This is a genomic window from Methanoregula sp. (assembly GCA_041645435.1).
GTDB lineage: Archaea > Halobacteriota > Methanomicrobia > Methanomicrobiales > Methanospirillaceae > Methanoregula.
In genome coordinates, this window is record JBAZQB010000002.1 from 115,344 (window position 1) to 173,014 (window position 57,671).

Sequence of the window (57,671 nt, forward strand, 5' to 3'; positions counted from 1 at the left end):
GGAGTCGGCCGGTCCGGAAGACCTATTTACTGATGATGGAGAGTTGTTCCTGTTCCCACGCGACGATAAAGATCGGATTATGTACTGCAACCTGGAAGGTGTGACATGGCTGGGAAACGACCGGTTGGTAGTTGTCTCGGATAAAGCGAAGTCCGATCAGCCCAATCGCTGTGCCTGTAAAGACCAGTCGATCCACATCTTCAAAATTCCGGCTGCAGGCCTGCCCACGAATTAAACTGGTATGAATAGTTGCATCAGAAAAGAATCAGACCCTGTGTGATAAAATGCTGCCGGGGAATCTGATTTTTAACGTCGAATGTTTTTTTTAAAATCCCCGTCAATTGTGTTATTAAAAAAGAGTGAACCATCCGGCACTCACTTCGGCTTGTAATAGCCCCATTTCTTAAGCGCTTCGGCCAGTTCCTTTGCCTTTTTTGCCTTCACGTCGAGCGTGATGCCTTCCTGCCATGCTTCAATCGCCTGCATGGTTGCTTTCGCTCCTGCCCTTGTCCCCTTCGGGTGGCCGTGGATGCCGCCGCTCACGAGCAGCACCAGTTCGCAGCCATAGATGTCCAGCACTTCGGGAACGAGGCCGGGGTGCAGGCCTCCCGATGACACGGGAAATGCACTTTTTATTGAACCCCAGTCCTGATCGAGCGCCATATGTTCAACACCGCTTGTCTTTCTTTCCCGCAGCACATCGGCAAGCAGCATGGCCTCTTTTTTAGTGCCAACGAGTTTTCCTACCGCGGTACCCGTGTGGATCTGGCTGACGCCGATAAGCCGCATGAGTTTTGCCAGGAAGAGCATCGTGAGCCCGTGCTTTTTATTCCGGTCAAAGGCTGCGTGCATGGCCCGGTGGGCATGGATGGCAAGCCCGAGATCGGAGCAGTAGTCCCGCATGGTCATGACGCTTGCTGTCCCGGCGACAACCACATCGATCATCGCAAAGTTCCAGCTATTGTCTGCCAGCAACTGCGCCCGCTTTTTCATGGTCTCGACATCGGCAGTGATGTTGAGGTACGCGGATTTCTGCTCGCCGGTCTCCTGTATCGCCTTGTCCCGCAGTTTTGTCATCCACTTCACGCGGTCTTCGAAGCGGTTGAACGCTGTCGAGGTCAGGTTCTCGTCGTCCTTGACAAAATCAAACCCGCCCATCCAGGTCTCGTACGCGATCCCGGCGTGTTCCTTAGCCGAAAACCCGATCTTGGGTTTGGGAACCGCGCCGGTGAGCGGGCGATCATAGACCTTCATCATCTCCCGGATGCCGTCGTTGCCGAAGTGGGGACCTTTGAAATGTTTAATGTAGGCAGCCGGGAACGAGACATCGATCAGCCGGAGGTTTTTGAGCGCCTTCATGCCAAAGATGTTGCCCGCAATCCCGCTGAGCAGCTGCACCGCATTGCCCTCTTCCCAGAGTGCGAGGGGGTACGCTATCTTTGTGTAGTTCCCGTTGATCTCAAAGACGGTTGCCTGCAGTTTCTTCATCCGGGGGGGCATTGTGAAGAGTGTGGTCCACGTCCCCGTAGAACTCTCCGATGCTATCCGCCCGGCCGCTTCTTCAGCACTGATGCCTGCTGCCGGTTCGAAATAAAAGAGGCAGACCAGTTCATCCCGTGCGGGGGTATAGCCGAGGTTTACAAATTCCCTGTACCAGTCAATTGCCATTTAAGAACACCATTAACAATCAAAGGAGTGGATGATTAATAATCCTGAAGGTGTGGCAGGTGCAAAAACCATTGGCTTATCATATCCGGACACGCACCTACGGGTAACGATGATGCAACAATGATGCAAAAAATGGTATATGGGGTTATCCTCTGTATCGTGCTGGTGACGCTGGTCCTGCTCACTGCCCAGTATTTTCCCGCGGGCATTGGCAGGTCACCGGCAGCTCCGCCGGTTACCGCGACACCGTGGATCCAGCCCAACCTGACGGAGCCCGATCCCCGCGAACCGGTCAGTTCCCGGTACGCTCCCGGCGAGATTACCCGGCGCTGCGATGCAGCGTTTGTATCGGCAAATGCAACGCTCGATGCAATTGCTGCAACCCCTGAGAAGGACCGGACGGTTGACACGACCCTGCTCAGGTTCGAACAGGCCATGGGGGATTTTTCCGATACAACAGAGCCCCTTTCGATGATGAGTTATGTCTATCCTGATCCCGCGATCTCAGCCGAAGGCTCGGCCTGCGAAGAGAAGACTGGGATCTTCATGGTCAATGTCTACACCCGCCGCGATCTCTATACGGCAATGCACGGCCTGACTCCCCGCAATGCGGATGAAGCGCGGTTATACAATAAGACGCTGCGGCAGTTCGAGAAAAACGGGCTCAGCCTGCCGGATGACCGGCTGGCAAACGTCCGGGAGATGATGGCAAAACTCTCCCGGCTGGAGAACCGGTTCTCGACAAATTTAAACAACGACAACACCACCCTTGAGTTTACCCCGCAGGATCTATCGGGGGTACCGGCGAACGTCCTTGCCGGTTTTAAGAAAACTGACAAGGGAACGTACCTTGTCACCACAAAAACACCGGATTATATCGCCGTGATGCAGAGTGCCGGCAGGAACGAGACCCGAAAGCAGATGTATTACGCGTTTAACAATCGTCAGTCCGTTGAGAACACCCGGCTGTTGGAAGAAGCAATTGTCCTGCGGGAGCAGATCGCACAAGAACTCGGGTTTGCCACGTGGGCGGATTACCGGATCGACGGGCGGATGGCCGGAAATAAAGAAACTGTACTCGCGTTCCTTGCCGCACTCAAAGAGCCCCTGAAAGAAAAAACAAAAGCGGAGATGGCAGAACTCCTTGCGGTGAAGAAAAAGATCGACCCTTCGGCTGCCTCGTTAGACCCCTGGGACATTTCCTGGCTTGAGGAGAAAGTCCGGGTTGAAAAATATACGCTTGATGACGAGAAAATCCGGCAGTATTTCCCGCTCAACTCAACCATGCAGGGGATTTTTGACCAGTACTCCAGCCTGCTCGGGATCCGGTTTGTCGAAGTGAAAGACGCAAAAGTCTGGGCTGATGGCGTCAAACTCTACCGGATCGAGAACGCAACTTCGGGAAATACGATTGCGTATCTCTATGCTGACCTTTTCCCCCGCGAGGGAAAATTCGGTCACTGGATGCTCTACCAGATAACGGCCGGCCGGGCAGGACCCCATGGTTCGTACAGCATCCCGGTCTCTGCGCTCATCGCCAATGTGCGGGCGCCCGAGGGGGACAAACCCTCGCTGCTCTCGCACGATGATGTTATCGGGCTCTTCCACGAACTCGGCCACGGCCTCCACGCGAGCCTGACCCGTGCACCGTATGCCACCCTGTCGGGCTACAATGTTGAATGGGATTTTGTCGAGACTCCTTCGCAGGCGCTGGAAGAATGGGCATGGCAGCCGCAGGTGCTCGAAGAAATCTCGGGCCTGTATACCGACCCTGCGCAGAAACTCCCCGCTGATCTCCGCACCCGGATGATCGAGGCCCGCGATCTGGACGCGGGGATCTACTATTCCCGCCAGCTCATGTTCTCCAGCGAGGATATGGTATTCCATACCGCCACCGGTCCGGTGGATGTGACAAACATCTCCGATGCAATGTACGAAGAGACGATGGGGATCCATCCGATCGCCGGCGGCCATGAACCGGCAACCATCGGCCATTTCATGGGGGGATACGATGCCGGTTATTACGGGTACCTCTGGTCGAGAGTGTACGCCCTGAATGTCTATGCCCGTTTCGAGCGCGACGGTCTTACCAACACGACGGCCGGCATGGAGTACCGCCACTGGATCCTTGAGCCGGGGAACATGCAGGATGGCGATGTGCTGCTCCGCGGGTTCTTAGGCAAAGAGCCCGGCATGGATGTGTTCTACGAATACCTGCACATCCCGGTGCCAGCCAAATAATCCGGCATTGGCATGCCTGCTCCCGTGAACCGGCAAACCCCCCTCCCCTCCATTATCCTTATCCGCTTCCCGCGCAAAACTCCGGTAAGGAACTCTTATGCTTTACCGCACCGTCTTAAAAACCGGCGATAAACTATCTATCTTAGGCTTTGGCTGCATGCGGCTGCCCATGAAAAAAGGCGGCGGTGGCATTGATGAAGACCGGGCGATCAGCCAGATCCGGTACGCCATCGATCACGGGGTCAACTATGTCGATACTGCGCCCATCTATCATATGGGGAAGAGCGAGCCGATCCTCGGGCGGGCGCTTGCCGATGGCTACCGGGAGAAAGTGCGGCTCGCCACCAAACTCCCGCCATGGTCCGTCTTTTCCCGCGCTGACATGGACCGGATTCTTGCCGACCAGCTTGCAACGCTCAACACCGATCATATCGATTACTACCTGCTCCACAGTCTCGGCAAAGACTCCTGGGAAAAACTCCTGCGCCTCGGCGTGCTCGAATTTCTTAATACTGCAAAGAAAGACGGCAGGATAAAAAACGCCGGCTTCTCGTTCCACAGCAACACGGAGACGTTCAGGGAGATCATCGACGCGTACGACTGGGACTTCTGCCAGATCCAGTTCAATTACCTCGATGAGCACAACCAGGCAGGCATCACGGGGCTGCAGTACGCTGCCGCGAAACGGATTGCGGTCATGGTGATGGAACCGCTGCGGGGCGGAAACCTTGCCGGTCATGTGCCGGACGATGTGCAGAAGATCTGGGATGAAGCCCCGGTCAAGCGGAGTGCCGCGGAGTGGGGGCTGCGCTGGGTGTGGAACCATCCCGAGGTCACGGTCGTCCTCTCGGGCATGAACGAGGAGGTCCATATCGATGAGAACCTGCGGGTGGCAGAAACCGCGTTGCCCGGTTCGCTCACGGAAGCCGATCTTGCCGTGCTCGAACAGGCCCGCCAGACCTACCGGCGCTTAATGAAAGTGGACTGTACCGGCTGTCGCTACTGCATGCCGTGCCCTGCGGGTGTCAACATCCCGGAGTGCTTTGCGTTTTACAACAACACCGCGTTCTTCCCCCACAGCCGGGAAAATAAGATGCTCTATGTTGTCCGTCTCGGCGGGATTATTGGCGATGTCCCTTCCTATGCCGGACTCTGCCGCCATTGCGGGAAATGCGAACGGATCTGCCCCCAGCACATTCCCATCCAGAAGCGTCTCACAGAAGTCTCGGCAGCCTTTGAGGGCAGGGGCATGGGGGTCAAGCGGTTTGTGATGAAAGCGGTGATGGGCGGGGCGATGTGGCTGATGGGAGTGGGGGGACGGATTAAGAGGGTGGTGGCGGGGAGGAAGTAGTGAGATGGGAGACGGTTAAACAAATCATTGCTATGAAAGAAAGTGATCACACAGCGGACGAGTTCTTAATGCAGCTCGACCGGAAAGAGATCGATCAGTTCCAGATTATGACGGATTTGTAATCTATCTTAATTGAATATTTTTAATAGTTAAAGTTTGGTCGGCACAATCTACCTCAATGTTCAAGGCGCAGCACTTGTGAAAATTTCAACAATGTGAAAAAATGCTTTATTCAATATTTTTATAAATTGTTAAAATTTTATTCACTAATTTTTCTTGCTCATCCTCACTCTTGGCATAAATTTCCTGAGACACGACATAATTTTTTATTTCAACCAAGTTTTCATTTTTAGCAGCTAGTAAATATCCTAAAAACCAAATCGGATGGCCACGAGAATATTTTGAAGTCAAAAACTGTTTCATAAATTTTATGAGTTTCTCTTCATTTTCTTTAAGTATATTCTCTAAATTATCTAATGTTGAAATTTTAAAATATTGACAAATTTCAACATCATATTCAATTAAATTTGCCTTTTCTTGAGTTCCACTTGGATCAATTCCCATTATTGAATCAATACGCTTAATTGTTTGAGAACTATCCAGGTAAGTTTTCATGGATATATCATCAATTAAAATATTAGCGTATGTGCGCTCTATTACTGACTTGACACTATTTGTATAATCCCTAATATCATTTTTAATAGCAACAAATTGCTCATCTGCAAGTTCTAATAAACCCGCTTGCCGTGAAAACTGTCGGCGGATTTCTTTTGGAATTCCAATACTTGATTTATAACCAAAATCATGTTCAATTTCGGCCCATGCATGTTGCAAAATCGATCTTATTTGAATTTCACACATCAGTTCTTTGTATTTTTTACACTCTGGTAAAATTAGTCGTTCATCTGAAAATTCTACAATGTAATGAAGAGATAAATATCCAAATTGATCTGGTTCTAACAACTTCCTTTTATCGATAGATTTCTCATAATTGACTTTGAAATTTTCTCTAATAATCGCTGCTGCTTTATCAACATCATCAGAAAAATAACAGATAATTCTTACACCAGATAAATCTGTTACATCTGATAATTTATCGTAAAATTTTTCCTCTTTTTTTACCTTATCACTAAATGAATCTATTTCTTTAGTCCGTGAGGAAATTTCATGTATTGAAAAATGCTCCTCATTTAACAATTCTTTAATAATAGTTTCTGTCTTTTTTGTAAATGCATCATATAAGGGTCTTTTTTCAATAAATTCACTAATTATTTTAGAAAAATCTGTATTTCCCTCCATAGCATCCTCTTGTACTGTCATAACGATATATTTTTCTAAAATAATTGCAGTCGTATAATTAAAGATGAAAATCTTTAGGAATCTCAACAATTTTTTCTATCAATTGGTTTCCATATCGGATTTTTCCGAATAATCATATCTTCTTTTATATCCACGATCTGACCGATTCATTGTGGTGCAGAACCAGACCATATCCTGATAACTTCTTTTCCTTCCAATCCCCGCTACGTAACTTAGTTTCATGCTCTTTATTTGCAGAACGCCAAAATACACATAAGCCGGTGAATGATGAATCCAGCACTTAACCAGTTCAAAAAAGAGATCATCAACTTCTATCTTGTATCAATCATCAACATCGTCTTTGCTGCCCTCGCGATTGCGTTTGGCATATGCTACCTGATTACCGCAGTACTCGGGCTGCCCTTGGATCTTGGAATCCCCGAGTTCCGGATGTTCACCGGTGCAGTCGCCATGATCTGCTTCGGGCTCGGGCTCAGCTGGTTCTTCTCAACCATCAGGGTCTTTGAAGGTATCGGGACAATCAAGGACATCCTTTGTGCATCCGGTGAACCCATAACGGAAGAGGGTATCACGTGCCTGATCGTGCGGATGCTCGCCCATTACCGGGACAACCGGAAAACCATCGGCACCATGATCCTTGTCTCGACGATCGGAGGGTGCTTCTTCTTTGTCCTTGGGATCGCAACCAGCCTTCAGGCATTGTCCCTATCGCCGAGCGGCATCACGTTTACCCTGGATAATTTCCTGGTCATACCGGCGATGTTCCTCATACTCGGGATTGCTCTTGCAAGCCTGCTCTCATCGTACTATTTCTCGAAATTTGCAAAGGTCTGGGACCGGCGCCTCCACGAGATCGAGGAATCGGAGTGCGCCCTGAAAAAGACGCTGGGGCTGGATGAGGCATGACGGGACGGCGCACGGTGTACGAGATCTACTGGGAGATCCTTGTCTATTGCAAATCCCCGCGATCCTTCACCGGGATTATCAACCGGTGTGACCTGAACTCGAAGACCGGGCAGGAGTACCTTGAATTCCTGGTGGCGCGGGGATATCTCGCTCTGGTAACCGAGGGGGAAAAGACCGTTTATCATTCGACGCCGGCAGCGGCAGAGTATATCGGGCTCTTTTCCTCGCTGTACCAGAAACTCTTCGATGCCACGCCGGAGTTTAAGCTGTAGAGGGGCTGAAACGTTTGTCTTGTTCCGATAATGGTGATGGGGGCTGATGCCCCCATACCCCCTACAAGGATAGTGCCGCCGCCCCCGACGGGGCGCCCCCGCGGCGGTTTCAATGACTAAAAAAATAAAACCTCCTTGCCCCGCCGTGCCTCGGAGAGGCCCTGAGGCGGGGGAGAATCATAAAAACGATTTTCATGGTTTGGGTGTGAACTTAATCGTTCATGCCCGTTTCTCCAGAGCACAAATCCCGGCATCATGGCATAGATTCATGAACCGGAAAGGGAAATGGGATGCAGTTACATGATTTCCCGGAAAGATGAACAGAAAGCAGTCCACGACGATCATGATCACGACCATGACAATGACTACAGCCATGATCATGGTGTGAAAGAAAAGGATGGGCACGGCCACACGCACGGGATCGTAGACCCGTCCATCCTTACAACGGAACGCGGGATCTGGGCGGTCAAATGGTCGTTTGTCGGTTTGTTCATCACGGCAATCTTTCAGGTAATCATTGTATATTATACCGGCAGCATTGCACTGCTCGCTGACACCATCCATAACTTCGGCGATGCACTCACGGCAATCCCGCTCCTCTTTGCATTCCTGCTTGCCCGGTGGAAACCTACGAAACGGTTTACGTACGGATACGGCAGGGTCGAGGATCTTGCCGGTGTCTTTGTCGTTCTCATGATCCTGGTCTCCGCGATTGTTGCCGGTTATGTTTCCATCGACCGGCTCTTCCATCCGCAGGAAGTCACTTTTCTCTGGGCGGTTGTAGCGGCATCGATCATCGGGTTCATCGGAAACGAAGCGGTGGCCCGGCTCCGCATCCGGGTGGGCAACGAGATCGGGAGTGCCGCACTCGTGGCTGACGGCCAGCACGCCCGGGTGGACGGGCTGACGAGCCTTGCCGTGCTTTTCGGTGCAGTTGGCGTATATCTCGGGTTCCCTCTTGCCGATCCGGTTGTCGGGTTGCTTATCACGATTGCCATTCTCGGGATTGTCTGGGAATCAGGAAAAACAATATTCACCCGGTTGATTGATGGTGTTGATCCGGAAATCATAGATGAGATCACTCATGCTGCCGAACACGTCAATGGCGTGAAAGCAATAACCGATGTGAAAGTCCGCTGGCTCGGGCACCGGCTCCACGCGGAGATCAACATGACCGTGGACTCAAACCTTTCGGTGGAGAGCGGACATGCGATAGCGAAAGAGTACCGGCATGAACTGCTCCACCACCTGCAGTATCTCTCCGATGCTACCATTCACGTAGATCCCGCAACAGAATCCGGGGCGGATCACCATCATGTTGTGGAACACAGCCACGAAGGGTTGCCGCCGCATTCACACTGAGTAAAAAAATCAGAGATCGAATACATTCAGCCCGACATCTGCATCAAACCTGCGGCCAAGGGTATCGTCAATGGCATGGATGAATATCTCGCAGGTGCCGCCGCCCCCGACGGGGCGCCCCCGCGGCGGTTTCAACGACTAATAAAACCGTCCTGCCCCGCCGTGCCTTGGAGAGTATACATGGCCGTCAGGCCACAGGAACCCATGGATACAAGATATCCATAGCAGGCCCTGAGGCGGGGAACCCTCATTAGTACATATACACTTAGCAATTTTTTATGAATCGATTTTGAACAATTCCAGATCAAATCCGGCAAGCCTTTTTACAAAAAAAATCGAGATCCGTTTCGCGCAAAAAAATTTAAATCGATCTCTGAAATTTTTTTTTCAATCGACCCCTCAGCCCCTGCCTTGAATTTTTTAATCAGACCTTGATTTTATTTCCGGACCCTCACCCCGGAGAAAATGATTTGTTGTTAGATAATTATCCAACAGTTGGATAATTATCCAACAGTTGGCAACTTATCTAACACCCTGTGATCGCGATTAAAAATTTTCCGGCAAGGTTCGATTGAAAAAAATTTCAAAAAAAATTTGAAAAAAGGAAAAAAATTCCCGGAAAAATGTATATTAAAAGTGTACAAAAAGTGATAACAATCCTGCTCATGAATTCTGCAAAAAATATTCTTGAACCTAATGCTGATCACAGCATTCGATCGTTCTGTAGTCCAACGCATACCTTTTTCCCGTTTCTTTTCGAGACAGAGTAGTACGAGGTGCACGACTGCATGGAACCCGCAACGTTAGTGTCCGGCATTTCTGAGGAATATGCAGAGGAGGCTGGCATGATACGGGAAGCAGCCCTGCGTATCCGCAGCGCCCGGACCCGCGGGGAACTCGGCACCCTGCTTGTTCACGAAGTGCACCAGTACTCCCTCTTTGATCTCCAGATCATCGGGGGACGCCTCTACAATGATATAGAAAAACTCCCGTCCCCGTACCGCGAGGCGATCCGCCCGTACTTTAACAAGCAGCTCTTCGGTGGGCATCATGAACTTCTTGCCATGCACCGGCGCGGGGCGTTTTTAGCAATGCAGACTCCTCTTGCCGATCCGGAAACGTTCCGGAAATTCTGCGATATGCTGCCGGAAGGATGCTTTGCCGTGAATGAAGGAAGTGAGCGCAACCCGTACTTCCGGAACCCGAAGAACCGCTTCTTCTACTACCTGATCGCAGCGTTTTCCATGTTTGTGCTCGATAAGCCGGGCCACCCGGTGGGCATGCCGTTTCCCGGGGGTTTCAAAGTCGAGCAGCGGGGCAGGGACTACTATTGCCTGATCCGGGACAAGGAAAAGGAAGTATTTTACTCAATCTGTAACTTCTGTCCGTCGAAACAGACCGAAGAGTCCTGAACGTTGATCGGCTCTCTCCGGAGTGGGGACATTTTTAACACCCCCGGCATCCTATGTCCATCTGCTGGCAAACCATGAATACCCGGTATCCTTTCCTGCTCTCCATCCCGCACGGGGGAACGGAAATTCCGAAAGAGGTTCGTCCCCGTCTCCTGCTCAGTGACGAAGACCTCCTTTTCTACTGCGATCCGCTGACACGGGATCTGTTTGGATTCCCGGAACGGGTAGATGCCTTCATCGACACGCCGATTTCCCGGATGATCATCGACCTCAACCGCCCCCCGCTCCCCCTCCCGCCAAAAGATCCCGACGGGGTTATCAAAAGGAGGACAGTTGATGGCAGGGAGGTATACCGCCCGGGCACAGTGCCGTCCATCGAAGAGATCCATACCCTGATGATGAACCATTACTTCCCCTATCACCAGCGTATCGATGAATTACTGGACTGTCATCCTGTCAGGGTCGCGTTTGACTGTCACTCGATGCTGCCGCACGGCTCGGCAGTCCAGAAGGATGCGGGCAAAATACGGCCGATGATCTGCCTTGGCAACAATGGCGATGGGCAGGGCGAGTCCCGGCCGGGAAGCATTGCCACCGCTCCTGCGGCGTGGATCGCGGTTCTTGCCGATGCGTTCCGCAACGAACTCTCGTTTGACCGGGAAGTGGTGTTAAACGATCCGTTTCGGGGCGGGTTTATTGCAAATGCCCATTACTGGCGCAAGGGCATTCCCTGGATCCAGATCGAGATCAACCGTGCCCTCTATGAATCCACAGGAACCGGCGAGCATGCACAGGACAAAAGCCGTGAGCGGGTACTGGCGTTGAAAGAAACGATCTGGCGGGTCCTTACAGCGTTCTGGAAACGGGTCGGCGATGAACCGCCCGGTAAAAAATGAGCGGGGTTCTGTTTTTTCAGCCGTTAATGATCCGGTGCTCTTCGAGTGCCCCGTCGTAATATACTTTGACGGTGATCTCATCGCCTTTTAAAAATCCCCTCAGCCGGTCGTCATATGTTTTCTGTACGTGGCGGAGATGGTGGCGTGCGAAATAGTGCTGCATGTATTCGAGGAACTGGATCTCCTGGGTCAGGAATGCGTTCTCATACTCCTTTGTCTCCCGGGCGATCGCGAGGCTTTCTTCGTCGGGAATGGTGGCGTCATATTCCCCGTGCAGGTCGAGGCCGGAGAACTGCCGCCAGTCCACGATCCCCTGTTCGTCGGGTTCGCGGTGGAGCATATACGGGTACACCCGGCAGATGGTAAACCGGTTCTCGTAGATGCGGCATATACCCTCTTCCAGAAACCAGCAGGAGCCGGTCTCATCGTCCTGCGTCCGCAGGGCATACCCGGAGACATAAAAGGTCCCGTTCTGGTCGCAGAATTCCGGTGATGGGGCGGGTTCCAGTGCATCGGGATCCATGGCTTTTACTGCCGTCACATCGCGGTCGAGCAGGAATACGTGCCCGTTGAACTCCCGTGTGCAGCACTTTGCGCAGGATGTGCAGCGAAACCTGATCTCCCGGATGATGCCGGCGAGACGTTCCAGGGGAAACTCAAAGAGGCTGTTGCGCTCCTGCGTCAGGGCTGCGATACGTAAGGGAATGGGCATGAGGGAAACGGGGATCACCACACAGATTTATGGGAAACTTCTGATGGCAGTCTTTATTGCTCTTTCGAGGATTTTTGCCCGGCATGGGTGTACGGATTCTTCCGCAGCATTTTTGCCTCCGGGTGTGGTATTAACGGTAATGGAACCCGTGCGTGAACTCCTGCGCAGCAGGGAGATTGGTGACGGTGCTCATCGCGTTTTGCTCACGCTGCACCGCGAGGATTTCTCCGCCCTGTATCCTGGGATGATCCGGTTTGCGCTGGCCGTTTCGTCCCATGAAAAGATTCGCGCCGTATTCAGGACCAACACGTTCGAGTACTCGCCGCTGGTTCCCCTGAAAGCAGAGACTGTTGCCGTAGAGACCGCGGATGACTGGGAAGAGCAACTCCGCACGAACCCCGCCCTCTTTTTTCAGGAGCACTGGCCGGAGTCCCGCCGAAAACAGCGTACCCCCTCGCCCGATATGGTCGTGATCCAGGGAAGTCCCCGCGGGGACGGGAACTGCAGCATCCTTGCCGGCTGGGCCGTGGAAGCCGCGCACGTTCTGGGAAAGACGGTACAGGTTATCTACCCCCATGACATGAGCATCCATTGCTGCATTGGGTGTTACCAGTGCTATAACTCTGGCTCGTGCGTCTTTGATGATGACATGGACGAGATCATCGATGCGCTCAGGGACACGTCGCTTCTCGTTGTCTGCTCGCCGGTCTATACCAACACCGTGCCCGGGGGGCTCAAACTGGTCATTGACCGCTGCCAGGCGTACCATGCCGAGCGGGTGATATCCGGCGGGAAACGGGGACAAAAAGGCCTGCTCTTTTCCGTTGCCGGGCGGAAGGGGGAGGTGAATTTTACCTGTATCACCCGTGTCATCACCGCGTTTTTGCGGAACCTGGATATTGAGCCATCCGGCGAAATTCTCATTGACCATATTGATGCGGTAAAGGATATCCGGACCATCGATGGTATGGAGCGCATCGTTAAGGAAAAAATCATCAGCCTTGTGAAAAATCACTCATAACACCTCATTCTTCAATCCGTTTTACAACGGTCCTGCCTGTCCCCGCATCTCAAACGAGTTATAGCAGCATCACCAACCCTCTTCTCATGCCGCTTGAGGATCTTCTCATCCCCATTATCATTTCGCTTGTTCTCGGTTTTGCGCTCGGTTATTTATTTGTAAAAGCGCAGATCACCGCCATTGAGGGGAAATACCGTGCGGAACTGGAAACGTGGAAGATGCAGGCCGCCGGTGAGATACGGAAAGATTCTGTGAACCGGGCACGTTCCACGCTCAAGGGTAAGATCGCAGAACAGATGGCCCCGGTATTGCCGGAGTTCCAGTTCAATCCTGCGGATGCCCGGTTTATCGGCTCTCCTGTGGATTACATTATCTTTGACGGCCTGACCGAAGTTGCCGATGAAAAGTGCAAAGAGATACGGATCGTGTTCATGGACGTGAAAAAAGGTACAGGAACTCTCACAAGAACCCAGCGGGTGATCCGCAATGCCGTCGAGAATAAGGCTGTTTCCTGGCAGACGATGAAGATAGCCGATTCGTAATTATCCGCGTAGATATCCGGTAAGAGAAGTGCTTTTTTACTAGCACTTCACATCCTATCATCAGGAAGAGGGATTATGCAGACCATCATAAAAATCATATGTTATTTTGTCGCCGTGTTTGTAATGATAAATGGGATCTGGGTAGCATTCACGCCCCCGTTTGGCGATGAGCCCATAGGGATGGCAATAGTTGCTGTGGGTATTTTTATCGGGGTCATCACCTATTCCATGGCAAAGATGACCGAAAGCCGTACCTACGATTAATCCGGTTTGCAGGGATGCATTGCCGGTGAGTACCGGCCTTTTTTTTAATTGACGATGAATGCCGGATGATGTTCAGGCACATCATCTAAAAAAAGGTTGACGGATTATTATCCCATCAGTTATACGAACGGAACGGCACGTACGCATCGTAGACCTTAACTTTATCACCCTGGGGTGTGTATACCCAGACCTCGGTCCGGTCAACGTATCCTGGCTTGGTGGTGCTGCGCAGGGAAACGGATTTTCCTTTGTAGAGGGGCCGTGTGATAGAAGCGGTCTCTACTATGCCATCGGACCGTGTGACTTTGACATCAATCTGCGTGATGACATTGAGCCCTTTTCCGCCCATGCAACTCACCGTGATCTGCGGATCGACTGCTTCACCATTACTCGCAACCTGGACATCAATGCTCCACATATCCGGCAGGGTCTCGACAGGCCCGGGCGTCAGTGAAGCAGCGGTAGTAGCTACGGGAGTTGGTGTTGCCGTTTCAATCGTTTCAACAACGGTTGGCACCGGTGTTGCCGGAGGTGCTGCCGGTTGTGTACAACCTGCTGCTACGAGCAGGAGAACAAGGACGATAAAGAGGGAAAATACCCATTTTGTGTTCATACACACACATCTTACTACGAAATATTTGAGTGTTATGGGTTTAAGGAAAAAAAGAGGGTTAATATGCCCGCTTACCTGCAGCCGGCTCGATACCGGTTGGCTGGTTGCGGATGGTCCGCTCTTTCATGATGGTATAGACTTCGTTTGCGTTTTCCTTGGGGATCTCGACAAAGGAATAGGAGTCAAGAATCCGGATCGCGCCGATCGCTTTTCCGGGGATGCCGGTCTCACCGGCAATTGCACCGACGATGTCTTTTGGGGCAACCTTGTGCTGCCTGCCAACCGCTAAGAAGAACCTGACCATGCCCACTTCGGCTCCGGTGTCGGCAAAGTCTACCTCTTCGCGCTTCTCTGCCGGGGCTTCAAGGCGCTCTTCCATCTGCATCTTTAAGAGTGCAGCGGCGATATCAACCGTGTTGAGATCTCCTTCTGTCTCCTTTTCAATGACACGGACAAAGGTTTCAAGGCCTCCTGCCTGGATCGTCTCGCGCACTGCTTCGAGCACTGCCTTGGTCCGGGTCTCTGCCACATCGCTCTGCGAGGGAACGGGCATGCGGGGGATCTGGACCTTTGCATAGTGCTGGATCTCGCGGAGCTTGTTGAAGTCCTTGGGAGAGACAAAGGTGATTGCCTTGCCGCTCTTTCCGGCACGGCCGGTCCGGCCGATACGGTGAACATAGTACTCCACATCCTGCGGGATGTCAAAGTTGATCACCATGTCAACGTCATCGACATCGATCCCGCGGGCTGCTACATCGGTTGCGATCAGGATCTCGATGGAACCTTTCCTGAACCCCCCCATCACCCGGTCGCGCTGGGACTGTTTCATATCGCCATGCAGTTCCTCGGCACGGTAACCCCGGGCCTTGATCTTGCCGGCAAGTTCTTCTGCCCTGCGCTTGGTGTTGCAGAAGATGATTGACAGGTGGGGATCGGCGATATCGATCAGGCGGCAGAGGATATCGATCTTTTCGCGTTCCTTGACTTCGATATAGCTCTGCTCGATCTTTGGCACGGTCAGTTCAGCGTACTGGACCTTGACAAACTCGGGTTTGTTCATGAACCGCTTGGAGATATCAATGATCGGCTGGGGAAGGGTTGCCGAGAAGAGCAGGGTCTGGCGATCCTGCGGAACCTTCTTTAGGATCAGTTCGATGTCGTCCCTGAAACCCATGTCGAGCATCTGGTCGGCTTCATCGAGCACTACGGTGTGGACATCGTGGAGGCTGAGCGTCCTGCGGTCAAGGTGGTCCATCACGCGCCCGGGAGTACCGATCACGATGTGGACACCGGAGTGAAGGGCCCGCAGCTGCCGGTCAATAGGCTGGCCGCCATAGACCGGAAGAACGTAGACCTTGGGGAGATGGGCGAGGAGGTGGGAGAACTCTTCAGCGATCTGGATGCAAAGTTCACGGGTGGGACAGAGCACGATTGCCTGGACAACACGTTTTGCGGGATCGATCTTTTCGATGACAGGGATACCGAAAGCGGCAGTCTTGCCGGTACCGGTTTGTGCCTGGGCGGTAACGTCACGCCCAGCCTGTATGAGAGGAATGGCGAGTGCCTGGATAGGCGAGGGCTCTTCGAAGCCCATATCTTCAATGGCTTTTCCGAGTTCCTTTGAGAGGTGGAAGTCGGAGAACTGTATACGAGTATTCATATCGCTCCTCTATTTAGCGTGTGAGCTCATAAGATGGCGTACTGAACCACGGATTTTTAGGTCAGGGTGAAAAAGAGACGATCTCACGGACGAACAGGGCAATATTTTTATCAGGATTCATCGTAATGGGGAATAGTTATTACTTCCCGGATAACAAGGGGGAATCAATACCATGATCACCGGTTACCGTACAATTCTCAGGATTGTCCTGCTTTTTTTCATCTGTTCAATCCTGTTTGTACCGGCACTGGCCTCACAGAACCAGGAAGTTATCACCGTTGTACTGGATAATAATTATCCCCCGTTTTCATTTCTGGACCATGAAGGAAATCTGCAGGGAATCCTTATCGATGAATGGATGTTATGGGAGCAGAAGACCGGCATTCATGCAGAATTACATCCCATGAACTGGGACGATGCCTTGCACCGGATGGAAGCAGGGGAGTTTGATGTTATTGATACCATTTTTTACAATGAAGATCGTGCCAAAATCTATGATTTTACCCAGCCCTATGCAACGATCGATGTCCCCATATTTTTCAACAAAAATATCGCAGGAATTTCCGGCCCCACAACCGCACAGGGTTTTGTGGTTGGAGCGAAATCCGGTGACAACGCCATTGATGTCTTAAAAAAATCCGGGGTCGACGAGATTCTGGAATTTAACAGTTATGAAGAGATTATCCAGGCAGCTAAAGATGGCCGGGTGGTGGTCTTCTGCGTGGATAAGCCGCCGGCGATGTATTTCCTGTACAAAGCGGGAATCCGTGACCAGTTCCAGCAGACCGCCCCACTTTACACCGGCGCATTTCACCGTGCGGTTAAGAAAGGGAACAGTGAAACCTTAAAAAAAGTAGAGGACGGGTTTAGTAAGATCACCCCCTCTGAACACGCTGACATCGATCGAAAGTGGTACGGCACGCCGCTGGTGTCGCAGGAATACCTGAAGTATATCATTGCCGGCGGGCTGGTTATCCTCCTTGTCCTGTTAGTATTAATGGTTGTGAACCGCACCCTGAAACGAAAAGTCGCGCAGCGGACCCAGGAACTGGATGTAGAGCTGAAACAGCGCAAAAAGGCAGAAGAGGAACTTACTGCTGCCTATGAAGAGATGACCTCAACTGCTGAAAAACTAAAACAAAATTACGACGAGCTCCACCGGAGCCAGGATGCCCTCACCCAGGCCCGCAAGAAACTCAATCTCTTAAACATCATCACGTTCCAGGATATCCAGAACGCACTCTTCAGTCTTCAGGGGTATATTGAACTGCAAAAAGACCTTCCCATGGATGAAAAAGCCGGAGCATACTTAAAAAGAGAGAAAGAGGTGGCTGATAAAATCTCAAGTACGCTCGCCTTTGCCCGGAATTTCCAGGATATGGGGATAAATCCCCCCCTTTGGCAGAACGCAAACCAGGTATTTCTCGTTGCCATCTCCCACCTGGATCTATCGAAGATTGAGAGGAAGAATAACCTGGATAACCTGGAACTGTATGCCGATCCCCTGTTAGAGACCGTATTTTTCAAGCTGGTCGAGAATGTGACGAAACATGGCAAGACGGCAACAGAGATTTCCCTCTACTACCGTGAAACAACCGACCATCTCACGTTATTTATTGAGGATAACGGCAGAGGAATTCCGGATGCGGATAAGGAACAAATATTTGAACGGGGATATGGAGCAGGGAAAGGTATGGGACTGTTCCTTGTCCGGGAAATTCTTGGTATTACCGGCATCACCATCCATGAGACCGGCGAATCCGGGAAAGGTGCCCGGTTCGAGATTTCCGTGCCGAAAGGGGCGTACCGGTTTACCGGATGAACCTCACAATACGGGCTTAACGGTTTTTTTACCAAGAGTTGCTAACAATCATTATTTTGTCCAAAACAAGACCAACAAGGTCAAACAGGGAATTTATCCGGCTGTGCTGGATAATGTATTTATTGCACTTTATCGTAATGGCATTAGTCATTACTTTCGGGCACGCTAGAGGGGGCAACAAAAACTATGTTTTTTAATCATCGCACATCGCTTCTGATTCTCCTGCTTACCCTGCTTTGTATCTTCATAAGCACTCCTTCGCTTGCTGCGCCCGGCCAAACGGCCGAACATGACAATGTTGTCACGGTTGTCATGGATAACAACTATCCGCCTTTCTCGTACCGTGATGCCAGTGGGAATCTTGCCGGTATCTCGGTGGATATGTGGCGGCTCTGGGAGAAACAGACCGGCAGAAGAGTAGTGATAACCGGTCTTGAGTGGGACGACGCGATCCAGCGGATGGAAAACGGGGAGTTCGATGTCATTGACACGGTCTTTTACTCCGACGAACGGGCGAAGATCTACGATTTCACCCCTCCGTATTCCGATGTGGATGTGGTGATTTTTTTTAATGCAAACGTCTCGGGCATATCCAGTCTCGAATCGCTGAACGGTTTTGTTGTCGGGATGCACAAAGGGGACAGCACGGTTGAGGATGCCCGGAAAAAAGGTGTTACGGTCAGGGAATATGACAGCTATGAACAGGTCGTCAAAGCGGCAAAAACCGGTGAGATCGTCGTGTTTATTCTCGACAAGCCCAGCGGTGTCTATTACCTCTACAACCAGGGAATCCAGGACCAGTTCAGGTACACGCCTCCTATTATGTCTGGAGCCCTCCACCGGGCAGTGATGAAGGGCAATACTGCACTCCTCAATGACATAAATGCCGGGTTTGACAAGATCCCAAAGAGCGAGTATGAAGCCCTCGACCGCACCTGGTATGGCACACCTGTAGTCAGCAACGAGTACCTGCGGATTATTGTCATCCTTACCGGCACCGTCATTTTTATTATCGTCCTGCTGGTGGTCTGGAACCGCACGCTCAAAAGGACGGTCTCTTTGAGGACTGCCGAACTCAATGCAGAGCTGGACCAGCGTAAACGGGCTGAGGAGGCATTGAACCGGGTTTCGCGGAAGCTGAGCCTGTTAAACCGGATCACGTTTACCGATATCCGGAATGCATTGTTCTCTCTTTCGGGGTACCTGGAACTTGAAAAACAGCTGCCTGCGGATGAAAAAACACAGGAATACCGGCATAAACAGGAGACAATTATCCATTCGATTTCTGCGTCTCTCCAGTTTGCGAAGAAATACCAGGATCTTGGCATAAAACCCCCGGCGTGGCAGGATGTCTCCCAGGTTTTTGCAATAGGGATTTCGCACATTGACAGTTCAAAACTGAGCCGGAACATCCAGCTGGATAATCTGGAGATCTATGCCGATCCGCTCCTTGAGAATGTCTTTTACTCCCTGGCAGAAAATGTCCTCCTCCACGGGATGACCGCTACGGAGATTTCACTCTGGTACCGAAAAACCCCGGAGGGACTCACGCTGGTCTTTGAGGATAATGGTGCAGGCATTCCCGAACAGATTAAAGAAAAGATTTTCGAACGAAGAATGGAAGGCAAGATTGGACTGGGTCTTTATCTTGCGCGGGAGATCCTGTCCATCACAGGCATCACGATCAAAGAGACCGGTATCGAAGGCAAAGGCGCCCGCTTCGAGATCCTAGTGCCGAACGGAGCGTTCCGGTTTATGGGCAGTAATTCATAATCCCATGATCTGTAATTTTTTTACCAAGAGTTGCTGACGATCATATTTTACTGTCCAAAACAAAACCAACAACCGGAGATCTCATGAAAGTTGTTGCATTCAATGGCAGTGCGCGAAAGGACGGGAACACAGCAATTCTTGTCGATACGGTGTTTGATGAACTGAAAAAAGCAGGCATTGAAACCGAACTTGTCCAATTCGCCGGAAAGAAGATCCGGGGCTGCACCGCATGCATGAAGTGTTTTGAGAACCAGGACCAGCGGTGCGCGGTGAAAGGGGACATCATTAACGACTGTATTGAGAAGATGCTCGAAGCTGATGGTATTATCCTTGCTTCCCCGACGTATTTCGCTGATGTTTCTTCAGAGATGAAAGCCCTGATTGATCGGGCGGGATTTGTGGCAAAAGCCAACCAGGATATGTTCCGGCGGAAGGTAGGTGTAGGAGTGATTGCCGTGCGCAGGGGGGGTGCGATTCACGCTTTCGATACCCTCAATCACTTCTTTTTCATCAACCAGATGATTGTGCCGGGCTCTTCGTACTGGAATATCGGTATCGGTCTTGCACCGGGCGATGTGAACGGGGATGATGAAGGGATCACGACCATGAGAACGCTGGGCATCAACATGGCGTGGCTGATAAAAAAACTGGAATAATTTTTATATGTTTCATCTATTTGAGTGGATTGCAGATGGGGGCTGATGCCCCCATACCCCCCTATATGATGAACGCCGCCGCCCCCGACGAAGCGGCCGAACAACCCCCAAAGGGGGTGGGTTGGCTCTTTTTTTGTAAAAAAAAAATGTAGTGATTTTAATGGTTCGTGTGTGAAGTCTCGTTTATCTGCGTTTCAGCAAAGCCAGTTTAATTACACGTCTATTGTCAGGTCGTCCGTAGCAACAATCAGACCCGGCCATTCCTTTTCGTACCGCTGCTGCAATGCCTTCCGCTCGTCAACCGTCTTGTACACCTCGGCCCCGAAATGCATGAGGGCGAGCCGCTTTGCGTGCGCCTGCCGGGCAATATGGATCGCGTCCTCCGGGTTGAGATGGGGCCAGTCCGGGCTCTTACCGCCGGGTTTGAGCCCGCATTCGGTGATGAGGAGATCTGTATCATACCCGAGCGCAATCGCGTTGTCACAGATGCCGGTATCGGTACAATACGTGATCACTTTTCCGTCAATCTCCAGCCGGTACCCGAAACAGGGGGCCGGGTGAACGAGCGTGCGGCACTCGATGGTAAACGGCAGGGAATGCCTGCCTTCAGAGAGTTCAGTGATATCAGCCTTGTAGGGAAGACCGGAGAACGGCACCGTGTAGGGTTCCCGGACAAATGCATTGAGATCCGCTACACTCCCTTTCTGGGTGAAAACGTGCAGGCCTCCTTTTAACCTGAACTTGACGAGCGTGTGCAGTCCCGCGATGTGGTCGATATGGAGGTGACTGATGAACAGGTACACCGGTTTTTTCTGGGTGATATACCGGTCCGCTTTTGCTATGCCATTCCCTGCATCGAAGATGATATCGAACTCCTCTGACTGGACAAGCACGGAGACCGTATTGCCGGCAAGGGTATCAAACCAGCCATTGGTGCCGAGGAATGTGACCTGCATAGTAGTGCGTTTGCTGTCCAACGGCAAAATAGTTCAGGTACAGATGATCCTTTTTTATTCCTGAACATCGATGGTCGATATACGAAGGAGAACTGATGTTCATGAAACAGACCTGTCTTGTCATCATTGTTGCAGCCCTGTTCCTGTGCTGCATCTGTATGCCGGTGGGTGCGGCTATACAGGAAGTCACGCTCAAAGGAACGATTGCCACCCTCAGCCAGTCCACGAATACCATTACTATCGAACACCCCCTGAAATACGGGTGCAGCTATCCCGCAAGTGGTGCACCGGTCTGTACCTTCATCCCGATGAGCGTTGAGGTTCTTACCGGGACAGTACCGGATGTGTCTGCGTTTTCTGTCTTTAAAACCGGTGATCCGGTTGTTGCGACCAGCCTTGGTGGCGCAGGACAGAACTGGATAACCCTGGCAAAACTGTTCGGTTCACGTCCCAACGAAGAGATGGTGACCGATATTGTCGGAGATATGGGCACGATCCCCACGCCGCTCATCGGCAATTACGCGTTGGATGCAGTTACTATTCCTGACTGCTCTGCCTGCCTGGGCACGGTCTGTACTGCCACGGCAGCAAATGTCAGGGTGAAGAGCGAGGGTATGGAAGTCTCTGCAAAGATACTCAAGCCCGGTGATTCCTTTACCTATAATGGCAGGAACGACGGTTCAAGCGTGGCAGTTTCGTTTGTCAGTGGAGAAGCATCGTCCAGCACCTGCCCGGGCAAATCGGGTATGCCCGGGCCCCAGGCGATTTCTGTTTACGTAGTCAAGGTCGTACCACCCATCAGTGCAGCGCAGACCAATATCCGCACGGCAACCACAACCCGCCCGGATGAGGCGCTGACACCGCAGACCCCAATCGCTTCCACTCCAATTCCTACTACGAAATCCGGCATGCTGCCGCTCACGGTAATTGGTGCGGTCGGGCTTGCGGGACTCTACCTTTTTATGAAGAAGGAATAATCCTTTTTTAGCACCGGATTCGCCCGGTATGATACAAAATAATATAGGGAGGCCTGCCGAGTATCATGCATGGCAGTCTTTCCCATCATCTCTGACGGAATCGTGGAGGCAGACAATCATGCAGGATAGGACCCATTCGTTGCCTGCACAGTTCCGGCACGGTTCCTTACTGGTACGGGCATTTGTCATCGCTCTGCTCAGCCTTGCTGTGCTGAGCGGCGGCGCCCTTGCCAATCCCCCTGCGGATGCAGTCATGATTTATGATCAGAACTCCGGGGATCTTGTTATCACGATCACCCACCCGGTTGACGATCCCACCACGCATTATGTGAAACAGGTAACGGTAACACAGGGAGATACCGTGCTCGTTGACAAGTCCTATACCAGCCAGCCGGACCGGTCATCGGTCACCTACCGGTACAATCTCCCGCAGCTCAAAGGAACCGGTGGCGTGATAAACGTGGATGCGCAGTGCAGCCTTTTTGGTTCACGGTCAGGCACGCTCACCCTGAGCGGGACCCCCGCTTCAGGTACACCGGATAGTACCGCCTCCGCAACGACGGCTCCTGCCAAATCCCCGGCGGGAGTATTTGCAGTACTTTTGGCAATCGGATTTGTTGCACGACAGATCCTGAAATAATCCGGCAATACCGGCACAAACCGATTCATTTTTCCTTATCTTTTACATCCCCCGGCCCGGTACGATCACAACCTTATCATAGATACGCCCCGAACCAGAATGCATACAAAAAACGGTGTGCTATGGTACGTGTTGGTGTCCATGTTTCGATTGCAGGCTCGCTCGATCTCGCGGTAGACCGGGCAAAGGATGCCGGCTGCGATGTCTTCCAGCAGTTCTCAAGAAACCCGCGGGGCTGGGGATTCAAACCCCTGTCAGAGGCTGATTGCGCTCTGTACCGGGCAAAGATCAAAACCACCGGCATCCTCCCGGTCGATCACATGCCCTATCTCCCGAACCTTGCCTCCCCGAAACCGGATATCTATGAAAAATCCATAATCGCACTTACCGAAGAACTTGACCGGTGCGGAAACCTGGGTATCCCCTATCTTGTCACCCACCTTGGCCACCATCTCGGTGACGGGATTGCCGGTGGCAGGGCCCGGGTGATAAAAGCGATCAATGTCTCACTTTCCAAATCCGATAATACGGTCAAGCTGCTCCTTGAGAACACTGCGGGAGAGAAGAACAGCGTCGGGAGCAGTTTCGAGCATATCCGGGGGATCATGGACGGCATTGACACCCCCGGACGGGTAGGCATCTGCTTTGACACCTGCCACGCGTTTGCTGCCGGCTATGAGCTGAGGACCGATGAGGGAATCGCAGATACCGTTGCGCAGTTCGATGAACTTCTTGGTATCAAGAACCTCAAAGTCGTGCACCTGAACGACACGAAAGCCGACCGGAACAGCGGCCTTGACCGGCACGAGCACATCGGTATGGGGTTTATCGGAGAAGACGGGTTCCGTTGTATCTTACACCATCCGGCCTTTAGGGATTTGCCCCTGGTCTGCGAGACCCCTGTCGACGATCGGCGGGATGATCGCGGGAACATAGAGGCAGTCCGTACTCTTGCCCGTTAAATCCCGATACCTTTTTTCCTGTCCGGTAACCATGCTCATATAATCATGGCAAGGAGATTCTGTCCAAAGTGCGGCGCAGTACAGGAGTTCCAGGTCCAGAAGTTCTGCACCTCCTGTGGGTCACCGCTTCCGGACCCGGCTCCTGCACCAGGTCCTGTTACCGGTTTGCGTATGCCGGTCTGGATTGTAGTGATCGCCGGTATCCTTGTCCTTGGTGCCGCAGCAGTGCTCCTCTTCCCGCACCTCGTGCAGGGCACCCCTTCGGCAGGAATAGCCGGTGACGGGACTAGTTCCGCCCTCAGGCAATCCCCGTCTGGCACGCCCCTTTCCGGAATGACGACGGTTCCCACGACCGGCGCTACGGTCACTGCCGTGGCTACGAAGATTTCAACCCCCGTCACGACTACCATCCCAACCACTCCACCGACCACGGTTCCCCCAACTTCTCTGCCAACGCTCACGCAGACTTCAACCCCCAAACCCACGACGACCGTGCCAACGCCGGTACCTACACCTGAAACGACAACTATCATTACGCTGGCAGTCACGCAAGTCCCCCCTCAGCCTCCATCAAGCTCTTACACCAGCAGCACCCCGGGAGCGACTTATATCGATCCTGCTGCACTTGAGGGGCGGGTACATGAGCTCATCAATGTCCAGCGTCAGCAGAACGGACTCTCCACTCTTTCCTATGATTCGTTCCTTGCGGATATTGCACGGGGGCACAGCTGGGATATGGCGACCCGGAACTTCTTCGAGCATGAAAACCCGGAAGGGAAAAATGCCCGGGCGCGGGGGAATGCGGCCGGGTATCCCTGTATACGGGACATGGGTACTTATACCTACGAAGGAATCTCTGAAAATCTTTTCATGGGATACAGGTACAGTTCCTACCTGACCACCAACGGGGTGATCACGTCATATAACTGGAGCCCGATGGATGAGATTGCTGAGCGGACTGTCGATGGATGGATGAACAGCCCCGGGCACCGTGAGAATATCCTGACGGAACATCTGTTCCGGGAAGGAATCGGTGTAGCATTTTCGTCAGATGACAAGATTTACATCACCGAGAATTTCTGTTGATCAGCAGACCCCCCCCTTTTTAATAAAAAAGATCTTTTACCGAAGATGATTATCGCAGGCCGGCTTTCTGGTACTGGGAAACTTCAACCGGCTGCTCGTAGTAATCCGAAGAATAGAACCGTTCCTGCACCTCCCCCACCACATTCTCAAGATCTTTAGTCAGCGCGAGACACTCCTCTCCTTTTACCCCTTTGACATGGACCAGTACCCTGCCCTCGTTGTCAATCGTAATTTCCAGTTCCTGCATGGTCATTTCTCTCTCCTCTCTTAATTCAGCCTGAATACCTGTGCATCCCGTTTTACGATCAGACCGGTCAGCAGGTCTCGTGCGGTAAGGCACAGGTATCCCTGGCGGTCAAGTAAAAACGTGAGTTCAAAGCGTGGTTCGCCTTTCTGTGCCGGCGGCGATGCATGGAGCAGGGTCGGCTCCTGCTCATTGACCAGCACCGGGCACTTCGCCGGTAGTGCATCAGGAGCAGGCCCGGCGATCTGCAGTTCTCCTTTGATGTTTGAGACCAGTTCTATATGGCTGTGCAGGTCGTGGTCTGCGGTGCTGATCTCGCAGAGCGGGATGCCCAGGTATGCCTGCCCGTCATAGGCTCCGCTGATGATGAACCGGGCAACCTGTCCGGCACTGGGATAGCGGGCGCCGTTTCTGACAATAAACCGGTACCGGTATTCGCGGGCAACAGGATCCCAGTGACGAATGGCATAATCGTTCCTGATCCGGTTGGGTTCAGGAGTTTCGGGATTCGCCGCAGCAGCGCCACGCGCAATTGCATCCACCGGATGATCGCTGTGAACTTTTGGTCCCCACCGCTGTCTGACCGCGTCCTGCACACAGGAAATGGCACTGCCTTCCCCTACCATCAGCACAGCCGTGATCCGCTCCTCTTCATGCCTGCGGATACCGGCAGCGGACAGCGCCCGGTCAAGTGCCCCTTGAATGACGGTAAACAGTCCCCGTTCCTCAAGAATCCGGCCGAGGTCTGCCCTGCTGACCGGTGTGGTGAGAGAAAATCCGGAAACCGGGTCGGTAACCTGAACCTCCGCTTCCACGTTCAGCACCAATGCTGTCCGTGCCCGCCGCACTTCGTTACGGATCATGGGGAGCAGCCGGGCTGCCCGGGGATCGGTTTCATGCAGCCGGTTGCGGGCAAGAAGATCCTGCACTATCCAGGTATCGATCACGGCTCCCCCCGTATCAGTGTGCGCCTTTCCGAGTACCCGGGAAAAGAGGCCTCCTGCCTCCTGCGAGAATTCTGAGGGTGTGACAATCGCGATATCGATCCCGTCCGGGTGGAAATCGATCAAGAGGAAGAGTGATCCCGGTAAAAGGGGCAGGCCATATCCCTGTACAGCGGCACATGCCTCATCGATCACGAACGGGACGCTGAACCCGGCGGCAGTTGCCACTGCGCAGAGCCACGCGGAATACGGTTCGGGAGCGTCAAGCGGGACGGAGAAGACCACTTCATTCGTGCCCGTGCTGTTACGGGGTAAATGGGTGAGGAGTGCGGTGAGGAAATCGGTGCCTGCAATCCGGTATCCCGTCATCCTCCCGTTCCCTGCGGGTACCTGCACCGTGCTGTTCTCGAGAATGTAGTGGCGTAACCAGCGTGCCACCCCGGCAGGAATCATACCTTCCGGCAGCGTTGCAGCCCCGATGTACCGGGTGCCGTTATCGCTGTACTGGATCTGTGACGGAATCCGGGGGACGAGATCGTCCGTCCCTGCAACCGGAAAAGGATGGGACCCGCCGGCGGGATCGTGGAGCCGTATCGTGCCGTTTTCCTCCCGCAGGGCAACAACCGTACTGTCAGTGCCAAAATCCACGCCCAGATGCTGCCTTCCGGTTCCCGCCAGGTGGTTATTTTGCATACCCGTCACCCGACAATCTGGATGTCATACATTCTCTCGTCATCGACGGCTGTACAGAGTTCGATATCGCTGGCAAATCTCGCCGCCAGCATATCGTGGAGAAATGCCCACTGGGCCTGTGCCTCCGTTTGGGAGCAGGTGCGTTTATGCCGGGCAACAAGCGGGATATCTTCGAGCGTTGTTGTAAAAAGGGGGCGGGTCCAGGGCAGGTTCAAGCGCCGCATTAGTCCGTCAAGACTGCTGGTGAGCACCGACTCCTCACCGGGAAGAACCGCAATCCCCGTTACAGCCGCGGTATGAGCAGGTATCGACCGCAGCAGGTGTCGTCCAGTACACGAGAAGAACGCTACAGTCCCCGAATCAAGGCCGGCCACCAGTACCCGCCCGTTATCCGCAAACGCGAGCGCAGTGATCTTTCCCGGGAGTGCGGGAATTGCAGGGGCCGGCCGTCCATCCGGCAGGTGGCAGAGATGGATCACCGCATCTGCACTCGCAAATGCGAGCAGCGCTCCATCCGGAGACATTGCCAGTGCGCTCACCTCGCTGCGGGACTCTTCCCGTACAGAAATACACGCGCCATTGCCAAGTGTCCAGAGCCGGACACTCCGGTCATTGCTGCCGGTGGCGAGCAGGGTGTTATCCGGTGTGATCGCGAGGGCGGTGATGTTACTGGTGTGGCCGGTGAGTGTTTTTACCAGGCTCCCGCCCGGCATACTCCAGAGGCGCACCTTCCCGTCCCAGCCTCCGGAGATCAGCATCGTTCCGTCCGGTGAAAATGCGAGGCAGTGCTGGGATGTGGTCAATCCTTCGATGCCGGTGACAAGCCCGCCGGTTACATTATTCCATACCCGCAGCGTGGTATCTCCGCCGGCGCAGGCCAGCAGGGTGCCATCAGGATTAAGGGCAATCGCCCGGATCGTGGTCGTGTACATATCGAGCATCCGGTTCAATGCCCCCGCTTCGCACGAAATCTGCCTGGCCGTTCCCTCTTCATATCCGGCAAAGATTATCGAACCATCGGGTGTGGCCGTAATGGTGGTCACCCCCCCGGCCGGTCGCAGGAGTGTGCGGACCAGTTCACCTGTGGTGGTATTCCAGAGTTTCATCGTGCCATCCCCGCCGGCAGTTGCGATCTGGTTTGCAGGAGAGGAGAGGACAATAGACGTTATTGCCTGCTTGTGCGCTTTTTTCCCGGAGAGGACCGTTCCCCCGTTCATGGCATAGACGCGGAACGTGCCATCAGTACAGCCGGCAGCAAATTTCATCCCGTCTGAAGATACTGCACAGGAGGCAAGGGGGCGTTTATAGAGCGGAATCTCAGAAACGGGATCGGCGTTTCCTGCCTGCCAGAACCGGAGCATATGGTCATCCCCCGCAATCGCAAACGAGCTTCCATCCTGCGTCAGGGAACAACAGATCAGCGGGCCCGTATTGCCGGTATAGGTTCTGGTTCGCACCCCGGATCCCCTGTGCCACCGGACCGGCCGGTTCTGGTTATAGATAACAAGAATCTCTTCATCGCTCTTACAAAAAGTGAGTGAACTGACCGGATCGCCCAGACCTTCCAGCGTTGGCAGGTATTTTTTTCCCTGCAGATCCCAGCACCCAACTGCCCCGTCAGCATAACCCACGGCACAGAACCAGTCATGGGGGGAGAGTGTACAGCAGGTTACCGCTGCTTCATGCCCCCCGGAAAGTGCCTGTACCTGCCCGTCAGCCATATTGACGATCCGCATGTTCCCCCGGGCGCTGATGAGGATTACAAAAATCCCGTCATGGGAACAGGCAAACTGCACCGGTGTCCGTTTTCCCGATGCAACTGACCAGAGCAGGGTGCCCGCACCCGTATCCCGGCACTGGAGCGTTCCATCGGTTCCCGCGCAGAGCAGGCGGGAATTGTCCGGCGAAATGGCAATCCCGCTGATGGTGCCGAGCCCTGAAAGGAGCCGGAAGACGGGCGTCCCCGTTTTCGTATTCCAGAGACAGACGGTCCCGTCAGCACATCCGGCCGCAAACAGGGTCCCGTCTCCTGAAAAAACAAGGCGCAGGGGCTGGCTGTCAGGACTCCGCACGAGAGCGGGTGTTGCATCCTCCGGTACAGGCGATGCCCATTCCTTTGGCACGGTACTCGTGATATCATCCCAGAGTGCCCGGTCATCCCCGTCAGGTCTCCACCCTGCTGCGTTCATTGCAGTGATGGCTGCTATCGCCCGGTGCACGGGTGCCTGAACGACCAGCGGCCAGAGTTCCTTCCACTCCCGTTCCTGGATCAGGTCGTCAAATACGATCTTCCAATCCTCCTCAGGCCATGCCGTGGCATTCCCGTTCTGTCCGGCTCCCCTGAGTGCAGCAGCAAGAACCGGGAGTTGCCCGCTCTTTTTGGCCTCGCTGCGGGTGTGAAACCTGACCCGGTTCGTTGCCTGGGTATAGGCAGAAGCAAGAAGCGGACGATGGGGCTGATTGTCCATCCGGGCATATCGTTCCTGTTGGCCGGTGACAAAGAGGAAGAGCGCCTGCGTTCCGGGATCCGATGGCAGGTAATTTCTCCCGGTTGCGATGCTGTACAATGCGGCATCGTCCCGCTCCAGTGCTTCTGTGCAGAGCGTATCGATAGCAGGTACTGAGTCGAGAGAGCAGAGAGCAGTACGGGCAATAGTCCGCACGCTCTCATCACGGCATGTGCAAAACATGCCGGCAAGGCTCCGCACAGCTGCCCCATCACCCTGTTGTGCCCGCTCTGCGATCTCCTTAACCGAACGCCGGTACAGCCAGGGACCTATGAGGGGAGCAGAAACGGGAATCTTCATGCCGCTCACGTGGGGATACGTTCAAAGGTTTCGAGCGCGATCGTCCGCCCGGCATGTACCCGTGCCGGCGCTGCCCGTGATGCGGAGATCGCCCGCCCTTCGGCAAGCCAGGCCCGCAGCGCGGCAACGGTCTCGCGCTGGGAAATTGCCAGCGGCACCTGTGTCTTCATGCAGCCAAGGATATCTTCGGTGGTGACCCGGCGCATATTTTCATTGAACGCTAAGTACATCGCATCGATCACCGTCTGCTCGATCTCGGCACCCACGTATCCTTCGCTCTCCTTTGCGAGCACATCTAAGGAAAACTCGGCAGGCAGGCACTTGCGCTTTTTTAAGTGCACGGAAAAGATCTCGCGGCGCTCCTCGGTATTGGGGAGGTCGAGGAAGAAGATCTCGTCGAACCGTCCCTTGCGCAGGAGTTCGGGGGGTAAGGCGGCAATGTTGTTGGCCGTTGCCACCACAAAACAGGGAGCCGTCTTGTCCTGCATCCACGTGAGCAGGTGGGCAAACACCCGCTGGCTGGTACCGGCATCGCCGCTCCCGAACGCAAACGCCTTTTCGATCTCGTCTATCCAGAGGATGCAGGGAGCAATCGTTTCGGCAAGGGAGAGGGCCCGGCGTGTCCTCTCCTCGGACTCCCCGACAAGGCTGCCGAACAGGGCGCCCACGTCAAGCCTGAGCAGGGGCAGGTGCCAGAGATCGGCGATCATCTTTGCGGTCAGGCTCTTACCCGTACCGGGGATACCGATAAGGGCGATTCCCTTGGGGGCCGGAAGGCCGTAGTCCCGTGCTTCCTGCGTAAATGCCCGCTCCCGCAGCCTAAGCCAGTCCTTGAGCTGGGCAAGACCCCCGACATTATCGGGATTTTCTGTCAGGCTGTAGAATTCCAGTGCATCCGACTGGCTCAGGACATCTTTCTTGTCGGCGATGATGGCATCGATATCGCAGTCATCGAGCGTGCCGTGGGTGACAATTGCCCGGGAAAATGAACGTCGGGCCTGGTTGAGCGTCATGCCGAGCGCGGCCTGGATCAGTTTCTCCCGGCCCGCTTCCGAGAGTGAACTGGTAATCCCGCTCGTGGCAAGAAGGCTGTCGAGTTCTTTTGAGAGTTCGGGAGTTCCGGGCGGGGGGAAGTGGATGAGCACGGCTTCGTCCCGGATCTCTTCGGGCACCCGCTGGACGGGAGTGACGAACACCATCGTCCTCCGGCTGTACTTGAACTTCTGGGAATAGTTGCGGATCTTGCGCTTCACCTGGGGATTATTCCAGTACTCGTGGAAGTCCTTGAGCAGGATCACCGCATTCTCGTCGGTCTTGGCCATGTCGTCAAGTGCCGTGAGCGGATCACGGGACTGGGCAAGAAAGCCGGAATTCCCGCAGACAACGGAGAACCCGTCCACGCTGTCCCAGGCTATGCACTGGCGCGGGGGCTCCCATTTCTCGCAGACCTCTTTTACCTGCGCAACCACCCGCTCTTCCTCCGGCGTCATCACCACGATTAACGTGACCCGGGCACGCAGGGAGACATTCAGTTTTCGTGCGAAATCCGGCTCCTTGTGCTGCATGCTTACGTCCACCTCCGCACGACAATCCGCACGGTCCCGTCCGCTTCATCGGTCTGCGAAACTACCTCAAACCCGTCTTTTGCCGTCTGCTCCAGTATCATTTTTCTCGCGTACTCCTTCTGGATCGTCTCTGCCTGCTGTTTCAAGTCTTCAGCGATTTTTTTCTGGCCGGTGCCGGACACTCCCCACCAGTCGGCAACCATATCATAGGTGCCATCGCCGTTCTTCACAAAACCGACGCCATAGCCATCGGATTGTTTCGCGGCGATATCCACGGTGTGCTGCCCGTGGTATCCTTTAATTGTTGTATCGGTCTCGACCGTGTGGCCCAGTTCCTCGAGGCACTGGATCAGGGCTTCCCGGTGACGGAACTGGGTGCGGATGCGGCTGAAGTGTGACATGGTCTGGCTATACCCCCCTGCAGCGGTGTGCGAGCGCTTTGACAAATGTACCCTCGGGAAACCCGGTGGCTGTAAGGGTGCCATCGGGATGAATCGTGAACTCGGCAGCGTGGCCTGAAACGAGGGGTTGGGGTGCGGGGAGTGAGATGGAACCCGTGAGCGGGATGATTCTCTGGTTCGACGAACCGATCCACGGTATATTGCATTTCAGGGACGGGATATACGGGCCGGCAATCAGGAGATCGGTAACTGCAAGCAGGCGCCGCCATGCGGGGCGGGTGGATGCGAGAACCAGATCGGGAGAAAATCCCGTGAACGTGACAATGGGATGGCCGCGTTCCTGCAGCAGTTCGCCCAGTTCACCCAGGGTATCTGCCTGGGCAAAAGGCTCGCCGCCCGAGAACGTGACACCGTCGACAGGTTCCCGTGCACAAATCCTGTCGGCAAGGGAAGAAGGGGTTACCTGCTGTGCAGGAGTGAATGGTAAAAACTGCGGGTTGAAACAGCCCTCGCAATGAAGAGGGCATCCCTGCACCCAGACGACGGACCGGATGCCGGGTCCGTTCACTGATGACCGTGCAAGAAAACCTGCAAGGTTGATCGTGCTCTTACGTCGGCATCCAGGGTCGTTGGTATCATGCACCTTCATTTTTCCGCCGCGTTTTTATGGCTGTTAAATGATTCCGGTGTGGGTGATCGATCAATCTTATAGTATTACCCATAATTTCCCGGAATGAGATTCACCCTCGGGGACGTGCAAATAAGCATACTTATGAGATACGATCTGACTATACACATTGAATTTTACCCTTTTTATAGGCATTGAAACGGATTTATGTAATACATAAGGATTTCGCCCGGTGTTTTGCCCATCGCGCAGAAACCCTGCACAGCGTTCGGAGTGCCTTATTATCCTGTACAGACAATATATCCGGCAGTGAAGGCGATAGTTGACGGCACTTCGGTGCGGGTGGGAAAGGACGGGCGCGTGCTCTACGAGCAGAGCGGGTACGGGCGCCTGGAAAAGGATGGCGTGAAACTTGCACCTCAGGAGGCGCTCTATCTCATCCACCGCCAGAAGATCACGATCGATGGTTATACGTTTGATACCCTGTTTTCAGAGTTTGCCAGCGAACGCAATTTCCTGCGGAGTTTTCTGGTGTACCGCGACCTCCGCGAGCGGGGGTATGTGGTGCAGACCGGCCCGCACGATTTCCGGGTGTTCCGGCGTGGTGAGAAACCCGGTACCGGGGAATCGCTCTATCTGGTCCGCGTGCTCTCGGAACGCGATCCCATCCGGTTTACCAAGTTGATCGAAGAAGTGGTAGCCTCGCGCAATATGCGCAAGCAGTACGTGCTTGCGGTTGTCGATGACGAAGAGGAGCTCACCTATTACGAGATCAAGCTGCAGGTACTGGCAGATGCCTGCACGCCGTTGACCCCCCTGTCGAAACACCTGGCAGTCCTGATTGGAAAATCTGCTATGGTCAGGATTAATCCTCCTTCCGATCTCGAAGGAGCGGGTTTTGGCAAACGGCTGGATGAAGAACGGCTGATGCTCTCGCCGGTTGAGCTGCTCTACCTTATGGGAAAAGATATCCTTGAGCTCCGGAAAGGAGATGCCCCGGTCAGTATGCCGGAATATTTTGAACTGGCTCATGAGAATGACCCGGAACTTCCTGAGAAGGACAAAGTGTATACTGAACTCAGGTCACACGATTATACTCCCAGAACGGGTTACAAGTTCGGTCACCACTTCCGGGTCTACTGCGGCAAGAACGTGCATTCCGATCTGCTGGTGCACGCGGTGGAGAAGGATGCTGTCATGCCCATGAGCGCCATCTCCCGCTCGGTCCGGATGGCGCACAGTGTCAAAAAGAAGATGTTGTTTGGCGCTGTACATAGTAACGGAATCCAATTCGTTGAATTTGCACGAATCAAACTGTGAGCACCTTTCATGCCAGAACCGCAGAACAATCCCTGGTCAAGTACACCGTCTCTCGATATCGAAAAAACATTTGCCGATTTTGGCATCGATCCGATCGCTCCGGTACTCCCTGAACTTCCCACCGTTCCCTACTTTATGCGACGGAATATTGTTGTCGGCCACCGGGACTACCGACCGATAGCGATGGCGATCCGCAACCATACGCCCTTTCATGTCCTCACCGGGTTCATGCCAAGCGGCCACCCGCATCTCGGCCACCTGATGGTGATGAAGGAAGTGGTCTGGCATGTCCAGCAGGGTGGCAACGGGTACGTGACCATCGCCGACCGGGAGGCCCACGCGGTCCGGGACCTTTCCTGGGAGAAGTGCCGGGAATTCGGCAAGGAATACCTCGCCTGTCTCTATGCACTCGGGTTTGAGGGAACCACGTATTTCCAGAGCAAAAATGAACGGCTCAAGGATCTTGCATTCGAAGCGGCAACCAAGGTGAACTTCTCGGATCTCGCTGCGATTTACGGATTCTCACCGGAGACCGATATCGCCCACGCGGACAGCGTGATTACTCAGGTAGCCGATATCCTGTATCCCCAGATTGACCGGGAACCCGCACCCACGCTTGTTCCGGTCGGTGTTGACCAGGACCCGCATATCCGGCTCACCCGGGGTGTCGCCCACAAGATGCGGATGTTCACTGTGGAAGAGCGGGACGGGTACATCAGCGTCCGGTCCAAGAATGCGCCGGATGCGGCGCTCGATGCGGTGAAAAAGGCATTTCCGCACGCAAAGAAATACGAAGGTCATGTAGACATTAAAGATGCGCAGTGTGTGGACGTGAGCGCTAAGGTACGGGAGATCGAGCGGGCTCACGGCGGTTACGCATTTTATACGCCCTCGTCCACCTATCATATCTTCATGCCGGGACTCACGGGCGGCAAGATGTCGAGCAGCGTCCCGGAGAGCATCATCTCGTTTTACGAGCCCGAAGCGGTTGTGAGAAAGAAGGTGATGAGCGGAATCACGGGCGGACGGGTGACCCTGGAAGAGCAGAAACGGCTCGGAGGCGAGCCGGACAAGTGCTCGCTCTACCTGCTCAACCTCTTCCACATGGTGACTGATGATGCGGAACTCTCGGAGATCCGGCGGAAATGCACGGGTGGCGAGATCACCTGCGGCCAGTGCAAGAAAGAGACGGCAGAACGCGTGGTTTCGTTCCTGCACAACTTTAAGGAAAAGATGGACGCGGCTTCAGATTGTATAGAGGTGTGAGATGGCGGAACTGACCCAGAACGAAAAACGGTTGCTTGCAATACTTGAGAAGGAGAAGAAAGCTGATGCCCCCCATCTCGCGGGCATGCTCGAAGCGACCCCGGAAGCAGTGGTGCAGTGGGCACACCTTGCCGGGGACAAGGGGCTTGCCACGGTTGAGCGGATCGTGGCAAAGGAGTTTGTATACACGGATGAAGGGAAGGCCTATGCACAGAACGGGCTTCCCGAGACACAGCTCCTCCGGTTTATCCTGCCGGGAACCACGCTTGCCGATCTCCAGAAGCACGAGGCATTTAAGATCGGGTTTGGCCAGCTGAGAAAGAAGGGACTGGTGAAAGTCGAGGGCACCGCTGTTGCAAAAACCCCGGGAACCTCTACCGATGCAGATGAAACCGCTCTCAAAAATCCGTCTGATACCGATCCGAAAACAAAGGAGCTCATCAAGCGCGGTATTTTACAGGAATCAGAAACTGTCCGGTATACTATTGCGATATCTCCCGCAGGACTTGCACTCGTCAAGCAGGGTCTCGACCTCCGTGGCGAGACCGGCACCCTCACCCGCGACCAGATCATCTCGGGCGAATGGAAGAACGCAAACCTCCGCAAGTATGACGTGAGCAAGCTTCCGAAGAAGGCGTATCCCGGCAAGATCCACCCTTACCAGCGGATCATCGGCGAGATGCGGGAGATCCTCCTTGAGATGGGTTTTACAGAACTCTACGGAGGGATTGTCCAGCAGTCCTACTGGAATTTCGATGCCCTCTTCCAGCCGCAGGACCACCCGGCCCGCGAGATGCAGGACACGTTCTATCTCCGCGAGACTCTCCCGCTCCCGAAGGGATACGAGAAGGTGAAGGCGATGCACGAGTGCGGCGGGGAGACTTCCTCGACCGGCTGGGGCGGGGTCTGGAAAGAGGAGAAGGCCGAGCAGTGCGTGCTCCGGACCCACACCACCAGCGTCTCGATCCAGTACCTTGCCAACAACCCGAATCCCCCCGTGAAAGCATTCTGTGTCGGAAGAGTCTACCGGCGCGAGACGATCGATACAACCCACCTTGCTGAGTTCGAGCAGCTCGAAGGGATCGTAATGGACGAGAATGTCTCGTTTGGCAACCTGCTCGGTATCCTCCGCGAGTTCTACAACCGCATGGGTTTCGAGAGCGTGCGCTTCAAGCCCTCGTTCTACCCCTACACCGAGCCGAGCCTCGATGCCGAGGTGTATGTTGACGGTATCGGCTGGATCGAGATGGGCGGCGCAGGAGTCTTCCGCGAGGAGGTCACCGCACCGATCGGGATCAATTATCCCGTTCTTGCCTGGGGTCTTGGCGTGAGCCGGATCGCGATGCTCCGGCTCGGTCTCAAGGATCTCCGCCTTCTGCATAAGAGTGACGTGGCGTTCCTCCGGGAAACCCCTTCGCTGCGACACACGAAAGGAGGGATCTGAAATGGCTGTCATCACCCTTCCCTACAAGTATCTTGAGCGGCTGACCCGTACCGACCGGAAGACGATCCTCGACAAGGTCGCCCTCATCGGATCGGACGTTGAGCGGACCGAGGAAGACCACGCAGACGTGGAGTTCTTCCCGGACCGCCCCGATCTCTTCTCTCCGGAAGGTGTAGCCCGGGCCATGCGGGGCTACCTCGGGATCGAGACCGGTCTTTCATCGTACCCGGTTAAACCGTCCGGCATAAAGTTCTCGGTCGATCCCGCGCTTGCGAACATCCGTCCCGTTCTTGGTGCAGCGGTCATCCGCGGGGTTTCGTTCGACGACGAGTCGATCCAGAGCATCATGTCCCTGCAGGAGTCGCTCCACTGGGCAGTCGGCAGGGGCAGGAGCAAGGTCGCGATCGGCATCCACGATATGGACACGGTCAAACCTCCGTTCCATTATATCGCCTCCCGGCCAAGCCGCGGGTTCATCCCCCTCGATTTCAAAGAGAAGATGACGATGGCGGAGATCCTTGAGAAGCACCCGAAAGGCAGGGATTATGCAAAGATCGTCAAAGACTTCCCGCTCTACCCGCTCATCGTGGACGACGATGACCATGTCCTCTCGTTCCCCCCGATCATCAACGGCGAGCGGACACGGGTGACTATAGACACAAAGAACATCCTTCTCGACACGACCGGCACCGACAAGCGGGCGGTCAGTGTGGCCGTGAATATCATCTGCACGGCGATGGCAGAAGCAGGCGCAACCATCGAGAGTGTTGAGATCGGAGGAGTGCAGACTCCGACCCTTGCCCCCGCAGAACGCATGGTGAGCGTGAAAGAGTGCTCACGGCTTCTTGGTATCGAGCTGACCGCAGCGTCGATGGCAGACCTTCTCCGGAAAATGCGCTTCGGTGCCGAACCGGAGGGTGCAGACACGGTAAAGGTACAGGTGCCCTGCTACCGGGCCGACATCATGCACGACTGGGACCTGTTCGAAGATGTGGCGATTGCGTACGGGTATGACCGGCTCGAAAGCCAGCCGCCCAAGACCTTCACCGTGGGAAAACCCCACCCGGTGCAGGTCAACGCAGCCTTGGCCCGCGAAGCCTTCTGCGGTCTCGGGTATCTCGAAGTGATGCCGTTTACGCTGACCAGCGAGGATGTGTTGTACGGGAAGATGCAGCGCGACGAAAAGAAAGGCGTCCTCCATGTCATGCACCCGATCAGCATCGAGAACACGGTGGTCCGGACCGAGCTCCTCCCCCTGCTGCTCGAATTTATAACCCTGAACCGGCACCGCGAACTCCCGCAGCGCCTCTTTACCGTCGGCGATGTCGTCGATTCCTGCCTCACCTACCAGCAGGCAGCCGGTGTCAGTACCCACCCTGATGCGGACTTCTCGGAGGCCTACGCCTCGGCAGATGCGATGCTCCATGAGCTCTCCATTGAGTACACCGTGAAGGAGTCAGCCGATGCAGCCTTTATTGAGGGACGCCGGGGCGATATTATTTCCGGCGGAAAAAAGATTGGTGTCTTTGGCGAGATCCATCCCGCCGTCTTGAACGCGTTTGAACTCGAACACTCTGTTGCAGCGTTTGAGTTCGACCTCAGAGCCGTACCGGGATATCCCGTGCTCTGAGATACTCTTTTACCTCTTTTACGGTGAACTCCCCGAAGTGAAAGACGCTTGCCGCAAGGCAGGCATCGGCCTTTCCCCGGGTAAAGCCGTCATAGAAATGCGATAAGGTCCCGACCCCCCCGCTGGCAATCACCGGGATGCCGGCAGCATCGGAAATTGCGGCGGTTACTGCAAGATCAAACCCGTTCTTGGTGCCATCGGTCTCCATACTGGTGAGCAGGATCTCTCCCGCACCCCGCTCCTCGGCTTCCTTTGCCCATGCAACGGCATCGATACCGGTGGGTTTGCTGCCCCCGTAGATGACCACTTCGTACCAGCACTTTGTCCCGTTTTCGAGGAACACGGGGATTGCTTTTTCGTTTGGTGTGAAATTACGGCGCACGTCCATGGCAACCACGATACACTGGGTGCCGAAGGATTCTGCGCCACGGGTGATCAGGGTGGGATCATGTACGGCACTCGTGTTCATGCTCACTTTATCGGCGCCGGCCCGGAGAATCTGCTGGATATCCTCTAAAGAACGGATACCCCCGCCAACAGTGAGGGGAAGGAAGAGCTGGTCTGCTGCCCGTTTGATCAGCTCGATAATGATGCCCCGTTTTTCCTTCGATGCGGTGATATCCAGGAACACCACTTCATCGGCGCCCTGCTCATTGTAGCGCTCAGCCAGCTCCACCGGGTCACCGGCATCCCGCAGGCCGAGAAAATTCGTCCCCTTGACCACCCTGCCATCCTTGAGATCGAGGCAGGGGATGATCCGTCGTGTGAGCACCATTGATAAAAACTGGGCGTGCAATCCCTATCTATATTTCTCAAAGCACGAATATCTGGATGAACGTGTCTTTATCCCGGAGTTTTTATGTAACTTGGCGTGTCTATTCATAGGGTACGACAGGATACGGGCAGGTGCTTTAACGAGCATCGCCATGGTGAGATTTTTATGAGTTCAGGAAAACTGAAAATGGAATGGGCTGCGCAGTACATGCCGGTGCTCGCTGCCATAAAAAAACAGTTTGTCAAGGAAAAACCGTTTGCCGGTATGACCATTGGTATGGCACTGCATGTCGAAGCCAAGACTGCCAACCTCGTTTCAACCCTTGCAGCCGGCGGGGCCGAGGTACATATCACGGGATGCAACCCGCTCTCTACGCAGGACGATGTTGCAGAAGCCCTCAACCATGTAAAAAATGTCCACTGCTATGCAAAACGCGCCTGCTCGGTGGAGGAATACTATGCTGCGATCGATCTCGTGCTGGATGCAAAGCCCGTTATCACCATCGATGACGGGATGGACCTGATCCATTACATCCACACCAAGCGCCGCGACCTCATCAAGAAAGTCATTGGTGGCTGTGAGGAAACAACAACAGGTATCCACCGCCTCCGCGCAATGGCAGCAGAGGGCAAACTCGAGTTCCCGGTCATTGCCGTGAACGATACACCGATGAAGCGGTTCTTTGACAATGTTCACGGGACCGGAGAGAGTGCACTCACGTCTATTATGATTACGACCAACACCCTGATTGCCGGAAAGTACGTGGTCGTTGCCGGTTACGGGTACTGCGGACGGGGTCTTGCAAAGAAGGCCCACGGACTTGGTGCCAAGGTCATTGTCACCGAGATCGATTCCCGCCGGGCGCTCGAGGCGCACATGGACGGGTACATGGTCATGACCATGGACGAGGCAGCAGCGCTCGGGGACATCTTCATCACCACCACCGGCAATGTGGCCGTGATCAACCAGCGGCACTTCAGGAAACTCAAAGACGGTGCCATCCTCTCCAACGCCGGCCACTTCAATGTCGAGATCGATATCGAATGGCTCCACAAGAACGCCGACAAGGTCATCCAGCGGGAAGGTATCGAGACATTCATGCTCAAGGGAAAGGCAGTCCATGTGCTCGCCGAGGGCAGGCTTGTCAATCTTGCAACACCCAAGGGGATGGGTCACCCGATCGAGGTCATGGACTTAAGTTTCGCCCTTCAGGCACTCTGCACCCAGCACATTGCCAGGAATGGCAAAAAACTCAAGGGTGGGGTTTACGAAGTCCCGGCGGAGATCGATGAGCAGGTCGCAAACCTCAAACTCTCCTCGCTCGGGCTTTCTATCGATGCCCAGTCCAAAGAGCAGAAAAAATACCAGTGCAGCTGGGATATCGGGACCTGAAGGTTCCGGAAATATTTTTTCTTTTTTTTATTCGGGATTATTTCAGATATTCTCTTTTTACTTATACGAATTTCACATGGCGATAACGGGCTCTCAGGGATGGACAAGCATCCCTGCTTCGCCAAGGTCGGTTAATCCGAGAATGCAGAAATAAAAACAACCTGTTTTGCCGCCACGGGGGCACCCTGTCGGGGGCGGCGGAACACTCACAATTAAAACTCATATCGTAAAATATCCGGAATCTCACCCTTCTCTCGCTGCATACAAGTACTCCTGAGCATACCCGCAGTATTCCCCGAAATGTTCCCGGGCAAACATGCGGATGGTATTGTAATCCCGGTTGGTGAGCCCGGCCTCGAGATCCAGAGTTGGAAGATAATTCTGCTGCATAATCCGCCGTATCCAGACATCGACCGGGAAAGCTTCGTATTTCTGGAATGCAAAGAGCAGGATGCAGTCCGCTGCTTTTGGTCCCACTCCGTTTAGTTTCATCAGTTCTTTACGGGCGTCCTCGTACGGGAGCCTGGTGATGGTATCTTCCCACAGGTTCTCTTCGGTGATCGAACAGGAAGTGCCAAAGACATACGGCTGGCGGTATCCCAGCCGGCACACCGTAAGCCCGTCATGTCCCTCGCAGGAGATGGATGAAGGATCGGGAAACGCGTAATAGGTCTCCCCCTCAAATTTGATCGCTTTCCCGAACTGTTCCGCAAGAGAGGCTATCCTGCGGCGGATTGTCGGGATATTCGAATTTGTCGAACAGATGTAGGAGATCAGGCACTCCCATGGTGGCTGACGTACGAGGCGAAGTCCTCTGCACCTGCTGATCGCTGCGTGGATGAACGGATCCTGGTCAATGCGTTTTATAACCTGCTCCAAATCGAGATCCAGGGAAAAATAGTTTCGGATAAATGCGCGATTTGCTCCTTCAAAGATCAGGTTCGATCCATCCTGCCGGATCTTAATGACCTTGTCTTTGACAACACCGTACCACCATCCATCTTCTGTCCTTTCCCAGCGGAATACCTGGCCACAACCCAGTGTCTGGTCAAGAGAAAATGGCAGATCCGCCGAAAGGGAGATTTTTGGCATAAGGAGATCTATCGTATCGTCTGTTGTTCAATCCATATATGGTATACCCAGTTCCTGTTCTTTTAAAATACCGGATATTTTCCCTGCAATGATCTGCAATTGTATATCATGATATAAAACCAGGTCCGGATCAGAACGGATAGCATTTTAATATATAAATCAAAAGTTGTTCTTATGGAACTCGCTGAAAGCTTAAAGGAATTCATTGAAGAAGGACAGGACTGGGAACGTAAGAATACATCGGTTAAAGGGGTCTCTATCATCCGGCTTCCCCAATATAAGAACCGAGCCGCCTCCCTTGCCATTGACATCAATCCCATCGGGGAAAACGGGCTCCCGATGAAGAAAAAAGGGATTATGATCATGACTGCTGCAGAGCTGTCTGCTTTCCGGGAAGCGTTCAAGAATGAAAAACTCGACAATCTCATTACGGTCCTGGAAGACATCACCGGGCGCAAACCTGCAGGAAAACCCGTCAAGGCAGATGTTGTCCAGCTGTAAACCCGGAATATTCAGATAAAAACTCTGGCTGCGGAGGGATGATTATCAGGAAATGGATAGCGGTATTTATAATCGTGATTCTGGCAACGGTGGCGTTATCGGGGTGCCTTGGTGTGAAGACGCCCGCCGTTTCACGTCCGACACCTCCCGCGGTATTTGTCGATTATCACCGCACAGGAGGTATTGCTGGTCTGGATGACAGGATTGTCATTTTTGATAACGGGGTTGCAGTCATCTCACAAAAAAGCGCCAGCACTGAGATCACGTTAAACCAGACGGATCTTGACAGGATAAGTGAAATTTTTAAAGAGGCACAGTTTTCCATGTTATTGGGGAATTATACCTCCCGGCGCGGATCTGCCGATTACTTCCGGTATACTATCAGTTATCACAGCAAAACGGTGGTTGCTGAGGATTCAGCAGTCCCTCCGTCATTGCAACCCGTGATAGACGAGATGAACCGGATTATAAATAAGGCCACTGGCGGGGAACGGACGGATCGTCCGTTTGCAAACCTGCATTATTAATTTTTGCGTCTGCTGTTCTCACGGGCTTATCCGGAAAAATAACATTAAAAAAAGGAAATTATTTCTTTTCATACATGCACGACTGGACGTCGTGACCGAGTTTACCGATTGCATCGGCCCGGCAGCGCTGGCAGTGGCGCATCTGTTTGACATATTTCCCGCACTCGTCCTGCATCTTCCTCTTCATCTCCTGCGTGGGTGGGGCAATATCGGCGAATTTGTACTGGGCGATGAGCGGGATGACGTTGAAGGTGTACACGCCCATCTCGCCGACCTTCTTTGCAATCGCCGGGATATGATCCTCGTTGATGCCGGGAATATAGACGGTGTTTATCTTTACAATCATGTGCCGTTTCAAGGCCTCTTCGATACCTTTCATCTGCTGGGAGAGCAGCAGTTTTGCGCCTTCGAGCCCGGTATAGCGCTTGCCATGGTAATCGATGAACTGGTAGATCTTGGCGCCGATTTCGGGATCGATGGCATTGAGGGTGACGGTGACATTCCCGACATCGTATTTTTCGAGTAGGTCGATCTTGTCGGGAAGGAGGAGGCCGTTGGTGCTAATGCATTTGATGACGTTGGGATACTCTTCGTGAAGACGCCGGAGGGTCTCGAACGTCTCTTCGTTTGCGAGCGGTTCGCCGGGGCCCGCGATGCCGACGACCTTAATGTAATTGTACTTCTCCACCACTTTCTTGACCATATCCATGGACTCATCGGCATTCAGGACCCGCGTGGTGACGCCGGGGCGGCTCTCGTTCACGCAGTCAAAGTCCCGGATACAGTAATTGCACTGGATATTGCATTTGGGAGCCACGGGTATGTGGCACCTGCCGAAGCTGTGGCATGCTTTTTCGGAAAAACAGGGATGTTCATTTATTTTGCGCATCTGCGCTGCATCCCACTGGACTTTTTTCCCCGCAACGTCTGCGACTTGCACCTGATCCGCCATAATCAACACACTTACGTTCGTTCTGTTGGTATAAATACCGTGCAATCGTGATAGCGCATCACACAAAAAAAAGAGATCTGCCTCTCCATCACCAATACGGCATTTCAGGTTTTTATCTCCTGACCGGTCTCCCGGGTAAATGTATAAGCTTGACCGGATTATTGTACTGGAGATAACCATGAAGAGGTCTGAGAAAGTCAAGGGCAGGGAGGCGGTTGCAGCCAAAAAACGGCTCTATCCCAAACTTGCGATGGTTGCGGCAGCAGGCATACTGATTCTTGTCATTATCGGGTACGTCCTGCTCAATCCCTCCGGTGCAAAGAGCGGGGATATGGTAACGGTTGAATATACCGGCAGCCTAACTGACGGGACGGTCTTTGATTCGAATGCGAACGCAACCCCGCTCACGTTTATTATCGGGCAGGGTAAGGTTATTTTTGAAGAAAACGTCAAAGGGATGTCTCCCGGGGAGACAAAGACGGTGAATATCCCGGTTGACAAAGCGTATGGCCCGTACAATAACGCACTTGTCCATGTCGTGAACCGTTCAACACTGCCCGCTAATATAACGCCTGTAGTCGGGAGCGTCTTAAAAATTACACGGCAACCTGACGGGGCCGTTGCCTGGGTAAAAATAATCAATGTCACCCCGTCAACTGTTACTTGGGATGAGAACCACGAACTTGCAGGAAAAGATCTTGTTTTTACTATCAGGATGATTGAGATACAGAAAGGCTGAGGTTTTTTTTAATTATTTTTAATCAGAATTTTTTTTAACCGGATCCTGATTGAAATATTTTGAGCAGACTTTGATTGAAATTTTTTCATCAAACATTGATTAGAATTTTTGAAGCAGACTTTGATTGAGATTTGTAAACCGGACCTTGCCTGCAAAATTTCAATCAAAGCTTGAATTTTATTTTTCAACCGGACTTTGATTGAAAAAAAATAACCGGATCCCTCTTTGAAATTTTTAATCAAAGTCTGATGTTAAAATGTTAACCGGACTTTGATCAAAAGTTCCTGGCAGGATCTCGATTACAATTTTGGGCTCGGGAGATCTCAAAGGGATTTGACGCTCTTGGGGGTTCCAGCGCTTTAGCGCTTCCACCCCCGCCGCGTGGGCATCCCCCCTGTTGCGATAGCCCTCCAGATGGTTGATAAAAATCTGAACATGGGGGGGTCAAGGGGATGCTCCCCTTGGGCTGCCTCCCCCTCTGGGGGAGCGAGGGGGTCACCTTCCTAATGGACCGTAAGGGAATAAGCAAACAATGGAAAATAAGGATTTCAACAAAACGAAATTTCTCAACAAAAAAAGTTAGGGTTGGGGAAATCTTCCCCGCCCCGTTTGTTCTTATCGCGTTACTTTGGGTTGTTTCCGCCCGATTCCATGTGGTCCAGTACCCGGTCCCACACTACCAGCATGCCGGGGATGATCACATAGGCAAGCAGCCCCGTGCCGAGGAATGCTCCCATGATGATGAGTTCGTTGTCCATCCTGCTCACCTTATCCCAGTGCGGTTACGGTATCTGCCCAGGTCTCGACCCTGCTCCGGATGGCTTCGTCCGAGAACGAGGTGAGTGTCACCTGATCGCGGCTGAAGTTGACGTAGTAGATCTCGCCATTGGCATCGTGGCACCGCAGGGTGGCCGCGAATTTCTCGCTGTCGGTGTCCCGGTACGGTGAACCCCCGAGAGCAGTTGCAATCGAGGTATCATCTTTGATCTGGTTTGCGACGCTTGTGAAGGCCGCGATGGTTGGTGCACGGACCGTGATCAAGGCGACGGTATTTGCCTCCGCGTCCTGATAGACGATGCGTGCGGTGTACCCCTGTTTGCTCTTTTCTACCGGGGGGTGGTTCACTCCCTGTGCATTGTAGGAAACGCACTGGAAGGGGTTGTTCGTGATGACGCCCTGGACAATGTTGTCAAAGGCAGTCACATCTGCGAGCGGGTCGGCGAGCTTGCGGACCGCGCTCTTAGTTGTGTTGCTGATGCTAAAGTCTGCCATAATTTTTTCCTCTTGGTTGTTTTTTTCAGAGTGGTTCTCCGAACCTCTCTTTTTTCTGGTGTCTCGGGGCGCCCTTTGACATAACATCATGGGCTTTTGGGGTATAACGGGTAAATTGCGGGGTCTGAAGGGGGAGCAGGGAGAAGCGGATTTGGTAATCCGCAGCCATTGACACTGCGGAATTGGTACTGGGCGACGTGATGGAAAAAGAAAAAAAATTGAAAAATATTGAAAAAAAAATAAAAAAAATGGGAAAAATAAGGGAAACAGTAAAAAAATTAGCTGGCCGGTACTTCCGGCAGATCCCATGCGGGGATCAGTCCGCCCGGCAGGACATCGTAATACTTCCACTCGCCATGTCCCGAGTACGCCAGCAGGATCTTCCGGAACTGGCGGTTTGTCCCCATCTCGCGGAGATGCTGGATCTTCTTCCCATACTGCTCCGTCAGGGTCCTGGCATTCATGACCGGCGCCCGGCAGTGGATGACCTGCACGAGCAGCGCGGTATCCTGCCGGATTGCAAGGATATCGACCGGGATGCGGGAACTGCTGATCCGCGCCGGCTGGTAGTGCCATTCTTCAAAGAGTCGCATTGCCCGGTGCACGATGCCGCTTGACCGGAGATACGCGTTGACTGCTGCTGAAGTATCGCCTCCCTCTTCATAGATAATGATGGTTGTTTCACCCGCGGGCAGGGTCTTGCCTGCTTCAGCACGGGGGGTATTCCGGATACGTGAAGGGGCACCGGATAGCATGTGATCTGTTTCGCTCTTCTCTCCTGAAGCGGCGGCCTCGGCCTCGCTTCCTGCCGGGATCTCCTTTGAGGACTTCACGGTCTTGATCATGTTCCTGGTTGTTGTCATGGTTGGTCTGTTTTCCTGGATGGGCGGGGGAAATGCAGCGGGCATTTTATGAGCGTGCGGGATTGTCCATCGGTTGTTCGTACACGCTTGTTCAGAAACGCGGTACCCGCGAACCAAGATCTGCCTGGTCCGCGATGGGATTGGTGGTAACGCTGGTTTTTTGTCGGGAGCGGTGGCTCGAGGGGAATTGTTCCAGAGCATTCTTCCGGGATTATTTTCCCGGCCGGGAAACCCGTTGCCACGTGTTCCGTCTAAAGAATCAGCGTCGGCCGATGTATCCCAAAGGGAGCGTAATGAATGCCGGCCGGTACCGGGATTTGTGTGTACTGAGTGATCTTAGTATAGTGTATACGTACCGGGATTGTTGGCACACCGGTTTTTCCTGCGACCCGGGACGTTCCGTTCGGTACGGATCCGCTCAGCTTCCGGGCGGGCTTTTGTGCGTACCCGGGCTGCTGGATCTTCGTCGTGTTTTGGGTGCAGGCTGTGTGTGGCATTGTCGTTATCCAATCAAGGAAATAATCACATATATAGTAATGGGTGGATACGGTAATTTTCGCAGTTATCCGGCTGTTTTGCGGGAAACGGGGTTCATTTTGGGGGCGGATTCATATAACCATCTGGTTAGCTTTATTGAGAGGGTGGGGGCGCGGCAATGGGGATTGGAACGGATGGTTTTGCGGGGCCGGATTCGGGAGATGGGGAGGGAGGTGCGGCAAAAATGTGAAGCGACCATAAGACACCTATATCTCTTCTATCTCTCAGTATAATCGAACCGCAACACATAATGTTACAGCCCTTATAGATCTCATACGCTAGCGAGTATAATCCAGCATACTATGACATGTGAGAGTGAACGAGTAACACGAAAAAAGCGGATCGATCCTTTCCTCCCCTTGCCGAGCAACACGAGATAGTCCGGCGTGTCGGGTTGCTCTTTGAGCGTGCGGGTGCGATTGATCGGGAAGTTGTGGCGGCGGGCCGGCGATGCGAGCGGCTGACGCAGGCGGTTTTGGGGAAAGCATTTAGAGGGGAATTAGTAAGCAAAGAGCGTTGACGATCATATGACTAATATGAATTTTCACGATCAAATTCTGTCTTTGGTTGAAGTTATTGAAAGTACATTAAAATCTGAGATCAAAAAAGGAACACTACAAGTTGCTATTTCGTTATTCGACAGATGGGAAGTAGCATCTTTAGATTACAAAGACACTGGGTTTCATCTCTCTATGCGAGGTACTCAAATCAAAAAACCGTTCACAATAAATACCTCGATTAAAATAGCGGAAATCGTTCATAAGAGTCCAGAGTATTGCAATTTAATTGAGTTTTTAAAAACCAATACTCATATTGAAGAAAATCCGGTTAATCTTGTGAATTATTTCATCATCCAAACAATTGAAAAATATTTTGAGAACACAGCCAGATTTTTTGAGAATCCGAATTTTTTCAAATCAGAAACCGACAGATTTGTCGAGGCTCTTGTGGCCGATTTGAAAAATGAATCAAACAAGACCAGGATGATTGTAGAATTTTATGGAATTATTCTCCACGAAGACGAAATTAAATTATCTCCAGAAATTATCTTAAGAAAGCCAATACCAGAAGATTTTAACACCGAAACTATCAGTTATACTTTTTTTAATCAAACGGATTTTCCTGAACCAACAGCTTTTTTGGATATTTCGCTTCAAGCTAAATGCCGGCAGGATCTGTATAATGAAATAACAAAAACAATTGCGGTTTTGCAATTATTCAGACCTATGAGCATAAACTGGCATATTTATCAGATTCATTCCGAATCGTTTAACCCCTGTTTTGAAAGAAAAGATCCTCCTATTGAAAAACATCTGGTCTTTGAAAATTATATTTTAGAGAAGGAGGAAGTGGATGATCTTAAGGATTTTTGGAAAATGGTCTATCCAATATTACCCCAAAATCTCAATTCTTCTGAAGAAAATAATTTTACATTTATCTCAAATGCATACAGATTTTATTCAGATTCGATATCACAGAACGGAATGTTCGAAAGAAAAATTGCAAGTGCAGTAATTGGTTTAGATAGCATTTTTCTAAAAACAATAAATGAGGATAAGAAATCAAAACAATTGACACTAAGGATTTCAAAATTGCTTAAAAATGAAAACTTCGCTCCAACTACGATTAAAGATGTAATTGGTGATGCTTATTTTTGCAGATCAAAATATTTACACGGAGAACTTCTTTCTAACAATGATAAGGAAAGGATTGCGAAAAAATATGGAGGCAACGTCAATAATCTTCTAAAAACGATTCTTGAATTTTTACGAATATCTATTGTAATTTTATTTCATTTCCAGTCCGGAAACAAAGAAAAATTTTTAGACATGATTGATATGTTTTTAAAGGACGAAAATGGCAGTCAGCGGTTGATCGAATTTCTCAAACATGTGAACGTTGTGTCAATGAGAGACAAGAAAATTTCATGATGAATAACTATCTTCTCCGCCCCCCCTTGCCGAACAGCACGAGATCATCCGGCGTGTCGGTTTGCTGTTTGAGCGTGCGGATGCGTCCGATCAAGAAGTTGCTGCGGCGAGCCGGCGATGTGAGCGGTTGACGCAGGCGGTGCTGGGGAAAGCATTTGTGGGGAGATTATAATCGAAATAAATGCGAAAAGTAAAAATTTGATAATTTGGCCATTTTTTCTAAATTCTATCGTAATTCTCGAAGATTAACAGAAAATATGAAATACTATTCGACATCATTTTTTTTAACGTGTAATAATATGAGTTTAAAAAAATTTATCCGAATAACTCGAAGACAATTTCAAAATAATAAAAAACACATGCGATTCGTCTATATCTCAGAAATTAGCCGTAACTCAGACGAACACAACATTGACAAATATATTGCAGAAAAAGTACCGTTTTTTTATCGAGAGGCAAAACGGATCTCTGATAGTTTCCAAGACGAATTTTTCTTGAGAGCAATTTATGACTCACTTTGCAGGCTTCCCGATAGTTCTAGTTTTCAAGAATCCCATTTTGGTGAAATAATTTCTGGATTATTTGCCGAAGATGTCATCGGTTTGAAAAAAATTTATAGCAAACTATCCTTACTAACCGCAGAGAATGCAAATGCGTATAAAATGGATCTGGTTCTTTATAATCCGAAGTCAGATCCAGTCGAATTATTTTTTTGTGAAGTAAAGTGCAGTATGAAGAGTTCCCCTGACCTTAATCCTGTGAAGCATGATGAATCGATCTACCCGGATATGTTCAATTCGATGAATGCTTATGAAAAAGAGGATTTTGATTTTGACTTTGCAGCTGCAAAAGATCATATTGACAAATTACCCCTCGATGAGCAACAAAAATTAAAAGATGCATTCTTACCATATTCTGATAAAAAAATTATAAAATTTTTAGGTTTTGCAGTAATAGATTCCTCAACTTACAATTCTGAAGAGGTATCTGTTTTAGCCACTCGAAAAAATAAGAAGGAATTTGATATTGACGTAATTTGTTTAGATGAACTACCTCATATCGTTCAAAGTGTCTATTCAAAATTAGTAACGCTGAGGGATCAATGTACACCATAGAAGAAATCAGGCCGATTCTTTCAAAACCCGATTTTATTACAGATCGAAACTGGGTTCAGAATGCCTTAATATTTCAAAGATTGGGCCATGAGTTTGCTGAAGAGCAAAATTGCATTTCTCGAATGAGCCATTTTGTAAATTGTATTCTCGCATCAGCTTCTTCTTGGGATAGAGACAAAGGTTATGAAATAATTCAAGTAGCAGCAGAAATTGCTGAACTTATCTCAATACGACCTGAATTATCTGAAGGTTTTCGAAAAAAAATGCGGATTCGTTCCGCATTCTTATACGAACTTTCAAATTTTCCCTCTCTTGCAACGAGTATATTAAAAGTGCATGATATAGATGGGATTGCATATCCCATTTTCAACAGAAGTGGAATATATGGAAAATTGGGAATGAATGGGAGTACGCAAAAAATATCATCAGCATTAGAATCCCAAGATCTATCTGAACTAAGTGCCGTCGATATTTTAGTGCGATTGGATTGTATTAATTTATTAAAATTTGAGCAAGGTCTCATAAGCAAACCAGTAAAATGGAATTCGGGCGAGTTGAAAGAATTTCTAAAACAGATCACGATTGGATTGAATTCATCAGAGATAGACATTTTCAATAAAATTCTATCAAAACGAATTGAACAGTCAACTCGAAATAATGTTGATGAGAAAATTTTCGAAAATTTAACAAAAATCCATTTTCCAAGTGAATTGTGGCAAAATCAAATCGACGCAATCCAATCGGGATTAATTAACGAAAAATATGATAGTTGGGGATTTGCCGCTCCAACAGGTACTGGAAAAACATTCTTAACCAGATTATTGATTTTAAAAACTCTGTTGGATAACCCTCATAATAAAATTTTGTATATCGTTCCGAGTAAAGCGTTAGTTCACGAAGTGTGGTCAAATCTTAATTCTGCATTTGAGGAATTGGGATACAAAGCAATTCAGGTTACACCCCAATTAACTGAATTAGGTGATGATGAAAAAACAAAATTATTTGATTGTTCAATTGCTGTTTTAACTCCAGAAAAAGCGGATTTACTTTTAAGATTAAATAAGGAATTCAATACATCCGTATCATTGATAATTGTTGATGAAGCGCATCATTTAGAATCAGACACCAGGGGCATTCTTTTAGAATTGTATTTATGGCGAATAAAAAAAATGTTCAAAAATCAAAATCGGGTGATATTTCTCTCAGCTGTCACTCCCAACATTCTAGAATTAGCATCCTGGATGGGAAATAATCCGAATGGTTTGGTAGTAGACAAACGATCAACACGGATGCGATCTGGAATTTTTAGAATTAAAAAAGATGGAAAAACTAAGAAAGGTGTGATCGATTATTTTAATGGGACTTCTATCGAAGTGGTTGATTCAGATCTAGAAGAGACAAAAGGAAGACAATTGATTCAGTTAGCTGAAAAAATATCTTTTGCCGGGCCAGTATTGATAGTTGCTAAAGGTAAGCGCGAAACGGAAAAATTAGCAAAATTGATGAAAGATTGGCTTGAAGAGAATCAAAAATTAAAGGAATTAACTGAAGATCAAATTAATTCAGAAATTATTCAAAGATTAGATTCTCGATTAGAACGAGAAATGTATGAAGCCGTAGAAATGCGAAATCTAATAAAAAATCGCATAGCATATCACCATGCCGGATTACCCCCACGTATCAGAGAATCTGTGGAAAAAGCAATAAGGGAAAATTTGGTCGATTACGTATTTGCCACAACAACTCTTGCGGAAGGTGTGAATTTTCCTTTTTCGTCAGTGATAATACAATCATTGTCTCTTCGTGAGGCGCCGGAGAAAGGGCAACCTGCAAGGTATCATATAATATCCCCTAGAACTTTTTGGAATATTGCAGGTCGAGCAGGAAGACCCGGCTCAGATCAAGAGGGCCAAGTAATTTTATTCGAACCTAGCTTAGGAATCGAAGTCCTTGAAGAAATAATTAAACCATACCTCAATCCATCATTGAATCGTGTGGAATCTGTAAAAAGTGCCTTAGCTGGAAGTATCAAAGAGATCATTGATGGAATTAAAACAAAGAATTTCGATCTTGCAGATATTAATAATGTAAAAATCGCACCAAATGTTTCAAAACGGGTCAAAGGTACAATAAATCTATTGAGGGTTGGATTGGTTCATGCAAAAGCTTCACAACTAATCACTAACCCTGAAGAAATACTTGAAGGCACTTTTGCTCAATACAACCTCAACGATGAAGAGAGAAATTTTTCATCCAAATTAGTTAAAAGACAGTTCGAAATTGTTGATGAATTCCTAAAAAACTCTGATGACATTTCGATTGATCTCATCGCAGAATTGGGACTTTCAATTGAAACATTAATGGAAATTCAAGAATATGTTAAAAAATTAGAGGATTGGCAAATCACCAATATTTCAAAAATATATCGACATGGACAAATTGATTTTGGTTTTGCACAGTTTTACGTAGGACCTGTGGCATCTCGAATGGCAGAACTGGAAGGACCTAAACTTGGGGGATTTTTAACAGATGTTATTATGTCTTGGTTGCAGGGACTTCCCTTATTAACCGTTAAACTTCGCGCAAAATGGAAGGAATCACCGGAAGAATTAATTGCTGTAATTTACTCCCGTATTCAATATTTATTACCATGGGGCCTGTATGCAATGCATAGAATTGTACAGGCAGAAGCTAAAAAGAGATCAATTGTTTATAGCGACGAAATTTTAAAAATCGCATATTTAGTTGACGCTGGGGTTCCAAGCTTCGACGCACTACAATTAGTAAATCAGGATTTTGAGCGTGTTGATGCAACCCGCATTGCAAATTATTATCGAAAGTACCGTAAAGACACAACCATTATCGAATGGGTAAATGCTCAACCAATCAATACAATTATTGGATGTGTTAAAGGTCACGACAATAGAAGATTAGACAGTGATTTATTCAATCTACTTACAAAATTAAAAACTCAATAATTTTTTTTTAAATATGCACAATCTCCAGTCCCGGCACCTTCTCCTTCAGATATTCCCCCAGCAACCGCCGGTGACACTGCTCGGCCGTCGGCTCGCTGCACAGTAAACACCCGTTCTCCAGAATTTTCGTGTCAATCTTGCCGATGACATTCCTCTTTGCGAGCATCTCTTTGTATGCGGCCTCATATTCCGGCCACAAAATCTCGCCTTTCTGCCACTTCTTCAGCAACGATTCTTCCGGTGCGGCCTGGATGAAATAAAAATAATCAATCCCCGCAATGGCTTTCAGGAAATAGTCCAGATCGTTGCCCTTAGAAAAACCGGCAAGCTGCGAGTGGTTGTTCAGCCGGATGTCGATAAGAGTTTTCACGTTGTTTTTAATCAACAGGCCAAAAAAGGTCTTTGCATCCTTCTTGGTAAACCCGATAGTAAAAAGTTTCATCAAAAGCCTCGATTCAGAATAAACTCTTCTGGATCAGTTTTTTCGTACGTTTACCGGAAAATGAATCTGACATGGGGGACATATCAATCACCGGATTGCTGATGTATGTCGGCTCGCTCACAACGGGAGGATCCTGCACCCCGTTTTCGATCTTCTCAACAGAAGGAACCGGCATAACCCCTTTTTCCGTTATTGCATTCTCCTCAACGGGAGCCATATAATCCTTAGTTTTGTAAGCGATCTTCTTGTTCAGTTTTTCATACATGGTATCTACAGGATTGACCTGTTCGCTGGAGATGGTGGCCTGCTTATTATCGATAACTGAATTGATCAATTCCTTTTCCAGATCTTCATTCTCCTGCAACTTAATTTCAGGACGTACATGAATGACCTTGATCCCTTTTGACTGGAGGACCCGCGAGATCAGGGCAAACCGGTGGCATCTCTCCGGCTCCTTCTCAGCGCACATCAAAGCAATCTTCTTCCCGGTAGAAATGATGGATAATACTTGGTTGATGCCGTCTTGGAACTGCTCTGTATTCTGGACTTTCAGGTAATTGACGGTACCATCAGGAAAGAGCAGGTTGGGATTTGAGTACCTGCCACCGATTTTATCCCCCATGTATCGGTAATCGATTTTATTCTTTATCAGGGATTTTTCCAGATTATCCCGGTTGAAATAAAGATTATATTTACTATACGGGGAGCTCCGCACGTCAATGATAGTATCTATCCCGGTTTTTTGCAGGAAATAGAGGAATAACTCAATCGGGTAATCTCCGTAGCCGATGGTGAAACATTTTTTCGGTACGATATCTTGGTTCATAGAGATGATTACCTCAATGTAATTGTCGGTATAATTCCTACGATAAGCCGATAATGGTACACCGCATTTCCGATTGGAAATCCTTCTCCCACACCAATGGTAATAAAACAGTCATCGATAATTTTTCCATCCTCATTCTTTGATTGGCTGATCGTATTTTCATATCCTTTATCTGTAATTGCTAGATTATATGTCCGTGAATCGTATTCAAATTTTAATCGGTGCTGAGGATTTCCCTTGATTGAAGTTGTATGGACTATCTCTGTCTTATTAATTGAATGGGTTAATCGAATAAAATTAAGTGACGATTTTAAAGGACTGGCCTGAATTTCTTCTGCGGAATAATGATCTGAATTCTGATCATCTTTACCAATAAACAATGTCGTAAAATCATCTATGAGTCCAAAAACCTTCCTTGGGATAAATGGTGGAAGGGGGGTCCAAGGTTTACCATCAATAGAAATATTTTCAGGTTGGCAATAATCACCGCACGGATCGCCAAAGCTGATCCGCACACAATCTAATAATTGCGGTCCCGATTTTGCCACATTGAGCGCTATAAAATCTTCTCCAGAAAATGCTGATTGATCCAGACGGGGTTTTCCCCGCCCCAGAATATTTATCGGTCGAATCCATTCTCCAGTGGACAGATCTTTTCCAGCAATGCAATGACCATCATGCCTGCGTGAATTTGCGAGAATGATAATATTTTTGTGAACCATTGATACCTGCCCCTTGCTGCTATTTAGTGTAAATATATCTGATGTTTGATTAATTTACGGATTTATAAACAAGCCCAATGTAGTGTGAATTTGAAATGACTTCTGTGTATTCAGATCTCCCGCATTCCTCTTTTCCATTCAACCGCATCCAATCAACTCCCATCCACACCTAACCGGGCACGCCCGGTCGTCCGCCCCATCCCTCTCCCATCCGGCGTGCGAATATAAGAAAATCTTTGGCGGATAGGAGCCGGTGGTCAATTGAAAGAATTACTAACCGAACCATACACTGGGTTCCCTTTCAGTTCGCCAATTCAATTTTTTAATAAACCACTGCCCAAATAATTTCAACCGGACCTTGATTGAAAAAGATCAACCGGATCCTGTTTACAAATTTTCAATCAAACCCTGCTCAAATTTTTTCAATCAAAGCTTGAATTTAATTTTTCTACCGGACTTTGAATTTTAATTTTCAACCACACCTTGCCTGAAAAAAATAAATCAAACCTTGCCAGAAAATTTTCAATCGACCCCTCAGCCCTTGATTGAAATTCGCTCACAGATCAACCAGACCCTGCTTGAAAATTTACAAACACGATCCGGCTCATGATAAAAAACACAAAATTAAGTAAAAACACCGCGCACATCAGACGTAAACACGCACCGGCATCGCACCAAAACAGCACATCCGGCCGCTCAGCCGGATCAACCAGACCTTGCTCAAAAAATTTCAATCGAGTACGCGATCGCGTTTGAAAATCGCAAACGGAGCAATCAAACCTTGTTCAAAAATTTTCAACCGGACTTTGATTTTTATTTTTAAACCAGACTCTGCTCAAAAAATTTCAATCGGATCTTGCTCAAAAACTTTCAACCAGCCTTCGATTTTTATTTTTCAACCAAACCCTGTTCAAAAAATTTCAATCGGATCTTGATTAAAAACTTTCAACCAGACTTCGATTTTTATTTTTCAATCAGACCCTGCTTGAAAAGCCACCCTCTCCCCAACAAACAAAAACAGCAAAACCGAAATGGGCCTGACCGGATTCGAACCGGTGACCTCCGCCGTGTAAGGGCGACGTCATAACCAACTAGACCACAAGCCCAATTTCTTACTAATGTCACCCTGAATACTATTAATAGTGTTGATACGAGAAATTCCGTTTAAGGGATTAAAAAAAATTATTCTTTTTTAGGAGGAAGCTTGATATCGATGCCGAACTTCTCCGCATTCTTATCTGCGATCGCCTGGATCGCCGCGATCTCCGCATCCTGCCGCGTGGGTTTGAAGAGGTGGCGGAACCGCTTCTGCGTCTTTAAGTACTCCTCAACCGGCTTGCGCACCACTTTTTTTACCTTGGTAACCTTGCCCTCGATCATCTCGTAGTTGACCCAGAGCCCGGTCTCAATCGCGAGTTTTGCAATCGCGATAGTCTGATCGCCTTCAAATCCCCACCCGGTACAGCAGGGAGCATGGACCTGCACATAGCAGGGACCCGGGGTATTGATCGCAGTCTCCACCTTCTTGAGAAGGTCTGCGGGATAGGCAATCGAGGTGGTTGCCACGTAGGGTGCACCATGTGCGGCAAGGATTGCCGGCATATCCTTCTTGGGCCGCTTGTTCCCAAATGAACATTTGCCGGCCGGGCTGGTGGTGGTGCTGGCATCGTACGGTGTTGCACCGGAGCGTTGGATACCGGTGTTCATGTAGGCCTCGTTGTCGTAGCAGATGTAGGTGAAATCGTGGCCGCGCTCGAAAGCGCCGCTGATACAGATCATGCCGATATCAAACGTTGCCCCGTCGCCCGCCATGATCACGATCTTTTCCTTGCGCCCCTGTTTTTTGAGCGCCGCCTCGACTCCCGACGCAACTGCTGCCGCATTCTCAAAGAGTGAGTGGATCCACGGCACTTTCCACGCAGTTTCTGGGTACGGGGTGGAGAACACTTCCATGCATCCGGTAGACGAGACAAAGATCGACTCCTTGCCGGCCGCCTTCGTGACGAGCCGTGCCGCAAGGGCTGCGCCGCAACCCCCGCAGGCCCGGTGGCCGCAGTCGAACAGGTCACAAGTTTTTTCTGCCATCTTAGATCAACTCCTTGCGCAGACCGTAGAACTGATCGTCCGGTCCCTTCTCGGAAAGTGCGACAATCTCCTTGATGTCCCGTTTCCTGACGTCCCTGCCGCCGAGTCCCAGCACATAGCCCTTCACCGGGATACTGGAGCCATACATGGCGTCCCTGACTTCCATCACGGTCGCGCCCTTTGCCCCGAGCGAGATGTTCTTGTCTAGCACCGCAACGCGCTTCACATGGGAGAGCATCTTTGCGATCTCTTCTGCGGGGAAGGGCCGGAAGACGCGGATCTTCAGCAGCCCGACTTTCTTTCCGTCTGCCCGCATCTCATCGATCGCATCCTTGACGGTCCCGCAGATGGAACCCATCGCAACGATCGCGGTGTCTGCATCATCGAGTTTGTAGCCCTCGATAAGGGCGCTGTAGTCCCGGCCGAACATGGTGCCGAACTCCTTGCCTGCCTTGGCGATCACGTCTTTTGCCCGTTTCTGGGCCTGATCCATCTCGTACCGGAACTCAAGGTAATATTCAGGGGTGGCATACATGCCGAAACTGATCGGGTCCGCAGCGTCAAGGCGCTCGGACGGGTTGAACTTCGGGAGGTACTTGTCCACATCTTCCTGCGTGAGCATATCCACCGGTTCATACGTGTGCGAGAGGATAAACCCGTCAAAGCAGACGAAGGCAGGAAGCTGGATGGCAGGGTCTTCTGCCACTTTGAAGGCGAGCAGGTGAAGGTCGGTTGCTTCCTGGTTGTCCTCGGCATAGAACTGGAGCCAGCCTGCATCCCGGAGGGAAATTGAGTCCTGCATATCATTCCAGATCGATAACGGTGCTCCCAGTGCCCGGTTGGCAATCGACATGATGATGGGCAGGCG

At 51.1% G+C, this 57,671-nt stretch carries 54 protein-coding genes and 1 tRNA gene (2 of these 55 cut by a window edge); 29 read left to right on the forward strand and 26 right to left on the reverse strand.

Translation table 11 applies throughout. From position 1 onward, the window contains the following. A protein-coding gene (locus tag WC593_04220; protein ID MFA4824344.1) for a hypothetical protein crosses the window boundary here: on the forward strand, positions 1 to 235 show its 3' portion. 671 nt of this gene lie to the left of the window's left edge; 235 of the gene's 906 nt are visible here — the last part of the coding sequence; its start codon lies beyond the left edge, outside the window; the stop codon is at positions 233 to 235. 140 nt (positions 236 to 375) lie between these two features. Here the strand turns inward: WC593_04220 and rbcL are convergent, their stop codons facing one another. After that, complete coding sequence (gene rbcL, locus WC593_04225; GenBank protein MFA4824345.1) at positions 376 to 1,668, reverse strand: type III ribulose-bisphosphate carboxylase; 1,293 nt, start codon at positions 1,666 to 1,668, stop codon at positions 376 to 378. A 120-nt stretch (positions 1,669 to 1,788) separates the two neighbouring features. Between rbcL and WC593_04230 the strand changes: the two genes are divergently transcribed. Together WC593_04230 and WC593_04235 are read left to right on the forward strand one after the other, a co-directional pair. Beyond that, positions 1,789 to 3,909 carry a M3 family metallopeptidase gene (locus WC593_04230; protein ID MFA4824346.1) on the forward strand — a complete coding sequence of 707 codons (2,121 nt, stop codon included), beginning with the start codon at positions 1,789 to 1,791 and terminating at the stop codon, positions 3,907 to 3,909. Between the two features lie 97 nt (positions 3,910 to 4,006). After that, complete coding sequence (locus tag WC593_04235; GenBank protein MFA4824347.1) at positions 4,007 to 5,260, forward strand: aldo/keto reductase; 1,254 nt, start codon at positions 4,007 to 4,009, stop codon at positions 5,258 to 5,260. A 228-nt stretch (positions 5,261 to 5,488) separates the two neighbouring features. Here WC593_04235 and WC593_04240 read toward each other — a convergent pair whose 3' ends face one another. Then, on the reverse strand, positions 5,489 to 6,580 hold the full coding sequence (locus tag WC593_04240) for a hypothetical protein (protein MFA4824348.1): 1,092 nt from the start codon (positions 6,578 to 6,580) through the stop codon (positions 5,489 to 5,491). Between the two features lie 267 nt (positions 6,581 to 6,847). On the opposite strand from WC593_04240, the gene WC593_04245 reads away from it, so the two are divergent. The 3 genes from WC593_04245 (at position 6,848) to WC593_04255 (ending at position 9,120) form a co-directional block, all read left to right on the forward strand. Further along, positions 6,848 to 7,486, forward strand: coding sequence for a hypothetical protein (locus tag WC593_04245; protein ID MFA4824349.1), 639 nt, complete (start codon positions 6,848 to 6,850; stop codon positions 7,484 to 7,486). Next, on the forward strand, positions 7,483 to 7,758 hold the full coding sequence (locus WC593_04250) for a winged helix-turn-helix domain-containing protein (GenBank protein MFA4824350.1): 276 nt from the start codon (positions 7,483 to 7,485) through the stop codon (positions 7,756 to 7,758). The genes WC593_04245 and WC593_04250 overlap by 4 nt, the downstream gene beginning before the upstream one ends. A 300-nt stretch (positions 7,759 to 8,058) precedes the next feature. Continuing rightward, positions 8,059 to 9,120, forward strand: coding sequence for a cation diffusion facilitator family transporter (locus WC593_04255; protein MFA4824351.1), 1,062 nt, complete (start codon positions 8,059 to 8,061; stop codon positions 9,118 to 9,120). Positions 9,121 to 9,129: 9 nt separating this feature from the next. Here WC593_04255 and WC593_04260 read toward each other — a convergent pair whose 3' ends face one another. Then, complete coding sequence (locus WC593_04260; protein ID MFA4824352.1) at positions 9,130 to 9,255, reverse strand: hypothetical protein; 126 nt, start codon at positions 9,253 to 9,255, stop codon at positions 9,130 to 9,132. 653 nt (positions 9,256 to 9,908) lie between these two features. Between WC593_04260 and WC593_04265 the strand changes: the two genes are divergently transcribed. Together WC593_04265 and WC593_04270 are read left to right on the forward strand one after the other, a co-directional pair. Further along, positions 9,909 to 10,532: a DUF2115 domain-containing protein gene (locus tag WC593_04265; protein MFA4824353.1), complete on the forward strand. Its 624-nt coding sequence runs from the start codon at positions 9,909 to 9,911 to the stop codon at positions 10,530 to 10,532. A 53-nt stretch (positions 10,533 to 10,585) separates the two neighbouring features. Further along, positions 10,586 to 11,428: an N-formylglutamate amidohydrolase gene (locus tag WC593_04270; GenBank protein MFA4824354.1), complete on the forward strand. Its 843-nt coding sequence runs from the start codon at positions 10,586 to 10,588 to the stop codon at positions 11,426 to 11,428. A 16-nt stretch (positions 11,429 to 11,444) separates the two neighbouring features. Here the strand turns inward: WC593_04270 and WC593_04275 are convergent, their stop codons facing one another. Further along, positions 11,445 to 12,140, reverse strand: coding sequence for a YkgJ family cysteine cluster protein (locus WC593_04275; protein MFA4824355.1), 696 nt, complete (start codon positions 12,138 to 12,140; stop codon positions 11,445 to 11,447). 139 nt (positions 12,141 to 12,279) lie between these two features. Between WC593_04275 and WC593_04280 the strand changes: the two genes are divergently transcribed. The 3 genes from WC593_04280 (at position 12,280) to WC593_04290 (ending at position 13,967) form a co-directional block, all read left to right on the forward strand. Continuing rightward, positions 12,280 to 13,161, forward strand: coding sequence for a flavodoxin family protein (locus WC593_04280; protein MFA4824356.1), 882 nt, complete (start codon positions 12,280 to 12,282; stop codon positions 13,159 to 13,161). A gap of 86 nt (positions 13,162 to 13,247) precedes the next feature. Beyond that, on the forward strand, positions 13,248 to 13,703 hold the full coding sequence (locus WC593_04285) for a Holliday junction resolvase-like protein (protein ID MFA4824357.1): 456 nt from the start codon (positions 13,248 to 13,250) through the stop codon (positions 13,701 to 13,703). Positions 13,704 to 13,778: 75 nt separating this feature from the next. Continuing rightward, positions 13,779 to 13,967, forward strand: coding sequence for a hypothetical protein (locus WC593_04290; GenBank protein ID MFA4824358.1), 189 nt, complete (start codon positions 13,779 to 13,781; stop codon positions 13,965 to 13,967). 115 nt (positions 13,968 to 14,082) lie between these two features. Here the strand turns inward: WC593_04290 and WC593_04295 are convergent, their stop codons facing one another. Together WC593_04295 and WC593_04300 are read right to left on the reverse strand one after the other, a co-directional pair. Beyond that, positions 14,083 to 14,580, reverse strand: a complete 498-nt coding sequence (locus WC593_04295; GenBank protein ID MFA4824359.1) for a hypothetical protein — start codon at positions 14,578 to 14,580, stop codon at positions 14,083 to 14,085. A gap of 58 nt (positions 14,581 to 14,638) precedes the next feature. Next, complete coding sequence (locus WC593_04300; GenBank protein MFA4824360.1) at positions 14,639 to 16,240, reverse strand: DEAD/DEAH box helicase; 1,602 nt, start codon at positions 16,238 to 16,240, stop codon at positions 14,639 to 14,641. Positions 16,241 to 16,412: 172 nt separating this feature from the next. On the opposite strand from WC593_04300, the gene WC593_04305 reads away from it, so the two are divergent. The 3 genes from WC593_04305 (at position 16,413) to WC593_04315 (ending at position 20,491) form a co-directional block, all read left to right on the forward strand. Next, positions 16,413 to 18,062, forward strand: a complete 1,650-nt coding sequence (locus WC593_04305; GenBank protein ID MFA4824361.1) for a transporter substrate-binding domain-containing protein — start codon at positions 16,413 to 16,415, stop codon at positions 18,060 to 18,062. A gap of 186 nt (positions 18,063 to 18,248) precedes the next feature. Continuing rightward, positions 18,249 to 19,835: a transporter substrate-binding domain-containing protein gene (locus WC593_04310; GenBank protein MFA4824362.1), complete on the forward strand. Its 1,587-nt coding sequence runs from the start codon at positions 18,249 to 18,251 to the stop codon at positions 19,833 to 19,835. Between the two features lie 83 nt (positions 19,836 to 19,918). Further along, positions 19,919 to 20,491, forward strand: a complete 573-nt coding sequence (locus WC593_04315) for a flavodoxin family protein (protein MFA4824363.1) — start codon at positions 19,919 to 19,921, stop codon at positions 20,489 to 20,491. A gap of 212 nt (positions 20,492 to 20,703) precedes the next feature. Here WC593_04315 and WC593_04320 read toward each other — a convergent pair whose 3' ends face one another. Next, the gene (locus WC593_04320; GenBank protein ID MFA4824364.1) at positions 20,704 to 21,447 is read right to left on the reverse strand and encodes a ribonuclease Z; all 744 of its coding nucleotides are present in this window, start codon (positions 21,445 to 21,447) and stop codon (positions 20,704 to 20,706) included. A gap of 101 nt (positions 21,448 to 21,548) precedes the next feature. On the opposite strand from WC593_04320, the gene WC593_04325 reads away from it, so the two are divergent. The 4 genes from WC593_04325 (at position 21,549) to WC593_04340 (ending at position 25,112) form a co-directional block, all read left to right on the forward strand. Next, positions 21,549 to 22,424 (forward strand): hypothetical protein, encoded by an 876-nt coding sequence (locus tag WC593_04325; protein MFA4824365.1) that lies wholly within the window; start codon positions 21,549 to 21,551, stop codon positions 22,422 to 22,424. 118 nt (positions 22,425 to 22,542) lie between these two features. Then, positions 22,543 to 23,064 carry a hypothetical protein gene (locus tag WC593_04330; protein MFA4824366.1) on the forward strand — a complete coding sequence of 174 codons (522 nt, stop codon included), beginning with the start codon at positions 22,543 to 22,545 and terminating at the stop codon, positions 23,062 to 23,064. Positions 23,065 to 23,186: 122 nt separating this feature from the next. Further along, positions 23,187 to 24,026: a deoxyribonuclease IV gene (locus WC593_04335; GenBank protein MFA4824367.1), complete on the forward strand. Its 840-nt coding sequence runs from the start codon at positions 23,187 to 23,189 to the stop codon at positions 24,024 to 24,026. A 45-nt stretch (positions 24,027 to 24,071) separates the two neighbouring features. Then, the gene (locus WC593_04340) at positions 24,072 to 25,112 is read left to right on the forward strand and encodes a CAP domain-containing protein (protein MFA4824368.1); all 1,041 of its coding nucleotides are present in this window, start codon (positions 24,072 to 24,074) and stop codon (positions 25,110 to 25,112) included. A gap of 49 nt (positions 25,113 to 25,161) precedes the next feature. Here WC593_04340 and WC593_04345 read toward each other — a convergent pair whose 3' ends face one another. Genes WC593_04345 through WC593_04370 form a run of 6 tightly spaced genes read right to left on the reverse strand, consistent with a single transcriptional unit; the run spans position 25,162 to position 32,415 of the window. Then, positions 25,162 to 25,365, reverse strand: a complete 204-nt coding sequence (locus tag WC593_04345; GenBank protein ID MFA4824369.1) for a DUF2997 domain-containing protein — start codon at positions 25,363 to 25,365, stop codon at positions 25,162 to 25,164. A 14-nt stretch (positions 25,366 to 25,379) separates the two neighbouring features. After that, positions 25,380 to 26,993 carry an Hsp70 family protein gene (locus WC593_04350; protein ID MFA4824370.1) on the reverse strand — a complete coding sequence of 538 codons (1,614 nt, stop codon included), beginning with the start codon at positions 26,991 to 26,993 and terminating at the stop codon, positions 25,380 to 25,382. A 5-nt stretch (positions 26,994 to 26,998) separates the two neighbouring features. After that, positions 26,999 to 29,800: a WD40 repeat domain-containing protein gene (locus WC593_04355; protein MFA4824371.1), complete on the reverse strand. Its 2,802-nt coding sequence runs from the start codon at positions 29,798 to 29,800 to the stop codon at positions 26,999 to 27,001. Positions 29,801 to 29,805: 5 nt separating this feature from the next. Further along, the gene (locus WC593_04360) at positions 29,806 to 31,365 is read right to left on the reverse strand and encodes an AAA family ATPase (protein MFA4824372.1); all 1,560 of its coding nucleotides are present in this window, start codon (positions 31,363 to 31,365) and stop codon (positions 29,806 to 29,808) included. 2 nt (positions 31,366 to 31,367) lie between these two features. Continuing rightward, on the reverse strand, positions 31,368 to 31,766 hold the full coding sequence (locus tag WC593_04365) for a DUF1257 domain-containing protein (protein MFA4824373.1): 399 nt from the start codon (positions 31,764 to 31,766) through the stop codon (positions 31,368 to 31,370). A 7-nt stretch (positions 31,767 to 31,773) separates the two neighbouring features. After that, a complete protein-coding gene (locus WC593_04370; protein ID MFA4824374.1) occupies positions 31,774 to 32,415 on the reverse strand; it encodes a 4Fe-4S single cluster domain-containing protein in 642 nt (213 codons plus the stop codon). 288 nt (positions 32,416 to 32,703) lie between these two features. Here WC593_04370 and endA point away from each other — a divergent pair, with 288 nt between their 5' ends. Genes endA through pheT form a run of 4 tightly spaced genes read left to right on the forward strand, consistent with a single transcriptional unit; the run spans position 32,704 to position 38,054 of the window. Next, the gene (gene endA / locus WC593_04375) at positions 32,704 to 33,714 is read left to right on the forward strand and encodes a tRNA-intron lyase (protein MFA4824375.1); all 1,011 of its coding nucleotides are present in this window, start codon (positions 32,704 to 32,706) and stop codon (positions 33,712 to 33,714) included. 9 nt (positions 33,715 to 33,723) lie between these two features. Further along, a complete protein-coding gene (locus WC593_04380) occupies positions 33,724 to 34,980 on the forward strand; it encodes a tryptophan--tRNA ligase (protein MFA4824376.1) in 1,257 nt (418 codons plus the stop codon). Position 34,981: 1 nt separating this feature from the next. Next, a complete protein-coding gene (locus WC593_04385) occupies positions 34,982 to 36,424 on the forward strand; it encodes a phenylalanine--tRNA ligase subunit alpha (GenBank protein MFA4824377.1) in 1,443 nt (480 codons plus the stop codon). A 1-nt stretch (position 36,425) separates the two neighbouring features. Beyond that, on the forward strand, positions 36,426 to 38,054 hold the full coding sequence (gene pheT / locus WC593_04390; protein ID MFA4824378.1) for a phenylalanine--tRNA ligase subunit beta: 1,629 nt from the start codon (positions 36,426 to 36,428) through the stop codon (positions 38,052 to 38,054). Here the strand turns inward: pheT and hisF are convergent. Further along, the gene (gene hisF, locus WC593_04395; GenBank protein MFA4824379.1) at positions 38,023 to 38,829 is read right to left on the reverse strand and encodes an imidazole glycerol phosphate synthase subunit HisF; all 807 of its coding nucleotides are present in this window, start codon (positions 38,827 to 38,829) and stop codon (positions 38,023 to 38,025) included. The genes pheT and hisF overlap by 32 nt on opposite strands. Before the next feature lie 165 nt (positions 38,830 to 38,994). Here hisF and WC593_04400 point away from each other — a divergent pair, with 165 nt between their 5' ends. Beyond that, positions 38,995 to 40,221, forward strand: a complete 1,227-nt coding sequence (locus WC593_04400) for an adenosylhomocysteinase (protein MFA4824380.1) — start codon at positions 38,995 to 38,997, stop codon at positions 40,219 to 40,221. Positions 40,222 to 40,464: 243 nt separating this feature from the next. Here the strand turns inward: WC593_04400 and WC593_04405 are convergent, their stop codons facing one another. Next, a complete protein-coding gene (locus WC593_04405) occupies positions 40,465 to 41,313 on the reverse strand; it encodes a DNA glycosylase (protein ID MFA4824381.1) in 849 nt (282 codons plus the stop codon). A 174-nt stretch (positions 41,314 to 41,487) separates the two neighbouring features. On the opposite strand from WC593_04405, the gene WC593_04410 reads away from it, so the two are divergent. Together WC593_04410 and WC593_04415 are read left to right on the forward strand one after the other, a co-directional pair. Further along, positions 41,488 to 41,814, forward strand: coding sequence for a hypothetical protein (locus WC593_04410; GenBank protein ID MFA4824382.1), 327 nt, complete (start codon positions 41,488 to 41,490; stop codon positions 41,812 to 41,814). 113 nt (positions 41,815 to 41,927) lie between these two features. After that, complete coding sequence (locus tag WC593_04415; GenBank protein ID MFA4824383.1) at positions 41,928 to 42,341, forward strand: hypothetical protein; 414 nt, start codon at positions 41,928 to 41,930, stop codon at positions 42,339 to 42,341. A 58-nt stretch (positions 42,342 to 42,399) separates the two neighbouring features. Here WC593_04415 and nifB read toward each other — a convergent pair whose 3' ends face one another. After that, on the reverse strand, positions 42,400 to 43,293 hold the full coding sequence (nifB, locus tag WC593_04420; GenBank protein MFA4824384.1) for a nitrogenase cofactor biosynthesis protein NifB: 894 nt from the start codon (positions 43,291 to 43,293) through the stop codon (positions 42,400 to 42,402). Between the two features lie 139 nt (positions 43,294 to 43,432). On the opposite strand from nifB, the gene WC593_04425 reads away from it, so the two are divergent. Continuing rightward, positions 43,433 to 44,032 carry an FKBP-type peptidyl-prolyl cis-trans isomerase gene (locus WC593_04425; protein ID MFA4824385.1) on the forward strand — a complete coding sequence of 200 codons (600 nt, stop codon included), beginning with the start codon at positions 43,433 to 43,435 and terminating at the stop codon, positions 44,030 to 44,032. 623 nt (positions 44,033 to 44,655) lie between these two features. On the opposite strand, the gene WC593_04430 is transcribed toward WC593_04425, so the two are convergent. The 4 genes from WC593_04430 to WC593_04445 form a co-directional block, all read right to left on the reverse strand. After that, complete coding sequence (locus WC593_04430; GenBank protein ID MFA4824386.1) at positions 44,656 to 44,790, reverse strand: hypothetical protein; 135 nt, start codon at positions 44,788 to 44,790, stop codon at positions 44,656 to 44,658. A 10-nt stretch (positions 44,791 to 44,800) separates the two neighbouring features. Further along, entirely contained in the window at positions 44,801 to 45,304 is a 504-nt protein-coding gene (locus tag WC593_04435) for a hypothetical protein (protein MFA4824387.1), read from the reverse strand. Positions 45,305 to 45,582: 278 nt separating this feature from the next. Then, positions 45,583 to 46,167: a hypothetical protein gene (locus tag WC593_04440; GenBank protein ID MFA4824388.1), complete on the reverse strand. Its 585-nt coding sequence runs from the start codon at positions 46,165 to 46,167 to the stop codon at positions 45,583 to 45,585. 336 nt (positions 46,168 to 46,503) lie between these two features. After that, the gene (locus WC593_04445) at positions 46,504 to 46,677 is read right to left on the reverse strand and encodes a hypothetical protein (GenBank protein ID MFA4824389.1); all 174 of its coding nucleotides are present in this window, start codon (positions 46,675 to 46,677) and stop codon (positions 46,504 to 46,506) included. A 590-nt stretch (positions 46,678 to 47,267) separates the two neighbouring features. On the opposite strand from WC593_04445, the gene WC593_04450 reads away from it, so the two are divergent. The 3 genes from WC593_04450 to WC593_04460 all read left to right on the forward strand — a co-directional run bounded on the left by WC593_04450 (position 47,268) and on the right by WC593_04460 (position 52,728). Then, positions 47,268 to 48,635: a hypothetical protein gene (locus WC593_04450; GenBank protein ID MFA4824390.1), complete on the forward strand. Its 1,368-nt coding sequence runs from the start codon at positions 47,268 to 47,270 to the stop codon at positions 48,633 to 48,635. A 299-nt stretch (positions 48,636 to 48,934) separates the two neighbouring features. Next, the gene (locus tag WC593_04455; GenBank protein ID MFA4824391.1) at positions 48,935 to 49,750 is read left to right on the forward strand and encodes a Hachiman antiphage defense system protein HamA; all 816 of its coding nucleotides are present in this window, start codon (positions 48,935 to 48,937) and stop codon (positions 49,748 to 49,750) included. Then, entirely contained in the window at positions 49,738 to 52,728 is a 2,991-nt protein-coding gene (locus tag WC593_04460; GenBank protein MFA4824392.1) for a DEAD/DEAH box helicase, read from the forward strand. The genes WC593_04455 and WC593_04460 overlap by 13 nt, the downstream gene beginning before the upstream one ends. Positions 52,729 to 52,735: 7 nt before the next feature. Here the strand turns inward: WC593_04460 and WC593_04465 are convergent, their stop codons facing one another. From WC593_04465 to WC593_04490, 6 genes are all read right to left on the reverse strand, one after another. Beyond that, positions 52,736 to 53,170, reverse strand: a complete 435-nt coding sequence (locus WC593_04465; protein MFA4824393.1) for a DUF488 domain-containing protein — start codon at positions 53,168 to 53,170, stop codon at positions 52,736 to 52,738. 13 nt (positions 53,171 to 53,183) lie between these two features. Next, on the reverse strand, positions 53,184 to 53,996 hold the full coding sequence (locus WC593_04470; protein ID MFA4824394.1) for a DUF488 domain-containing protein: 813 nt from the start codon (positions 53,994 to 53,996) through the stop codon (positions 53,184 to 53,186). A gap of 8 nt (positions 53,997 to 54,004) precedes the next feature. Beyond that, positions 54,005 to 54,718, reverse strand: coding sequence for a hypothetical protein (locus tag WC593_04475; protein ID MFA4824395.1), 714 nt, complete (start codon positions 54,716 to 54,718; stop codon positions 54,005 to 54,007). Between the two features lie 1,032 nt (positions 54,719 to 55,750). Next, positions 55,751 to 55,824 (reverse strand) — tRNA-Val (locus WC593_04480). Between the two features lie 76 nt (positions 55,825 to 55,900). Further along, entirely contained in the window at positions 55,901 to 56,803 is a 903-nt protein-coding gene (locus WC593_04485; GenBank protein MFA4824396.1) for a thiamine pyrophosphate-dependent enzyme, read from the reverse strand. 1 nt (position 56,804) lies between these two features. Next, positions 56,805 to 57,671 carry the 3' portion of a transketolase C-terminal domain-containing protein gene (locus WC593_04490; GenBank protein MFA4824397.1) on the reverse strand. Its footprint extends 288 nt past the window's final position, so only the last 867 of its 1,155 coding nucleotides appear in the window; its start codon lies off the right edge, out of view — the gene reads right to left on this strand; its stop codon occupies positions 56,805 to 56,807.

What these genes read in the sequence shown, in the direction of transcription:
- rbcL (MFA4824345.1), bottom strand. Translation starts at nt 1,668, where the DNA reads ATGGCAATTGACTGGTACAGGGAATTTGTAAACCTCGGCTATACCCCC.
- WC593_04230 (MFA4824346.1), top strand. Translation starts at nt 1,789, where the DNA reads ATGATGCAAAAAATGGTATATGGGGTTATCCTCTGTATCGTGCTGGTG.
- WC593_04235 (MFA4824347.1), top strand. Translation starts at nt 4,007, where the DNA reads ATGCTTTACCGCACCGTCTTAAAAACCGGCGATAAACTATCTATCTTA.
- WC593_04240 (MFA4824348.1), bottom strand. Translation starts at nt 6,580, where the DNA reads ATGACAGTACAAGAGGATGCTATGGAGGGAAATACAGATTTTTCTAAA.
- WC593_04245 (MFA4824349.1), top strand. Translation starts at nt 6,848, where the DNA reads ATGAATCCAGCACTTAACCAGTTCAAAAAAGAGATCATCAACTTCTAT.
- WC593_04250 (MFA4824350.1), top strand. Translation starts at nt 7,483, where the DNA reads ATGACGGGACGGCGCACGGTGTACGAGATCTACTGGGAGATCCTTGTC.
- WC593_04255 (MFA4824351.1), top strand. Translation starts at nt 8,059, where the DNA reads ATGATTTCCCGGAAAGATGAACAGAAAGCAGTCCACGACGATCATGAT.
- WC593_04265 (MFA4824353.1), top strand. Translation starts at nt 9,909, where the DNA reads ATGGAACCCGCAACGTTAGTGTCCGGCATTTCTGAGGAATATGCAGAG.
- WC593_04270 (MFA4824354.1), top strand. Translation starts at nt 10,586, where the DNA reads ATGTCCATCTGCTGGCAAACCATGAATACCCGGTATCCTTTCCTGCTC.
- WC593_04275 (MFA4824355.1), bottom strand. Translation starts at nt 12,140, where the DNA reads ATGCCCATTCCCTTACGTATCGCAGCCCTGACGCAGGAGCGCAACAGC.
- WC593_04280 (MFA4824356.1), top strand. Translation starts at nt 12,280, where the DNA reads ATGGAACCCGTGCGTGAACTCCTGCGCAGCAGGGAGATTGGTGACGGT.
- WC593_04285 (MFA4824357.1), top strand. Translation starts at nt 13,248, where the DNA reads ATGCCGCTTGAGGATCTTCTCATCCCCATTATCATTTCGCTTGTTCTC.
- WC593_04290 (MFA4824358.1), top strand. Translation starts at nt 13,779, where the DNA reads ATGCAGACCATCATAAAAATCATATGTTATTTTGTCGCCGTGTTTGTA.
- WC593_04295 (MFA4824359.1), bottom strand. Translation starts at nt 14,580, where the DNA reads ATGAACACAAAATGGGTATTTTCCCTCTTTATCGTCCTTGTTCTCCTG.
- WC593_04300 (MFA4824360.1), bottom strand. Translation starts at nt 16,240, where the DNA reads ATGAATACTCGTATACAGTTCTCCGACTTCCACCTCTCAAAGGAACTC.
- WC593_04305 (MFA4824361.1), top strand. Translation starts at nt 16,413, where the DNA reads ATGATCACCGGTTACCGTACAATTCTCAGGATTGTCCTGCTTTTTTTC.
- WC593_04310 (MFA4824362.1), top strand. Translation starts at nt 18,249, where the DNA reads ATGTTTTTTAATCATCGCACATCGCTTCTGATTCTCCTGCTTACCCTG.
- WC593_04315 (MFA4824363.1), top strand. Translation starts at nt 19,919, where the DNA reads ATGAAAGTTGTTGCATTCAATGGCAGTGCGCGAAAGGACGGGAACACA.
- WC593_04320 (MFA4824364.1), bottom strand. Translation starts at nt 21,447, where the DNA reads ATGCAGGTCACATTCCTCGGCACCAATGGCTGGTTTGATACCCTTGCC.
- WC593_04325 (MFA4824365.1), top strand. Translation starts at nt 21,549, where the DNA reads ATGAAACAGACCTGTCTTGTCATCATTGTTGCAGCCCTGTTCCTGTGC.
- WC593_04330 (MFA4824366.1), top strand. Translation starts at nt 22,543, where the DNA reads ATGCAGGATAGGACCCATTCGTTGCCTGCACAGTTCCGGCACGGTTCC.
- WC593_04335 (MFA4824367.1), top strand. Translation starts at nt 23,187, where the DNA reads ATGGTACGTGTTGGTGTCCATGTTTCGATTGCAGGCTCGCTCGATCTC.
- WC593_04340 (MFA4824368.1), top strand. Translation starts at nt 24,072, where the DNA reads ATGGCAAGGAGATTCTGTCCAAAGTGCGGCGCAGTACAGGAGTTCCAG.
- WC593_04345 (MFA4824369.1), bottom strand. Translation starts at nt 25,365, where the DNA reads ATGACCATGCAGGAACTGGAAATTACGATTGACAACGAGGGCAGGGTA.
- WC593_04350 (MFA4824370.1), bottom strand. Translation starts at nt 26,993, where the DNA reads ATGCAAAATAACCACCTGGCGGGAACCGGAAGGCAGCATCTGGGCGTG.
- WC593_04355 (MFA4824371.1), bottom strand. Translation starts at nt 29,800, where the DNA reads ATGAAGATTCCCGTTTCTGCTCCCCTCATAGGTCCCTGGCTGTACCGG.
- WC593_04360 (MFA4824372.1), bottom strand. Translation starts at nt 31,365, where the DNA reads ATGCAGCACAAGGAGCCGGATTTCGCACGAAAACTGAATGTCTCCCTG.
- WC593_04365 (MFA4824373.1), bottom strand. Translation starts at nt 31,766, where the DNA reads ATGTCACACTTCAGCCGCATCCGCACCCAGTTCCGTCACCGGGAAGCC.
- WC593_04370 (MFA4824374.1), bottom strand. Translation starts at nt 32,415, where the DNA reads ATGAAGGTGCATGATACCAACGACCCTGGATGCCGACGTAAGAGCACG.
- WC593_04380 (MFA4824376.1), top strand. Translation starts at nt 33,724, where the DNA reads ATGCCAGAACCGCAGAACAATCCCTGGTCAAGTACACCGTCTCTCGAT.
- WC593_04385 (MFA4824377.1), top strand. Translation starts at nt 34,982, where the DNA reads ATGGCGGAACTGACCCAGAACGAAAAACGGTTGCTTGCAATACTTGAG.
- pheT (MFA4824378.1), top strand. Translation starts at nt 36,426, where the DNA reads ATGGCTGTCATCACCCTTCCCTACAAGTATCTTGAGCGGCTGACCCGT.
- hisF (MFA4824379.1), bottom strand. Translation starts at nt 38,829, where the DNA reads ATGGTGCTCACACGACGGATCATCCCCTGCCTCGATCTCAAGGATGGC.
- WC593_04400 (MFA4824380.1), top strand. Translation starts at nt 38,995, where the DNA reads ATGAGTTCAGGAAAACTGAAAATGGAATGGGCTGCGCAGTACATGCCG.
- WC593_04405 (MFA4824381.1), bottom strand. Translation starts at nt 41,313, where the DNA reads ATGCCAAAAATCTCCCTTTCGGCGGATCTGCCATTTTCTCTTGACCAG.
- WC593_04410 (MFA4824382.1), top strand. Translation starts at nt 41,488, where the DNA reads ATGGAACTCGCTGAAAGCTTAAAGGAATTCATTGAAGAAGGACAGGAC.
- nifB (MFA4824384.1), bottom strand. Translation starts at nt 43,293, where the DNA reads ATGGCGGATCAGGTGCAAGTCGCAGACGTTGCGGGGAAAAAAGTCCAG.
- WC593_04425 (MFA4824385.1), top strand. Translation starts at nt 43,433, where the DNA reads ATGTATAAGCTTGACCGGATTATTGTACTGGAGATAACCATGAAGAGG.
- WC593_04430 (MFA4824386.1), bottom strand. Translation starts at nt 44,790, where the DNA reads ATGGACAACGAACTCATCATCATGGGAGCATTCCTCGGCACGGGGCTG.
- WC593_04435 (MFA4824387.1), bottom strand. Translation starts at nt 45,304, where the DNA reads ATGGCAGACTTTAGCATCAGCAACACAACTAAGAGCGCGGTCCGCAAG.
- WC593_04440 (MFA4824388.1), bottom strand. Translation starts at nt 46,167, where the DNA reads ATGACAACAACCAGGAACATGATCAAGACCGTGAAGTCCTCAAAGGAG.
- WC593_04455 (MFA4824391.1), top strand. Translation starts at nt 48,935, where the DNA reads ATGAGTTTAAAAAAATTTATCCGAATAACTCGAAGACAATTTCAAAAT.
- WC593_04460 (MFA4824392.1), top strand. Translation starts at nt 49,738, where the DNA reads ATGTACACCATAGAAGAAATCAGGCCGATTCTTTCAAAACCCGATTTT.
- WC593_04465 (MFA4824393.1), bottom strand. Translation starts at nt 53,170, where the DNA reads ATGAAACTTTTTACTATCGGGTTTACCAAGAAGGATGCAAAGACCTTT.
- WC593_04470 (MFA4824394.1), bottom strand. Translation starts at nt 53,996, where the DNA reads ATGAACCAAGATATCGTACCGAAAAAATGTTTCACCATCGGCTACGGA.
- WC593_04475 (MFA4824395.1), bottom strand. Translation starts at nt 54,718, where the DNA reads ATGGTTCACAAAAATATTATCATTCTCGCAAATTCACGCAGGCATGAT.
- WC593_04485 (MFA4824396.1), bottom strand. Translation starts at nt 56,803, where the DNA reads ATGGCAGAAAAAACTTGTGACCTGTTCGACTGCGGCCACCGGGCCTGC.